The following is a 57,671-nucleotide window of genomic DNA, read 5'->3' as shown; positions in this document are numbered from 1 at the left end:
GTAGACCATAGCCAGGAATGTGGTCAGCCCTGCAACCAGCTCCTGACGAACAGAACTGCCTCGTTCTGTAATAGAAAAATATGAATCTAATTTACTTTCACTTACTGTATCCGCTATACCTTCGCTGGGTTGTTCGGATTGTAACGTACTGTTATCAGACATGATGATAGTTCCTTTGTCATTTGGAGCCAGAAGCCGTGTAAGACGTAATATTCGCCCACTGCGACTTACTCGCTCATCACTGTTAATCACAAATATTCTGTTGAGCTTCCTCTCAACAATGTTTTTTTGACTTAATGAGTCATTTAACCGCGCTCATAAACCAAGCGTCCATCGACATAGGTGCGGTAGATACTGCGATCATCGCCCAGTGTCATTAATACAAACAATTCTTCGGCCAGATCTTTTGAGCTGTCGTAGCGAAGCTGCTGGAGTGGCGTGGAGCAAGGATCAATAACCACAAAATCAGCCTCTTTGCCGATATCAAAGTTACCAATCAGATGATCAAGGGATAAGGATTTAGCTCCGCCCAACGTCGCTAAATAAAAGGCTTCATAGGCAGACAATCGATGCTGTTGTAGCTGCATCACTTTGTAAGCTTCGTTGAGGGTTTGCAGCATACTGAACGTGGTACCCGCACCAATGTCTGTCCCCATACCGACTTTGACTTTCTTCTTCCAGGCATCCTGAAGTTTGAACAAACCGCTGCCGAGATACAGGTTAGAGGTCGGGCAGAAGGCGATAGCAGAATCGGTGTCATGCAGACAATCCCACTCTTTGTCTTCGAGGTGAATACAGTGCGCAAACACACTCTTTGGACCAGTAAGTCCATGCTGATGATATACGTCTAAATAACCATCCTGCTCGGGGAATAACTCTTTGACCCATTCGATTTCATTTTTGTTTTCGCATAAATGGGTGTGAAGATAAGTATCCGGATACTCTTGCTTCAATTTGCCAGCCATTGCTAACTGCTCGGGCGTAGACGTCGGCGCGAATCGCGGCGTTATCGCATACAACAGACGCCCACGTTTATGCCACTTTTCAATCAGCTCTTTGGTCTGGTTATAACTGGTTTCTGGGGTATCAAGCAGATAATCAGGCGCATTGCGATCCATCATCACCTTACCGGCAATAATTCGCATATTAATGTTTTCTGCGGCCTCAAATAACGCATCGACTGATTCCGGATGCACCGTACCGAAGACTAATGCCGTTGTTGTTCCGTTACGCAGCAGCTGCTTCATAAAGAACGCAGACATTTCGCGCGCATAATCTTTATCTTTGTAACGCGCTTCTGTCGGGAAGGTGTAATTGTTGAGCCATTCCAGCAATTGCTCACCATAAGCACCCACCATTTCGGCTTGCGGGTAATGAATATGGGTATCGATAAAGCCAGGCATCAGGATCTTGCCGGGATAACTGCGGATACGAACCGAATCCGGCACCTTATCTTTACCTTCTTGCCAGGTGCCGACCCACTCAATGCGGCCATTGGCTATAAGCATTAATCCATCATCGATATACCGAAGATTTTGTTCAATGTCTTCCGGCTTATCGACAACTCTCGCAATATCTAGTATTGACGCACGAATTGCTTTAATTGATTGAGAATGTTCCATTATAACCTCTGATTTTATTCTTTTGGTTCTTGCTTAGCACTGTACGGAGTTAACCGCGTATTCTATATTGGTTTATGGTTAATTTGCTACCGCATAGCGCTAAGTCTTTATGTTTTATAAAGTTTATTGAAACTTGCTGTTCTACTCTTAACTGACCTGCTCAGGTTTTTCCATTGCCAGCTCTTCAGCCAGAGCCTGGTTGCAGGCTTCACACTCTTTGATCTGCTCTTCCAGTGCTTCTTTTTTCTCTTGGGCACTTTCCGCTTCATCTGCCTGATTGACCGGCAAGAAACTGTTCATGGCTAGCGCAACCAGAGAGCCTGTGGTGATCCCTGAGCCTAAAATCACCTTAAGCGAGTTAGGCAGGTAATTGAGGATTTCAGGACGCACGGTCACAGCCATACCGGATGCCACACCTACAGCGATGATCAGCATGTTACGTTTGGTAAAGTTAATACGTGCCAAGATGCCGATACCCGCAGAGATGATCATCGCGAACATCACCAGTCCGGCACCGCCCAGTACAGGAGAAGGAATAGTAACCACCAATCCGCCCAGTTTAGGGAACAGGCCTGCCAGCACCATAATGAAGCCCGTTAGAGCAACTACGTGGCGGCTGGCCACACCGGTGATCGAAACGATACCGACGTTCTGGCTGAACGAAGAGAAAGGCGTTGCGCCTAGCATCGACGCCAGTGAACTGCCGAGACCATCACACAAGATCCCTTTCGACAATTTCTTACCTGTCAGTTTGGTACGAGTCGCATCACTCAATGCCAAAAAGTCACCCGTCGACTCCATGATGGTGACCAGATAGGCAATCGACATACCGATAATACCGCTTACGGTGAAGGATATGCCAAAAGGCATTACTTCAGGCAGCGCAAACAGCTGGGCATCTTTTACAGGAGCAAAATCGACCACCCCCATAAAAATTGCCACAACATAACCGACGGCCATACCTATTACGATAGCTGCCGCCGAGACAATGCCTTTACCAAACATGGATAACACAATAACCACAACCAGAACCAGCAGACCAAGCAGCAGATTGCTTAGCTGACCATATTGTTCCTGGCCGACAAAGCCACCGGCGAACCAGTCAACAGAAACTGGGAGGATAGTCAGACCAATCAAAACCACCACGGTTCCGGTCACGACAGGTGGGAATAGTTTACGAATTTGCGGCATAAAGCGGCTGCCAATAATCATCACCAGCGAGCCGACCAGCGACGCACCGAAGATGCCTGACACTCCGGCATCTAAACCGATAGAGATAGAGATAGCAACGAAGGTAAAACTGGTGCCCATTACAACGGGAAGACGGATACCTACCGGCCCTATTCCCTTACACTGAACGATGGTAACAATACCTGACACCATCAGTGCTGCATTAACTAAAATAACCATTTGGTCTGTAGGCAGACCAATTGCACTTCCTACAACTAGCGGTACAGCGATTATCGCCCCCATGGCTGCCAGCATATGCTGCAAAGCCAGTAAGATAGAGGCGCCGACAGGCGGTTTGTCTTCAACGTTATAAAAGAGTTTCATTGTAATACCATCCGTTTCTTGTAGATCCTTGGACAAGTGCAACTCAGCTTTGAGATTGCTTCAGGTCCGTGGAAAGATTGGACGAGTACAAAAGTGATAACCTAGCCAGGTTTACCCACTAAGGGGAGCCATACTTAGCCAGTTGCGGCCAAATATGGGTTTGATCCCCTCGTAATTACTTCTTTTACTATTTCCTAGCCAAGCTATTACAGCTCACTCGCGACATATTGTTGCAAAGTTACAGCTTGTTCATATTTCAAAGTTACAGCTTGTTCAGTCCGCGCAGTACCTTCTCTGGTGTGAAGTTCCATTCTCGGATCCACACCCCGCAGGCATCATGAATCGCGGTAGCAATGGCCGGAGCGGCACCGTTAACACCAATTTCAGAGATTGACTTGGCACCAAACGGGCCGACAGGATCGTCACTTGGCACCAGTGCCGCACGGAAGTCACGTGGAATATCGCCGATCATCGGTGCGCCGTAGCTCTTCAGATCCGTGTTCAGCGGCACCCCATTTTCGTCGTACATCAGCTCTTCGCACATACTGTGGCCAATGGCACGCATGCTGGCACCGTAGATCTGGCCTAATGCCAAATCAGGGTTGATTGGCGTACCACAGTCAAGCAGGGCATGGAACTTGTTGAGTTTGATCTCACCGGTACGGGTATTGACCGCTACTTCAGCGAAGTTTGCACCATATGGGAAGGCAAAATCAGAGGTGATGAAGCTGCCACTAGTCAGCAACTGGCCCCAGCCCTTACCGCCTTCAGCTTGGTGAGCAATATCACCGTAGGTTACTTGCTTGCCGTCTTTGCCTTCTACCGTTGCAGGGAAGACCAGTTTCACATCAGCAACCTCTTCGCCCAGCATTTCGGCACCGCACATCAAGATACGCTCGCGCATTGCTTCCGCTGCTTTCTTCGCTGCATTACCAGAGAAGCAGGTACCGGAAGAAGCATAAGCGCCCTTATCAAACGGACAGTGGTCGGTATCGCCCGAGATCACCGTGATTTCTTCTAACGGCATCTTCAGCGTTTCGGCAGCAATTTTGCCCACCACAAGATCCAGACCTGTACCGATATCGGCACCGCCAGAGTGGACGATCAAGGTACCGTCAGAGGCTAGTTTGGCCTTACAGTTTGCCTGGTCAATATCAGGGATCCCTGATTTTTGCTGGATAATGGCAACACCACGGCCTACGGTCCAGTCTGTACCTAAGTCTTCTTTTGGCAGATCCCAACCGAACTCTTCACGTCCCTGACGCAACACTTCGTCGAGCGCACAAGAAAGAACGCGAGGCGGCTCTGCAGGAAGGTCACCCTCACCCACCGCAGCTTTGATCTTCAGCGCATCACCTTCGTGAACACGGTTCTTCTCGATAATATCGAGCAGATCCATATCCAGCTCTTCGGCCAGTTCAGCCAGCATCATGGTTAACGCAAACACGCCTTTTGGTGCGCCGTAGCCCTGGTAGGCACCGGTCGGACAGATATTTGAATAATACGTCGTGACCTTAAAGCGCACGTTATCAATCGGGTAAAGCGGCAGTGACAGCGCAGGACCATTTGAAGGTACGGTTAGGGCATGGTTACCATAAGGACCGGTATTGGCCAGGAAATCCATGTCAATCGCCGTCAGCGTACCGTCTTTTTTCATCCCCACTTTCAGGTTCACCTTCGCAACGTGGCGAGTTGAACACGCTGTGAACTCTTCTTCTCGGGTGTAGTGCAGATATACCGGACGGCCGGTTGTGAAGGTAGCAAACGCGGTTAAGTCTTCAACCAGGATGTCCTGCTTGGAACCAAAGCCCCCGCCGACACGCTCTTTAACCACATGCACACGGTTCTGTTTGATATCCAGGATCTTCGCTACCTGACGGCGAACGTGGAACGGCACCTGTGTTGAAGCGTGCATAACAACGCGATTACCATCCATGTAGGCATAACAGATGTGCATTTCTGTCGGTGCCTGCTGCGCTTGCTTAGATTCGTAAGTGCGCTCTAAGATCACGTCTGCTTCTGCAAATCCCTGGTCGATATCACCGATCTGGCCCTGAACGGCAGCAGCAATATTCTTGCGCGGCTCACAGCCGATCGGGAAGTTAACAATCAGCTTGCCTTCTCGCGGATCGGCGTTTTTGTTCTGCTCATCTAAATCAGCAGGCGCACCCGCTAGATACTCAATCGGCTCGTTGTGAATGATCGGCGCATCGGCAGCTTGTGCTTCGTCAATACTCATCACCGGCTTAAGCACGTCATATTCAACGTCAATCAGTTTCAGCGCGGCTTCTGCAATTTCAACACTTTCAGCAACCACGGCGGCGACACGGTCACCCACATGACGCAGTTTCTGACAGAACATACGGCGGTCAAGCGGTGACGGCTCAGGGCCTGTCTGGCCGCCCGGAGTGTAAGGAATATCCGGACAGTTTTCATGGGTGATGATGTAGACAACCCCTTCCAGCGCCTCAGCTTTACTCACGTCTAAACGTTTGATCCACGCATGTGGATGCGGGCTGCGCAGCACCTTAAGGACACAGGCATCCGCCGGAATGCGATCTTCTACATAACAAGGCTTGGCCTGAACCATTTTCACTGAATCATCTTTCGGGCTCACTTTGCCGATCACGTCCAGTTCATCACAAAATTCTGGCGCTACTTCTTCTGTATACTCAGGCGCATTTTTACGCTTCACCGCCAACTCCACCACTTGGTAGAACTGCTGATAACCGGCATCGCGGCTGAATAAACCGGAGAGCGCATCATCGATCTCCTCACGGGTCGGCATCACAATGCGCTCAAGCAACTCGGTTAAGATCAAGGCTGCCGCAGGATCGTTATAACCCGACTGTACAACACCGACATCGATCATTGCCTGCTGGACGACGCCCAATTTGTTGTGCGTGCTGAGTGATTCAGCCGTTTTCACTTCCGCACCTTCTAATTGTGCAGCGATTAGCAAAGACGCATTGACAAGTTTGCCGTTAAGTAAAATAACGTCAGAGCCGGCAAAGCCAAAACCGTCATCACTGTTTCGTACTGAGTGCAGCCCCAAACCGTGCAACACTTTCTGTACATTTTCACCCGCTTTACAGCTAAGTTCCTGAGAGCGATTATTAAGAGTAAAGGTGATAGTCATGATTACGCCTCCTCTGCCAAATGCTGACATTCAGCAAGTAAATCAGTAACAACAACACCTGCGATATAACGCTTGTATTCCACACTTCCTCTTATATCGGCCTCAGGATAGATAGCATCTGCAACAGCTTGTTCCAGTAACTCGCCTTTTAAATCCTGACTCTCAACATCACGTAAACGAACAGGTGTCGGGCCGACGCCCTCCAGCGCAATAATCTTCTCTCCGGTTTTCTCTACCGATACAGCAGCCGTTACAATGGAAAGTCCCGCTGCCGAGCGAGCAATGTTATAACCCAGACACATTAAGTTAACGTTCGGGATAATCACTTTAGTAATTAATCCCTGCTTATCGCTGGCAATATACTCTTCAATATCCATTTCACCGGATTCAGCCAATTCTAGTTTGGCTTTCAGTGCGATTAAGCTTGGTAGCAATAATGCTTCATCCTGTACTGCTGCAATTTCACCACCGATGGTGGCTTGATTACGCACATGACGAGAATAAATAAAAGCCGCCGCTTGTTTTAAGGCAACTGGCATTAGCTCACTATCGATCATGGTCTGGAGACGGCACATCGCACCAATGTGAAGTGCTTCACCCTGTTGCTCAATGCTATCCAGCGCCAGATTCTCAAGAGAAATAGCGACTGTTTTCTCTGTTTTTGTTGGCGCGGCGTTTAGTTTTGATCCTCCGGCAAAATAGGTCGCAGCACCAAGGTGCTGCTGCATCAATTCGATTGCTTGCACGGTAGAGTCAGGCTTCAAGTAGTGTTCAATCATTTTTCTTACCTTCATTGAATTCTGATTATTGTTAAAATTTTCATATCAATCTGAATAAGTAGTGATAAATAGGTGAAAGTTTCAATGTCTTACTAAAACCCATCGTATTTGAAAGGTAAAAAGGCAACTATTAAGCCAAACTTGAAAAAGCCCGAAATAAGAGATGATATTCGTGAGCGTGGTCAGAATTCAGGAGTGATTTGAGAGCTAGATCAAGCTTAAGAAACGACATAACAACTTGGCCAGATTGCAGAATATGGCGGTAAATAGGATCAATTATCAATACCCTATTATTCCCTATCAAAATAATAACTTCTCTATCAAATTGATAGTGATAGTGCTGATAGTGTGTGATAGGAATAGTGTCAAAACTGCTGTGATGAAGTAATGGCATAAAAAACAACAGATACAAAAAAGGGTATTAATTAAAATTAATACCCAAAACCAAACAACAAAATAAGAGACAAGGAGTATAACTACGCAGTGCTGACTTGTGTTAACCAGCGCTGCAATAGATTGAGGGAAGTACGGTGGCGATACAGAGCGGTTGAACGCTGATCATCAATCGGGCGAATGATTTTGCTGTACTGCTCCAGAATGTTACCCACGAACAACGGCTCACCAAGCATCGAAGCAGGCTGACCAATTATCAATTGCTCCAACTCGCTGCTTCTCACCACTTTAGGTCCCACCGCGCCAAAGGCGGCACGCCAGTCGACAACCTGCCCGTCAACCACTTTGGCAAGACCTGCTACCGACAGTTTAGTTAAGGCATTCGCCGCCCGGGTTCCGACCTTGTGATAGAAAACTATCGGTAAATCGGACTTCGGAACGATGATATGGCTTAAAATTTCATCGTCTTGTAACTGTGTTTTACCCGGACCGGTAATGAAATCGGCAATTGCCATTTCACGCTGGCCACGCAGTGAAGACAAAACCACTGTCGCATCAAACAGGTATAGCGCCGGCAAAGAGTCCGCAGCAGGCGACGCATTGCAAATGTTCCCCGCCATGGTTGCCCTGTTCCGTAATGCCGGCGCAGCAATATTCGCCACACCCTGACGCAAGATATCCGGCACCAGGGGATCCTGTTCGATATCAGCCAGGCTGCATTCTGCGCCAATGCATAGCCCTTTTTCTGTCAGAGTGATCTGCTTCAGCTCTTCAATCGCATCAAGGAACACGACATCCTGCTCAAAAACAGGTGTCAGACCCGACCGTACCGAATGTTGGACCATCAAATCAGTACCGCCAGAAAATAAGGTATGCTTGCCCACAGCTATCCAATCAAGAGCCTGCGCTAAAGTATCAGGACGATAAACCGCTACCATAATCCTTCTCCTTTCGTTGCTGCAATACGGGCCGCATCGATAATCATACCGTATCCGGTACAACGGCACAGGTTCCCGGAAATTGCAGTACGTATTTCACTCTCGTTCGGATTACTGTTTTGCTCCAGTAAAGCATAAAGCGCCAGTACCATTCCCGGGGTGCAAAAACCGCACTGAACGCCTTTGGCTTCAAGTAACGCATCAATCACACACTGGCCTTTCTCGGTCTGTTTCAGACCTTCCAATGTCATGATGTTCGCTCCTTCAGCCTGTGCTGTCGGAAACATACAGGCATTCACCATCCGCTCATTAAACAACACGGAACAGGCGCCGCATTCACCTTCTCCGCAGCCTTCTTTGGTGGCCGTCTTAACAAGGTTACTCCGTAACGTAACCAATAGCGATTGCATTGGATCAACATCCACAGAGACGTGTTCGCCATTCAGAACAAACTCAATTTTCATACTGCTCTCCATGCTCATCGCCATACAGTGCTTCGCACACTTTTTCTGGTGTCACCGGAATTGAAGACAACGGTTTGCCAATAGCAGATTCAACCGCAGCAGCAAAAGCTGCAGCTCCGCCATTATGAGTCAGTTCACCACCACCTTTCGCGCCATTAGGCCCGTACGGATAAGGGTTATCCACCAGCTCACTGTTGATCATCGGTACATCAAGCGCGGTCGGGATCACGTAATCTGCCATGGTTTTCTGAGCAAACATGCCATCAGCGTTCAGTTCCATTTTCTCGCAACTACCGTAACCCAGAGCTTGTACTAATCCGCCATCAATCTGGCCTTTAAATACCCGCTCATCAATGGCTTTACCAATGTCATAGACTGCCGAGGCGCCGATAATAGCCGATTCACCCGTCGCCATATCAACTTCCACTTCCACCACGTTAATGCCATAACTGACTGCTTGATAGGCATTGCCTTGATAGGTGTTCTGATCCCAAACGTGATAGTCAGGTTTACGGTAGGTCTCCTCGATTTCCTGATACTCGCCATCAATCCATCGAGATTGCAGTTTTTGCGCCGCTTTCTCTAACAAATAACCCACGATCAAAATAGATCGGGAAGCCACGGTCGGGCCAGAATCAGGGACAATGCCAGTATCAGGAACCGCTAAGTGAATATCATCTAGCGGCTTATTGAGGGTTTCAGCAACAATTTTACAGAATGTCAGGCTTAGCCCCTGACCAATATCGGTGTTCGACGCCAGAATTTGCAGCTGACCATTGGCTAACTTGATCAGGCGAACCTTCGCTCGAACTAACGTATCTTCCAAGTCACCGGCAAAACCACAGCCATGCTGGAAGATTGCCAGACCAATACCTTTACGCTTCATACTATCTGCCGGCTGAGCCGCAATTTCATCGATCTTGTTACGATAATCCGACAGGCAAAGTGCCCGCTCCAACATTTTCTCTAACACCAGATCGCCGAAGATCGCAGCACCTGTTAAGGTGGTAGATTCCGTGGTCAAGAGATGACGCTGTTTAAATTCAACCGGATCTTGCTCTAAACGCTTAGCAACATGGTTGATGTGGGTTTCCATACAGAAGCAGGTTTGCGGGGAGCCAAAGCCACGGAATGCACCGGTCGGGACAGTATTTGTTACCCAAGCATGGCCTTCAACGCGAACATTCGGAATATCATAGACATTGGTAGCAGTTGTGATTGATCGCTGCAGTACGATGCCAGACAGGCTCAGATAGGCTCCTGAATTGACATCAAACTGGATATCCATCGCGACAATCTTACCGTGTTTGTCAATTCCGGTGCGATAACGGAACTCGGCGGGATGACGCTTCGAGGTGAAGGCAATATCTTCACTGCGTTCAAGCACGATACGTACCGGACGCTGCAATTTTTCTACCGCAACCGCCAGCGGACCTGCCAGCACATCCGGATAATCTTCTTTACCACCGAATCCGCCACCAGTAGGACACTGGATCGCTCGCACATGATCGTGACCGAGCACCACTGCCATACAGTGATGGACATAGAAGGGGCATTGCATCGAGCCTTCGATCACTATTTTGCCATCTTTGGGATAGCCAACCACACCCTGCGTTTCGAGGTAAATATGTTCCTGATAACCGGTACTGCAGGTTTCTTCAATAATGGTAACTGCTTGGGCAAATCCTGCGTCGATATCTCCTTTAGTTAACACATGGGTATCAAGAATATTATTTGTGCAATGGATCGGACCATCAATCATCGCTTGTGACTGAGCAACTGTATAAGCTGGTGTCAGCGGTTGATATTCGATGGATATTTGCTGGAGCAGTTGTTCAAGCACATCGGGGTTTTCACCGACCAGCAAAAAGACCACCTGACCCACATAACGAACTTCATCCTCAGCAAAGGCTGGCCAATCAATCTCGACGATTGGCAGCACATTTTGCCCGGGAACATCTTTGGCACCAAACAGATAATAACCTTCGGGTAACGCCGGTATATGTACGGATTTGATCACGCCTCTCGGGCAAGAAGAGCGGTAGAACCGCCCTTCTAATAGTCCCTCGAAATGGCGATCGGCAATATACTTTGCATTTCCTGTGGCTTCTGCCCACTTGAATTTAGTATTGACCGTTTCCATATCGGGATCTCACATTAGTTTAATTGATCCATCGTTTTCCATAAACGCTGCGCGACTTTGCTTGCTTCGGCATAGATTGGCGCAATATCGAATGGGAAGGCGCGATCTTCTAACACAAAGCGACCTTCAACCATTACGCTATTGACGTTGCCGGCATTCATACCAAAGGCAATATGACCCGGCAGGTTATCGGCAACAAACGGCGTTGGGCTGGTATAATCCAGAATCGTGAGATCTGCCTTATTGCCTGCCTCTAAGCGACCGAATTTCGCCCCGAAGTTACGCGCCAATATTTCATTACCGTTCCACAGGTTACGTAAGAAACTATCTGGCCATAACGGACCGCCTGCGTCACGGTGCTTGAAGAAGGCAAATTTCATCTCTTCAAACATATCCGCACCGATACCATCAGTACCCAGAGCCACATTCTTAAAGCGTGTCAGTTTATGGTTATAGCCTACGTTGTTGTTCATATTTGAACGGGCGTTATGGACTAAGAAACCATCTTTTGCGTTAAGGATGTCAATATCGCGATCCGATAAGAACAAACCGTGCGCCAGTAAGGTTTTATTGTTGATCAGACCAAAGCTGTCTAAGCGCTCAACGATGTCCTGGCTATAATGATGATGACTATGAGTAACGTCATATCTATCTTCAGCAACATGTACATGAATACCGCGTCCGGTTGCCTGCACAGCTTCCGCCATCATCGACAAACCATCATTGGTCACGGTAAACGGTGCATGAGCACCGATGTGAGACTCAACCAGATAAGGTTCGTCACCTCGGGCCTTGGCACTGTCGATCAGCTGAGCAAACGCAATGTTCTCTTCAACCCCGGCCGCCATCTCTTTCATACCGCCATTGCGGTCGGTGGTTTCATAACAGGTCATGCCACGCAACCCTGCTTTTAAGAAGCCTTTACGCAACGTATTCAATGAACCTGCAATGTAGTTTGGCGATGCATGGTGATCAATCACCGATGTACAACCGTTTTTGATCGCTTCCAGTGAACAAATTAAGCCGCTGTAATACACCGCTTCTTCATCTAAGGCGCGGTCCATTCGCCACCACAGATTCTTCAGAATCGAGATGAAGTCAGGGCTTGGCTTAATGTCAGCCATCACACCGCGAGCCAGGCCTGAATAGAAGTGATTGTGTGAACACACAATACCCGGCATGACTAATTTACCCTTCATATCTTTAGCGATAGCATCAGGGTACTTCGCCGCCAGGTTTGCACCAACTTCTACAATCGTGCTGCCATTAATCGCGATATCAACCCCTTCTTTAATGAAAGCGGGTTCGAACTGCACGGCCGTTGCATTTTTAAGTAATAACATTCCCTTACTCCTCACCTAAACATCCACTTTGCCAAGAAGGTAGCTATGGTTTGCATGCACATAGCTGATGATGGTTGCCTCATCGGCCAACGCCTCTGGCATATCAAGTTCACTTTGTTCGTTAATACTAAAGGTATAAATTTCGCCTTGACTGCGCACTAGCACCTCAGACCCTTCGATGTAGAAGCCGGCGTTGGTGCTATTAGTAAAGTCACCGCGCAGGTTGTACAGGGTGAATTTATCTTTATAAGGCTTGCTATCCCATGGGCAGAACTGCGCACAGTTGCCACATTCATTACAGTAAGCGTCAATATGCAGCGTCTGATATTGATCTTTAAAGCCAGGAATTGGCAGTGAGATATTGGCGCGGTTAGGACACACATCCACACACTTGCTACATATGTATGAACATTCCAGACAACGTTTTGCTTCTTGTTCAACGAACACATCATGGTCTGCTGCTTCAAGTTCGTTAGCGGCAATCAGTTTGACCTGAATATCCCCTTTACGAGCGTAAACATCATCTGCATGAACCTCAGATTTCACTTCATTTTCTTCTTCGCTCTGTGCTTCGCGAGCCAGAATCGTCGTTGCCGCTTTACGACCACCAGAGATAGCCGACACGATTGATGATGGACCGGTATTGGCATCCCCCATCAGGAACACGTTCTCAACCGTGGTTTCACACGTTTCGCTATCAACTGCAGGCCAGCCATCTTCACCCATCGGGACACCGATGCGAGTCAGTACATCACGGTTACTTTGCTCACCCACCGCAGTGATTAAGGCATCAACCTGCAATTCCACAGTCTTATCTGTTGCGACCGGACGACGACGTCCTTTTTCATCAGGCTCACCTAATTCCATCACGCGAGCAGTCAGTTTACCGTCTGCATCGAACTGCTCCGGATTGGTCAGGAACATGAACTGCACGCCATCTTCAACCGCTTCTTCATACTCTTCTTTGTATGCTGGCATTTCAGCAATCGTACGGCGATATATGATGGTGACTTTTTCCACGCCATCAACTTTCAATGCTGCGCGGGCACTGTCCATCGCGGTATTACCGGCACCGACAACAGCAACATGTTTACCCAACTCAAGCTTTTCACCGTCGTTGAAGCTGCGCAAAAACTCTAATGATTTAAAGACTTGCGTGTTGTCACCAGACAGTGAGATTGGGTTGCCTTTATCTGCACCTATACCCAGGCAGATATACTTATAGCCGCTGGATTTTAGCGTATTGACGGTCAGGTGCGGATTGCAGCCATATTCGATATTAACGCCATGCGCTTTAACAAAATCAATATCATGCTGGATCACTTCAGCCGGAATACGGAACTGAGGAATGATATTTTTAACCACACCGCCTGCGTTATGTTCTTTCTCAAACACAGTTACAGGATGACCCGCACGCGCCATGAAGTAAGCGGCAGACAGACCAGCAGGGCCAGCACCGATCACCGCAACAGGATGCTTTTCACGGTTTAAATCCGGCTCATGCCATTTTGCTTTATAACCTTCCCACCCTTTTGCCAATGCAACTTTCTTCATTTCACGAATGTTCAATGCACCTTCGTAGTCACGACGGGTACAGTTGTATTGACACTGGTGGTCACAAATATGACCGGTAATAGCTGGCAGCGCATTGCGCGAATAAATCACTTCCAATGCTTCTGTGTACTGGTGCTGGCCCATCATACGAATGTATTCAGGGATATCCTGACTGATCGGACACGCTGTCACACAAGGGGCAACATAGCAGTCTGTGAGTGGCATCGCTTTCTTCACGCTGATCTCTTCAGGACCACGCCACTCTTTCTGAGCGTAATCTGCCACCAGCGATTTCGCCGCTAATGCTTCAAGTTTGACTAGGTCAACTTGCTGCATGTTCCATTCGTTACTTGTTTCCAGCTCTTTTGCACAATCAGCCAAACGAAGATAACCACCCGGCTTAAGCAAATCTGTTGCCATCGTGATTGGACGGATACCGGTTTCGAAAATCTCTTTAATGTTGAATTTGCTGGCACCACCTGAGTAAGAAATCGGTAACATGCCGTTAAATTCACGAGACAGCTCCAGCGCCACATTGATCGATAGCGGGAACAGAGCACGGCCTGACATGTACATTTCTTTGTCAGGTAATACCCCTTTACGGTTTAGCGTACCCAAGGTATTAGTCAGCTTCACCCCAAAACCAATGCCTCTGGCTTTGCCAGAATCAACCAAACGGTGCAGCATGGCTTTGGCATCTTCAATCTGAAGATCATGGCCGAATGATTCTTCGCTCAAGGCAATGTAATCAAACCCGGCATTGTCAAGAATGCCGCGCACGCGCTCATAACCCAACAGCGTCGGATTCAATTTCACAAAGGTATTAATACCCTTGTCTTCGATCATATAACGACAAATCGCTTCGATTTCATTTGGCGGGCAACCGTGCATGGTAGAAAGCGTTACACCACGGGTCAATTGAGCCGGAATAGATTCTGCCAAATGTTGCAAACGCTCTAAACGATGCTCAAAACCATAGGTCTTAATAAATTCTGGATCAGCAATAAAGGTTTTAAGTTCAGCGATATAGGCATGGAAATTTTCATGCTTGCTGGAATCAACCATATCGTCGATATACGCCTGCATCGGAGCAGTCTGAATACCAGCCAGATCGTAGCCGACACTCATATTAAAGATGAAAGACTTCTCTTCCCCTTCAGTGCGGGGATCAAACACTTCCTCCAGCAAATGCAGCGCAATCCATGCTTTCAGATATTCATCATAGGCTTTGGTAAGCGTGAACTCTGTCGACCATTCAGTGTTAAAGCACTCATCTTCGGCATCAATACACGGCTTGGCAATTTCCAGCGTATCCAGCTTCTGAACGGTTTTCAGCTCCATGAAACGGCCACCGGCCAGCCAGGAACAGATGATGTTTTGCGCCAGCTGCGTATGAGGCCCGGCGGCTGGGCCTACCGGTGTTTCATAGTGCTCATCCCAAACCTTTAAGTTTTTGGTGTTTTCCTTGCGGTAAAACTGCTTCGATGGGATCCCAAAAATCGATTGGCTTTCTTTATACTCACTGAAAACTCGGTTGAGTAGCTCGCCAAACGGAACGGGACGCATGATGTCTCCCATGATAAATCTCCTTGATGCTGTATTTTTCTTGTTTTACACAACCAGCACATCAATTTAGTGCAATGCGTAGGGCTCAGATGTAAAAGTAACAATTCGTTCGTTACCTCGTTTTGAACTCAATTGAGCAACTACTGCGCCAAACTTTAAAAACAGCATAAAGAAGAAGGAAATTCGTGACCCATGTCGAAAGTCAGGAGCATTGTGTGAATCAGGTCAAGGTAGGTTATTTATCTAAATAGAGAGAAAACAAGTGCGAAATGAGTATGCTTCTTAATACGGATTAATTTCCTATCAAATTAATAAAGATCTATCACTTTGATAATTATTAAGATGATAGTGATAAAAGATGAAAAGACGCTAGGTTATAGTTTTGAAAGGAATCGCCATTCCTACACACATTTCGTTCGAATTGAATTCCCATAGGAAGCTCTGAATCTCACATCTTGCAGTGGCTTGGGTATATACCGATAAAATGAGAAAGTTAGACGTAATCTGTCACTTCGAAGAAAAGTACATGAGCGAACTAACCCGTTTTGCCCCTTTTCCATTTAGATTGATTGCTCATTCGCATCCTGTTCATCTTGATTTGCAATACCAGTACTAATCTGGTGCTGGGGAGTGATCCTTTAAGTCAGCAACGCTCACAAACTCCTACTAACGAGCATTACGCAAGACTTGGTGGTTTTGGACTAGTTCCGCTTCATACTTGCTTTCGGTGAAAGCGTGCGTGGGAAGCTATCTCGTTTTCGTCCCGATTGCGCATTACTTGAACTGCTTTTTCCACAATCTCTCGATATGCTGGATACACCACGTTTTCGCCTTACCCATTCGGCTGCGGTTCCAGGCCAGTACAATATTCAACTCATAAACAGAATCATCATCGATCACCACCAGTTCACCTCTTTTAATCGCTTTCTCAGCATAACAGGTCGACATTGTCGCAATACCCATTCCGGCTTTTAGCGCAACAAACTTGTCGTGCATTGAGCTTACCGTAAGTAATGGTTGCTTATCGAGTATGTTGTGGGTGACTGGCGGGAAATTTCTGGCTGTATCAGCAACGGCAATACCACGATATTGCTGCCTTATCACAGGATCTAGAGGATTTTCATGTTGATGAATAGGGTGATCAGGGTGGGCAACCCAGATCATATCAAGTTTACCTATTGGTTGAATTTTCACTTCCGGGGGAACAATACTTGGTGCAGGCGCAATCAATATATCAGCTCTATCTTGAGTAAGCGCTTCCCAGCACCCGGCAAGAGTTTCTTCCTGAAAACGAATACGAGTCTTGCTCTGCTTTGCAAGTTCATCCACCAGTGGCAGCATATGCTCCAATTTAATCAAACAATCATACGCTATCGTAATCTCTAGCTCCCAGCTATGGGCCAATGCGTTGACTTCAAAAATCATTTCATCAGCAGCGGTAAGTAGCTGTCGTCCTCTTTCTAGTAATAATTGACCAGCCTTGGTAAAGGCCGCCTTATGACCTGAACGATCAAAGATCACCAGATCCAGATCTTGTTCTATTTTCTGCACCTGATAACTCAGAGATGATGGTGCACGACTTAGCTCTTCTGAGGCTGCCGCAAAGCTTCCCCGGCGATCGATTGCATCAAGAACGAATAGCGCTTCAAAAGACAATAATTTATTCACATCCACTCCCGGCGGGAAACTGTCATCCTATTTAACTCTGTATCATAATTTCATGGCCTATTATAGGCAGGACAATAAGAGCTAATTGATTATTTTAGATAGGAAAATTCTTCATTTATGGTCAGAGAATAGTTCCCAAATAAACCTCTCACAAATGTATGGGAGCGGCTAATCAATCCGATGTTATTTGAACTATCTGAGGCTTAGGGTTAGCACAAAGATTTAATGTGGCATTTCAACTTGCGCCAATAGAACATTAGGAAGAATGGGTAATTATATACCCAAGCATCTTGAGGTAGTTTGGGTCTAAATAATGATTTACTCTAAGAATGGTGTTGTGAACACAACGCCATTCTTAGATAGAGTGAAATTATTCATGCAGTTTAGACAGAATTTCTTCAAACAGTACCTGCATGAGTTTCTGACCGTGCTCACTACTCCAGTCCTGAGCGAGTTCCGCTATCAACTGATTGGTCGTGGTGAGCGTGACACCATGGGATTCCATGCGGCGTAGTGCCGTATCATCCGCTATTTTGCTTGGAGAGCCAGAGCCGTCAACAACGACTTGCACATTGTAACCTTCTAACACTGACGTAATGGCTGGATAAACGACACAGACGTCAGTAGTAATACCAGCAATGATCAGATTTTTACGTCCAGTCGCTTTAACTGCGGCCGCAAAATCAGGATCTTTCATCGCATCGACAACACCCGCACGCTGCACGCGTTTTTCAAATGCTTCTGGTACTGCTTTCTGAAGTTCCTCGAACAACGGTCCTTGGGCTTGATCCTCCATACTCGAAGTGAGAATCAAGGGCATGTCCGTTTCATTCGCTGCACGTGCTAATGCAATCGTATGTCTCTTAATCTCTTCCAAGTCCGCAGACTTAACCCAACCCATGGTACCAACTTGATGATCAATCAATAACATCGCTGAATTTTCTGGAGTAAAAATTGTGTGATTCATTTTATATATCTCTTTTGGTTATGCCATTACTGGCAGTTAATGAGTCAATTGCATTTGTAGCTTACTTATTTGGCGTGAACCGAGTATTGCATTGTCTCGGCTCGAGTGTACCGCTGGCAATAGGGTCCACAGTTGAAATGCCTCCGCTTTACCTGCATCGGGATAAACGGTTTCTTTATGCAAGACGCCACCACCTGCCGACATTACCTGTATGCCACCTGAAAGTAGGTGGCCGGTATGACCACCCGTGTCTTCATGTTTTATACTCGAAATCAGAGGGTAGCTGATGGTAGCCACGCCTGAATGACCATGGAAGCCAAAGCCAGCAGTGTTATCTGCACCGGAAATAGCGAAGTGATCCCACAGTACAAAGGGATTCAATACTGTTAGATTGCCTCTGGAGACAAAACTGGCGATGGGTCTATGATTTGAACCAGTACGAATTTCTTGAATAAATCGGCTCATTATCTGCTCTCTGATTTCGTTGGAATAAGTACATTTTAGATAACTACCCATTCATTGAGTAGATGGTATAATTGGGTTTATTTACCCCATATTTAGAGGTAATAAATGGTAGATTTCAACGAAATTAATATATTCATTAAGGTTGTCGAAGCCGGTAGTTTTGTTGGAGGAGGAAAGCTGCTCGGCATACCGTCCACCACGGTCAGCCGCAAAGTTCAGCAGTTAGAAGATAGTTTGGGTGTGAGGTTATTGCATAGAAGCACAAGAAAGCTGTCACTGACTGATCAAGGATTGCTCTATTTCCAACAATGCCAGCAGCATCTTATGGGAATTGAAGAGGCCAACCTTGTTGTAACCCAGTCACAAAAGCAACCGAAAGGAACCCTGCGGATTACCTCTCCATTAGATTTCGCCACCTTATATGTTCAACCTTGGATCAACGAATTTCTTGCTAAGTATCCAGAGGTAAAAATTGAGCTGAAGGTAACAGATCATCAGGTCGATCTGATAGAAGAGAGAATTGACATCGCTTTTCGATCTGGTGTGCTGAAGGATTCCAACTTGGTTGCTCGTCGAATCGGACCCAAGCAAAGTGTTTGCTGTGCTAGTCCCGACTATCTTACTCAGTATGGTGAACCAGTACACCCCAGAGAATTGACTCAACATCTTTGTATTTTATGGGGGAATACACTTCAAAATCAGAATTGGCAATTTAAAGATATCGACCAGGTATTAGATATTCCTGTAAATGGTCGGTATGCCACTGATGCTAATCATCTATTAATCAAGGCAGCGGTGGCCGGATTGGGCATTGCCAGAGTTCCTTTGCCTTTGGTTAAGCCTTATCTGGAAAGTAAATCGCTTAACTTGATACTGACAGACTACGAAATGCCTGCTGGTAATATGTACATCATCTATCAGTCTCATAAATATTTAACCCAAAATATTCGCTTATTTGTGGATCATGTGATCGACCAAATCACATGATCCACAATGTCAGCAAACTGGCAGCCTAAAGAGCAGGTAACATCATCTGTCAGCTAGGCTGTATAATCTCTGTCAAGGCCTGTTGCAGGCCTTTAAGTTGGGGCAGTTCAGCCCTAATCGTCGGGATATCCGCCTGGAAGCCTTCTTTCTTGAACCAGGAAAACATGGTCGACATCTCCTTGCTCATTGGTGCAAATAGCCAGCTTGGCAGTGTCAGGTAGCGCGGCTTTTTCCCCATCACCTGGGTGTAAATAGCTTTGATTTCTGCAAAACTTTTTTCATCACCGGCCAGTTCCACAGCCTGAGCCAGGTAGCGTTTCGGCTGGGAAAACACCAAGGCGGCAAAGGCTCCAATATCATCAACGGCGGCCATTTGTAGCTTTCGATTTTTTTTCAGTGCCCAGGACAACAGGCTCCAGTTAACAAAAGCAAAGCTGCCAGTTGCTAAAAAGTTTTCGATAAAATAAGCAGGGCGGATAAAAGTATAAGGCAACCCGATCTTAATAATATGGCGCTCAATTTCCCCCTTGCTGTCAAAGTGGGGAATGCCCGTTTGACGCTCGGCTCCGCCCACAGAAGAATAAACAAAGTGCTGCACCTTAGCCGCTTTGGCTGCATCCGCCAGGGCTTTACCCTGAGCAATTTCGACCTTTATGCTACTGGTCCAGTTATTTTGCACCGAATAGACGCCATAGGCACCCTTCAATATCGGTGTAAGCGTTTCCGGCTTGTCCAGATCGCCATAGATCACCTCGACACCTTGTTGACGTAACCTATCCGCCGCTTTGCTTTGCAGGTTGCGGGTTACCGCTTTAATAGTAAAACCACTGTTCATCAGGTGTTTTACTACCGCGCCACCTTGATTGCCTGTTGCTCCTGTCACGACTAAAACTTTATTCTCGACCATGATCTTATCCAACTTAATGTTTGCTTAACGACGGGGTAAATCCTAGCAAGGGCTGGATTGGTCAACTAGATGGTAAAAACAAATTACACTATCCCAAATATGGGCTAATTGAGTTAGTCATGTTCGACTTAAGTGGGTACGCCATCTGCGCCGAATGGCTGTTCAGATCAATGATAATACCGTCGATTATCCCATACATGGTATAGATTAACCCATCTTTCCCATCTAGTTGACCAATATGGTGATTGATAAGCTTACCTGTCCGCTAATAAAGTGATTTGAGGAGTTTGAAGATGCCAAAGAAAAGAGACGTACTGGTCGATAGTGATAGAAAAAGTACGAACAACTCGATAATAGAAATAATTTGCTTTACCGATCCGTATTGCACATGGTGCTGGGGATCAGAGCCGATTCTGCGTAAAATCCAGGAGGTTTATGCTGAACAGGTGAAAATTTCCTATACGATGGGGGGACTGGTTAAGGATATTGGCAATTTCAGTGATCCCGCCAATGGCATCGCTGGTACGCAATGGTACCGCCAGGTTGCCGATCATTGGGTCGAGGCATCACAGCAACATAAGATGCCAGTGGACGAACAGATTTTCTTCGAAATCAAGGACGATTACCGATCGACGTACCCCGCCAACATCGCCTTTAAGGCATCCCAATTTCAGGGTGAAGCAGCTGCAACCCGTTATCTGCGGCTCCTTCGGTCAGGTGCCGCAGCCGAAAATAGAGCCATCCACCGACTCGAGGTTCAGATTGAAATAGCCGAGGAGGTCGGTCTGAATGTCGAGCGTTTTGTCCAGGATATCCAGGAGGGTAATGCAGAACAGGCCTTCCAGGAAGATCTCTTGGCATGCCGAAAGCGAGCCGTGCGAGGGTTTCCTAGTTATCTACTACGGGGACCGGAAGGGGAAGTGATGCTGCGAAGCTTTACAACTTACGAACAATTCGAGTACTGGTTTGAGGAGCTTGTCACTGAACCCTTGTCCCACCGAACACTTCAGGAAAGTGCAGCGCAGATTGTCGACTTTGTTGCACGCTACGGCAAAGTGGCCCCAATGGAGATCGCAGGCGTCTACGGAATAAGTATTGAAGCGGCCCAGGCGCGGTTAAAAAGTATGGCACAAAGTGGAGTGTTGGTAGAAATGAAAGCTGGCAACGGGCACCTCTACTCACTCCCCATCGATGCCCAGGGGTGTGATGCCGAAACGGGCAGTTGCTCCTTCCCCAATAGCTGAATGCGTGATTAAAGGAAAGCCCAAACAACCACGCAAAACAAGGATATCCACCATGAATGATAGGTGGATATCCCCCCCATCATGCGACCATTGCCGTTCTTCGAGCATTGGGACGATACCTCGGTGGAAATCTGACCATATTCTCCGCCTGAACAACACGAATCAACTTTCCAAACCAAGATTAGAGTAATCAAACCAAACTAGCGTGCTGTGACAACGAAGGAGCAAGTATTGATGTATTTCAGGTAATCTAAGTTAGCCAAAATGAAGTCACAACTCTAAGGCGGTTTATGCCTCAATATAACCCCAGAAGCCTCATTAAAAACAGTACTAACCACCCTCGATTAGTGCCGTCACTCTAGCAATCTAATATCCGCAAAAGAGCTAAATATGATGCTTTCGTTATGCACGATTTTCGTTAGCGAGCATCTTTGTGCGTATCGCACAGTCAGTTGCAAGTGGGAGTCAGTACAGAATAAAAGCATCACTAATTTTATCGCGAATCCACTTATGCACCTGATCGTTTTGATGCCTTTCATGCCACATTCCTCGAATCGTAACGTCAGGCAAAGTAAATGGGCACCTCTTCACTTCTAATCCGTACAACTGCTCCCCTTGTCTTGCAATAGATTCCGGCAAGAAGGCAATCAATTGGGTATTAGGTAATAATGCTAACTGTAAATTGAGGGTTTCAGCATAAAGACCGATTTTTCGCTCTGGTAGCCCCTCACTCTTGCCGTATTGACTAACGGGATCGTCCTGATCATCGAGCAAGCTGGACTTGATATGGGGATAGCGAAAAATAGCTTCTGAAGTCCAGTTATTCAGGACAGGATTATGTTTATCTAATAAGCAAACTAAGGCTTCATCAATAAGCCGTTTCTGCATAAAACGGGGATTAGCTTTTAGCCCTGCGCCAATGATCATATCCAGCTTGCCATCATCGAGTTTTTCATAGGCTTTTTTATCCAGTATCTGCACATCAATGACAATATTAGGCGCTTCGTAATTGATCGCACTGAATGCCTTTGAAAGGTAAGAGGCAACAATAAAGTCATGGGTCTGAATACGGAAATGGGTATGGACTTGTGAGAGTTCCAAGGTTTTTGGTGTCAGTAACGTATCGATTTCACTGAGAATAAACCTGAGCTTACCGGATAACTCCAGTGCCCGTGCAGTAGGTTCCAACCCCTTGGCATTTCGTATGAAAAGAGGATCATCGAAAACACTTCTCAGCCGAGTCAAGGTGTGGCTCATTGCTGACTGGGTGACATTCATCTTCTGCGCAGCTCGTCCCACATGCCGCTCTTCAAGCAACGCGCGCAATGATTTCAGCAGATTTAAATCGACTTTAGCAAGATGATTTTCATTCATAATGGTTATTAGTTGTAATCAGTTCAACTAATAATGATGCGGATTTACACTCTTTTCAACCCCAACAAAGGAAAGAGTAATATGAACATTTTAATTACCGGTACCAGCAGCGGATTTGGCCGGGAAATGGCTAATATCGAGGAAAGACCATAATGAATACCTTAGTGACGACAATTATTGCTCTGCTTTCAGCTTTCTTCTTATTTGCCAGCTCAATAAAATTGCTGGGGTGGCAAAAGATGATTTTCGAAAAGCAACTTGAGTTCTTTCACTCTTATGGACTGAACCGCCAGATAATGGCTCTGGTAGGTGCCGTTGAGCTATTCGGGGCAATTGCCATCTGGTTCCAAAGCAGCATACTGGGATTGCTAGGCGCCATGGCGCTGCTTGGTACTTCTTTAGGCGCTATCGCTTTCCACTTATATTTTGATACTTGGAAAGACGGCATCCCGGCCACCGTGACACTAATACTCTCTGGAATGGTCATTTACCTTAGTTAAGAAGCAGCCCCCTACCTTGCTTAAAAAGCAAAGGACAATTGCATGTAGGTGCGTTGTTAGCATTATTGACAATGAATATCATGTATTACCGCTAAATAATAACTCTAACGACAGGTACAACGATGAGCTCTAACAACATTAAAACAGCCACCGTAGCTGCATGTTTCTCGGTGACCGCTCAAGAAATAATAAAACAATTAATTGAGTCTGGCGCTCAGGTTGTAGGATACGGCCGTGCTGGTGATGAGCAGCGAGCCCGTGATTTAGAAAGTCAATATAACGGTAAGCTCACGGTACTTTTAGGCGAGCTCACTGATGAAAAAGCTTGTCATGAGCTTGTTGCCAAATCACTTGATATTCTTGGTGGCACTATCGACGCCCACTATCATTGCTCGGGGGTGTTCTCATGGAGTACGTGGGAAGAGGTCGAAGCTAAGGAAATGGAACGGTTGTTCAGTGCAAACTTCACCACTGCCTGGGTGTTAGGCCGTGAAATTTTCTCGGCCATGAAACAAAGACAAACAGGTTCTATCATGTATGTTTCAGCGCGAGATACGATTCGCAATATCCCTTATGGTTTCGGCCCTTACATGGCATCCAAGCTGGCACTTAATGGATTAGTCGAAAGTCTGGCCGCTGAAGGTGTTCAATACGGTATTAAGGTTAACGCTGTTCTTCCTACTATCATGGATACCGATGTAAACCGTGAAGCCATGCCAGATGTTGACCATAACGATTGGGTAAACCCATCACAATTTGCCAGTATCATGATTGATCTTACGCAACCGAAAAAAACGAACCTTTCGGGTTCATTAATCCCGGTTCAAGGCAAAATGCTCTAATAAAATAAGAATCATAACCCTGTTACCATTGGTGATCAGGGTTATGACCTCCATCATGGCTCAGGTATTTTTCAGGCAAGCCACTTCTGTATCTTCGGTTCAATAAAGTCTATAAAGTATTTCACCAGAGGGTTGCGAATGCCGCTATCGGCCCATACAAAATAGAAACCTGCTGTTTTGGGATGCCACTCAGGTAAAACATGTACCAGCGTCCCGTTTTCAAGCTCATTTCGAACAAGGAACTCTGGAATAACGGCCAGTCCGAAGTTTGCGAGCAACATTTCACGCATCACATTTGCACCTTTTACATTGATCCCTTGCTTAATCGGATACTTCGTTCCTTCGGGCTCATCTGCATTAAAAAGTTCGACGTAGTTCTGAATGATTTCCGTTTTTATCCACTGATGTTCACTTAGCTGGGAGAGCGTATTGATCCTTGGGTGTGAATCCAGATATTGTTGACTGACACAAACAATACGTTTTATATCGGTGATTTTTCTTGCTCTTAAATTTGAGTCTTCCAACCAACCAATACGACCAGAAAGATCAAATCCCTCCTCGATTAAATTGCGTTTTCGGTTATCAAAATCAACATTGAGCTGCACCTTCGGAAAACGCTGGCAAAACTGAGCGATTAACGAGGGGATTTCTCCTGAGGCTAAAATTGCAGGTAAAGCAATATTCAGGTTGCCGGTTGGTTCGTCTGAACCTGATAACAGCTCATTTAATCCTTTTTGAGCTGTACTGGTCATTTCCTGGCAGTAAGGATAAAAACGGCGGCCGTAATCGGTCAACGATAGCTTTCGGGTTGAACGATACAGCAAAGGTGAACCGATATGTGCTTCAAGCTGGCTTAAATGATGACTGACTACCGAAGGCGACATCGACAGTTTTATCGAAGCCTGGCGAAAAGAGCCTTCTTCAACCACGCAAGCGAATACTGCCATTGATTTTAAGTGTTCAATCATAACAACAACTTTTCATTGATAATTAAAGAAATCAGAATAAAGAATTCTATTATATTGTATTCTTTAATTATAAGTTGGTTCTTATACTGAGTCACGAACTTAGAAAAACAATAAGGAACAACATCATGAAACGTAAAATCTTACTTGCTGCTCTCATTGTATCAACCCCTACAGCATTTGCCGCTCAAGATGACACACAGGATCCATGGGATGGCTTCTATGCCACCGGTGCATTTGGTATCAACTATGGCGATACTGTTTCCGGCAGCAACAATATTAAAGATTTTACCGACTACGGAAATGATTATGGCGAAAGCTATCAGCTAGGCCTGGGTTTTCGTTTTGATGAGAACTTCCGAATTGAAGGCCGTGTTAGCCATCGGAATAATGACTCCGACAATACTCGTATGGGCTTCAGCCCGCTGGCGGGAATGGACGTTACCGGCACAGTAAACGGCAAACTATCAAGTACCTCAGTAACCGTCGATGGGTTCTATGACTTTGCCAACCAAACCTCATTTACTCCATATCTTAAAGCCGGTGTTGGTGTTGCTCGCAATAGTTATGAAGCGACCCTGTTTGTCAGTGAATTTAATGCCGGCTTCGGCTACGAGGAAGAGACCTCGACTGAATTTGTCTGGAATGTCGGTGCTGGTGTCTCTTATGAACTGACAAAGACAGTAGACCTGTTTGCAGAATACCAACTTCAAAGCCTGGGCGAAGTAAAAACAGCGACAGACATAAGTGGTGATGCCATTGGTAATGATGATTACTTAGTGCAGGAAGTGAATATCGGTCTTCGTTACCTGTTCTAAGCTTTAGGGTGAAACCTCACTTACAACGTTCCTTTTGAGGGTATCAGTCATCGTTCTAGCAATGTGACTCTCGCCATTACCAAAAGGATTCCTGACTAAATTTTGAAATACGTTGGAAACAGAATGAGTAAAAAAATTGCAGTTATCGGTGCAACCGGTCAAGTCGGTGCACCGATGGTGAAAAGCTTGCTTGAAAACGGTCACCAAGTTTTGGCAATTTCCCGAGCGAAAAACCCAGGTAATAAAAGTAAACTTGAAGCATTAGAGGCACAGGGCGCTTCATTAGCTTTTTGTTCTGACTATTCTGATGTCGATGCAATGGCAAAGATACTGGAAGGATCTGACATACTGGTCGCTAGCGTACAGGCAAATAAATCATTTCTTGTCGATGTACAGCCCAGGATCCTGGAAGCCGCAATTAAAGCGGGAGTAAAAAGATTCGTTCCAAACGAATTCGGCGCCCATACCATGGGCATGCCTTGGGGGGCGGGAGTTGTTTTTGATTACAAAAAACAGTTCCAGGAGCTGCTGATGAAGTCTGGTATTGAATGGACACTATTTTACAACGGCGGCATCTTCGACTACTTCCTGCCAAACTTGCGTTTCTTCGACAAGATAACCACCTTTGGTGACATTGATTTGCCTATTTATACTCACCAGATCCAGGACATCGGACAGGTTGCAGCCTTAGCCGTTGTTGATGACAGAACCGCCAACCGTTGTGTACAGATGGATTACAACCATTTGACCCAGGCTGAAATGCTGGATCTTCTTAAGCGCTCCTGGCCAGATCATTCATTTGAATACACACACTATTCGACTGAATACATTATGGATATGAAAGAAAACGCTGGTGACGAAATTACAGCCAAACGGGGCGAAGAAACCGATAAAGAACGATGGGGAATTAACTACATCTGTTATGTGGCAGGAAAGCTCGCTAGCTTTGATGAACATACCCTGAGAAGTTCAGAGCTGTATCCAGACTATGTCTGCATCAAACCGGAATCTGCAATACAAGACGCTAATTTTGTTTTCGAACAACCAAAATAAGCTCTTTGATTTTTCCTGGCGTAGCTAACGCTTTTTTAACTCCCCCTCCGGCGTTATGCTAAAAAATAATTTTAATATGATGTGAAATACCAGTCGGACACCATGCTTCAAGATAGTTATCCCGACTGGTATAAAGCCGTTTTGGTTTGAAATAATCAAGCCACTTGCTACATCAATTGAGGGGGCTCCACTTGCAATACCATGATGCAACGTTATCGTTATCATCATGGTATCTGCGTGTTACTTGCTTTTTTTCGGTCTGTACTATGAATACCTGGCTCTCTTTGCTTCCTCCAACCATAACCATTGCGCTCGCTATCGCGACAAGACAAGTCTATGTTTCACTGTTTATTGGAATACTCTCCGGAGCAATCATTCTCTCCGGAGACTTTATATCAGGCCTGACACAAGGCATTGATACGATCGCTGATGTATTTTCATCTTCCTATGCGACACGCAATATTCTGTTTATTTTGATGATTGGTTCAGTCATTAAAGTGATGGAGCATTCAGGGGGTATAAAAGGCTTCGTATCTGCAATCACCAATAAAAGCTGTTTAGTGAAAAGTAAAAAAGGGGCGCAGCTTGCTGCCTATACTGCAGGGCTTCTGATGTTTATGGAAGGGATCGGCTCCATGATGATAGCTGGTCTCGTCGGGCGCCCTTTATATGATAAGTTTGGTGTGTCGCGAGAAAAACTGGCTTACACCGCTAATTGTACTGGATCACCGGTTGCATGGTTGTTTCCCTTAAGTGGTGCAGGCGTTTTTTTAATGAGCATTATTGGCAGTCAGGTTGACGCAGGCGTCATAGAAGGCGCGCCCCTCAATTACCTGCTCGATGCAATTCCTTACCAGTTTTATTCTTTGATCTTGATTATTTCCGTTCCTGTTTTTATTTTACGCGACGTGGAATTTGGCAAAATGAGCACAATGCCAGCACGACTCGCAGAGCCAGAAATAAAAGATAAGAGTGAAGGAACGGACGATAAGATCACTGTCGCCAATATGATCATCCCGCTCATGTTACTGATCAGCTCCATCATTGGCATTATTTTGTATACGGGCCAAGGTGATCCATCGAAGGGAGATACTGTTTCCGCTATTTACTGGGGCGTCATTATGACTCTGTCCGGTACTGGTTTGTATTATTGGTATAAAGGTATCGCAAACATGAACACCTATGTGAATTGGTGTATTGAGGGGGTCCAGAGTATGGTCCCTGCGACAATCGTGCTGATCTTAGCCTTTGCACTGGGTAATATTACCAATCAATTGCAAACGGGGGTTTTTGTCTCACATTTAATTATGGACGCATTACCTGTCTGGATGATACCGGCCGCCATTTTTATCACCTGTTGCACAATTTCTTTTTCTACCGGGAGTTCTGGAGCTGCGATTAGCGTGATGGCATCACTTGTCATTCCGCTTGCGGCAACGACTGGCTGTTCAATACCTTTAGCGTTGGGGGCTATGGTTTCAGGCGCTGTCTTTGGAGATCAAAGTTCACCAATATCAGATTCTGTGATTGTTGCAGCAACAGCAGCAGACTGCCGCAGTATTGATCACTTTACCACTCAAATACCATATTCCATTGGCGCTGCCGGACTCTCTCTGGTGATGTTCCTGGCTGCTGGGTGGGCACTATAAAAAAAGCATAATCCCCGATGAGTATTATTACGTCGCCGGGGATTTAGCGGTTTTATCTTCAAGTGCGAAGTAAATCTTACCAACAGTTATTTCGGCAATTAAGATAATAAAAATAACCGCAAAGAACGCAACAACGCCATTTAATGGCCCGGTGAACACAACTTTGTCACCAAACAAAATATTAATCGCTTCAAGCATGATGATTTTTGAGCCAACAAGGATGGCCCAGGTGGAGAGTCCGCGAAGTACTTTGGGTGACAAGCCCTTTTTACTTTTAAAATAATTCGCAATGCGATGTTCGGCTGCGATAGAAAGCTTCAACAACACTTGAAGTAAAATAGCTGCGGCTAGTGATATGGTAAAAGACTGTATTGTAACGTAACTCCAGTATTCCTCGAACAAGTTCAGCACGGTTAAGTCAACCAAAACCGCGAGCGTATAACCCACGAAAAGTCGCTGAGGAGTATTAAATCCATAATATCGCTGTGCTTCTTTCCCTAAATTTTCAGTTGTATCTGTCATAAGGGTTACCAAGTTCGCGCGGATTTTTTCAATAAATAACCATGGCATCGTTTTAAGAAGCTGTCCAATCCCGTATTTAAGACCCCTTTGCTGAATATCAACGTTTGGTGACTGAAGTCGTCAAACTTCTGTGATGAAGTTAGGGCCTGTTTATCTTTAAACATAATTGCTGCAATGTTGAAAGATAAACAGACCCTAGAAAGGTGATTTATTGACCAAATTTGATTTAATCAATAAATCATAAGTTGATGAGCAGACAAAAATGATTAGTGAACCATCAAATTTATAAAAGAGTGCTATAAGTTAAAGATTATTGACTCGTGCAATGATTTAACTAGAATGCACACGCAATCGTAATGCATCCCTGATAGTAATAATCAACAATAAGCCACAGAATATGAAAACTGCCAGACCGAAACAAGATATTGATACACTTAAATTAATGCATATTGGCATGCGCTTGCTGGTTGAAGTTAACCTCCCCAATGGCAAAAAGTCGCAAGCGACTTCACGTTTGATCGGTTATAAAAAAGATGACTTCATTCTGATCGAATACCCAACCAGTCGGGATACTGAGTTTGAGAATATTTTTTTGGAAAATGCCGAGATCATAGTTCGAGCGATTACTGAAACTAGTTTCCGCGATATTGTGGCTTTTAAAGCAAAAGTTAACACCATAGTTTACCGCCCTGTAAAAATGCTATCGCTTGATATGCCGGTAAATATAGCGAATCACAAAATCCGTCAACAGCCTCGTGTTGAAACAGAATATGTTGTATCTATCGAATCTGGCGGCAACAAAATTCCAGCAAAAATGATGGACTTTTCCATATCAGGTTGTCGTTTGATCACAGAGACTCAAGCCACACCCATTAGCCAGGGTGACAACGTCACCATCACACTCTCACTTACACCCCATCTTAAAGGACAACTTGAGGGTTTAGCCGTAAGCATTCAGTCCGGACCCCGTCAATGTCAAATCGGAATACAATTTGACGACCATCAACTTGAGTTAAAAAAAGATATTTTCCACAACTGCATCATTGAAATGCGTAATCACGGCAAGCTTATGGTTGGCTAATTAATCCAGATAAACATCTCTATTTAACGCATACTTTCAGATGGTTGCGACAAAAATTTAAATCGCGGCATCCTGATTATGCAGCCTTAATATTCTTGTATTTATTGACGATTGTTATTCCCCTTTCTACGTTCAATATAAGAAAGCAAAGGGGTTGCGCTATGGATGCCAGAAAAGTAAAAACAATCGAAGATGCAAAAACCATTATAACCGAACGCAACCTCACTCACGTCAAAGTCGGACTCTTTGATAATGACGGCGTGATGCGCGGCAAATATATGTCGACGGCGAAGTTCTTCTCTTCGCTCGAAAACGGGTTTGCCTTTTGTGATGTTGTATTAGGCTGGGATGTCAAAGATCAGCTTTACGATAACGCCCGGTACACCGGCTGGCATACCGGTTACCCGGATGCTCCCGTTCGCATTATTCCCAGTAGTTGCCGTGATGTACTCGATGAAGACGGCATGCTGCTTTTCATTGCCGAATTTTCCGGCGCTGCAGAAAAAGTCTGCCCCAGAGCAACCCTGCGGCGGGTGTTAAATCATGCCAGCGATATGGGCTTCGATCCGTTCGCTGCATTAGAATATGAATTCTTCCTGTTCAAAGAAACTCCCCATTCTGCCCGGGAGAAAGGATTCCGCAACCTCACAACAATAACACCCGATTGGTTCGGCTATTCGATGATCCGCAACTCCACCTATTCTGAGCTTTATAAAAACATTCTCGCCATGGGCGAAACCATGGATTTCCCGATTGAAAGTATTCACTCGGAAACCGGCCCCGGTGTAATAGAGGCTGCATTAGAGGTTGATGGTGCAGAAGCCGCCGCAGATAAAGCCGCCCTGTTCAAAACCTATATGAAAGTGTTCGCCCAGAAGAATGACCTGCTGGCGACCTTTATGGCGAAGTGGAGCAATGATTATCCGGGGCAAAGCGGTCACATCCATCTCTCGCTGCGTAACAAAGATGGTTCATCGGCCTTTTTTGATCCTGATGCCGATATGACGATGAGCAAAATTCAGCGTTACTTTCTGGCTGGCCAACAACGCCTGATGCCAGAGTTACTCTGTATGATCGCCCCGTCAGTTAATAGTTATACCCGCATGATCCCGGGATTCTGGGCACCCACTGATGCCACATGGGGAGTTGAAAACCGTACCACCGCTCTGCGCTTAATTACGGGTTCGGAGAAATCACAGCGGCTGGAATATCGTATCGGCGCGGCTGATGCCAACCCCTATCTCGCACTGGCTGCAGCCTTGGCATCCGGCTTATATGGCATCACGCATAAGTGGGAACCCTATGAGCAGATCATCGGCAATGCTTACGAACAGCAACACCCGCAAGACTTGCAACTACCCCATACCTTATGGGAGGCGACACAACAGTTTAAAGCCTCGAAAGCCGCCCGAGAAATGTTTGGTGATGATTTTGTTGAACACTTTGCTGCCTCACGGGAATGGGAAGAGCGGGAATTCAGAAAACATGTTACCGATTGGGAGCTAAACCGTTACTTTGAAATTATCTAAGGGAAGATAATGACCGATCATCAAAACTCTCCGGCTCAATTGAAAACTATCTCACCCATTGATGGCAATTTGTATGTCTCCAGAAAGTATGCCAGTAAAACAGAGATTGAAAATACGCTAACCAAAGCCAAAGCGGCTCAGCTAACATGGCGTGATATGTCTCTAGTCGAAAGGAAAGCCCTGTGTAGCAAAGCTATCGACGCCTTTGTTAGCCATAAAGACGAAATCGCTGAGGAAATCACCTGGATGATGGGGCGCCCCATTCGTTACAGCGCTGGTGAAGTCTCAGGGTTAGAAGAGCGAGCACGCCATATGATTGCCATCAGTGACGAGCCGCTAGCGACCATTGAACTTCCTGAAATTGATGGGTTCACCCGTTATATCAAGCGCGTTCCGCTCGGAACGGTATTTGTTATTGCGCCTTGGAACTACCCGTACCTCACAGCCATTAATTCGGTAATCCCGGCGCTACTGGCTGGCAACGTGGTGATTTTAAAACACTCGGCACAAACCCCCTTATGTGCCGAGCGCCTGCATCAAGCCTTTACCGAAGCCGGTCTGCCGGAAGGTGTTTTTCAATTCCTCCACCTGACTCATCAGGAGACTGAAAATATCATTGCTTCCAATGCCATCAATTACGTTGCTTTTACGGGCTCTGTTCGTGGTGGTCAAATTATAGAAAAAGCTGCTGCCGGGCGATTTATCGGGGTGGGACTTGAACTAGGGGGCAAAGATCCGGCTTATGTTCGGGCGGATGCCGATCTTGATCATGCGGTCAAAACCGTTATCGATGGTGCATTCTTTAATTCCGGTCAGTCTTGCTGTGGCATTGAACGGGCCTATGTCGATGCCAGGATACATGATGATTTTATCGAGAAAGCCATCAAGTTGATCAACCACTATCAGCTAGGCCGCCCCGATCACCCTGACACGACGCTCGGCCCACTCATACATACCCGCGCTGCCGATTTCGTTCGAGGCCAGACAGAAGAAGCCATTAAGCTTGGTGCGACAGCCCATATCCGTGAATCCGATTTTCCCGCCAGTAAACAAGGTTCACCCTACCTTGCGCCACAACTGCTGACTAACGTTAATCACACCATGCGAGTGATGACAGAAGAATCCTTCGGTCCGGTGCTTGGTGTACAAAAAGTCACATCCGATACGGAAGCCGTTGTTCTGATGAATGACAGTGAGTTTGGCTTAACTGCCAGTATTTTCACTCGGGACATGACTAAAGGCGTTGAATTAGGCGAGCAGCTGGAGACCGGCTCCTTTTTTATCAACCGTTGTGACTATCTCGATCCGGCGCTGGCATGGACTGGGGTTAAACAATCTGGCCGAGGCTGTACCCTGTCTTCGATTGGATTTGAAATGCTGACCCGCCCGAAGTCTTTCCATCTCAAACATCTTTAGTTTTAGTGAGGAGCAGAACATGTCGCAAGGGAATTGGAATTATCCGACCTCAATGACTGTTGGTGCAGGGTGTATTAAACACGTCACGCTCGCATGCCATGAGCTTAAGATCCAATCGCCACTGTTAGTCACGGATCCTGGGCTGGTTGATCTGCCGATGGTTAAGTCGGTTATCTATGACTGTCAGCAAGCCAAACTGAATATTGCAGTATTCAGCCAGGTACAAAGCAATCCGACCGAAGAGAATATCGTCGATGGCATTAGCGCCTACAACGATGGCAAGCACGATGGCGTGATAGCGTTGGGTGGCGGCTCCAGCATAGATACCGCCAAGGCGATAGCTCTGGTCGCCAAACAAAACTGTTCGTTGTGGGATTTCGCCGATATCGGTGATAACTGGAGGCGGGCAAACGGCAGACTCATCGCTCCTGTGATTGCAATTCCGACCACCGCGGGAACAGGCTCTGAAGTGGGACGGGCATCCGTTATCACCGATCCAGTCCATCAGGTTAAGACGATCATCTTTCATCCTCAAATGTTGCCAGCCAAGGTGCTGCTTGACCCGAACGTTACTGTCAGACTTCCACCTGATATTACCGCGGCGACGGGGATGGATGCCCTATCCCATAACCTTGAGGCCTTTTGTTCTCCCTCTTACCATCCGATGGCAGACGGTATCGCCATCGAAGGCATTCGCCTGATTAAAGATTATTTACCCGTCGCTTTTCATAACGGGTGCGACATTGAAGCAAGAACACAGATGCTGGTTGCTTCGAGTATGGGGGCTACCGCATTTCAGAAAGGCCTGGGCGGCATGCATGCTATCGCCCACACCCTCGGGGCACTGTATAACAAACATCATGGTCTGCTTAACGCGATTCTGATGCCCTATATCATGACGGCAAACCGTTCACAGATAGAGCATAAAATGGCACATTTGGGCCGTTATCTGGCACTTCCTCAACCGGACTTTAATGGCGTACTACACTGGATTCTGGATTTGCGGGCTGAACTTGGAATTCCTCATACCCTGACTGACATTGGTATAGATGACGATCAGGCCGAGCGGATCGGAAAGATGTCAGTTGCCGATGCTGCCGCCGGTGGCAATCCAATTTGTTTTAATGCGCAGCAGTATGCGGATATTTTCACTAACGCCATTCAAGGCACATTGATCGCGTAAACCAGAAAGTCACATTCGTATAAGGAAAGTCGATGAAATTAGGCGTATTACTTTGTGATGATGTGCGGCCTGAATTACAGATCAGGCATCACAACTACCCCGAGATGTTCGCGGCAATTTTGCTTAAAGCGGATCCGGAGCTCGAACTGTTTTATTACCGGGTAATGGCTGGCCACTATCCTGACACGATTGATGAGTGTGATGGTTATATCAGTACTGGCAGTAAATATAGCGTGTACGATAATGACGAATGGATAAAGAACTTTGAAAGGTTTGTACGCAAGCTATTCCAGCACAACAAACCGTTTGTCGGCGTGTGCTTTGGTCATCAGATGATTGCGCAGGCACTCAGTGGTTCAGTGATGAAATCTCCTAATGGCTGGGGGATTGGCATCAATACCTGGCAGCTACTGGCTCATGAGAGCTGGATGGTCAGATCGTCAATAAACACCGATGATTCAATAAATAAAAAGCCCTCAATAGTCCCCCATTCATCACTAAGCCCATATGTATCAAAAACCAATAACCTTGAGCGCTTTTCGCTGGCAGTCAGCCATCAGGATCAGGTTGTATCACTGCCGGCAAATACCACTGTGTTAGCCGGCAGTGCGTTTTGTCCAAACGCGATGATCAAGGTCGGCGATCATTTTCTCGGCATTCAGGGGCATCCTGAATTTACCAGAGAGTATTCACATGATCTGATGGAAATACGTCAAGGGGACATACCCGCTAATGCGATTGAGGTGGGAATGGCATCCTTAGAACAGCCGCTTGATAGCGATGAAGTTACTCGTTGGATGCTCAACTTTATTAAAGTAAACCTACCTTGTTCAGACTGATACTATCGAACCAACCTGCCTGGTCGACTTTAATTAGTGACTGTACTAAGACGTTTATTGTGAGTTGAAACAATCCTGCTGATTCTTAATAAATTTATTATCGTTTTTTAACATACCTCCGCCTAATAAAAGATCGGTTATAACCGCTTACATTAGAACTTAACCCTACATCACCAACTTCTATTGGTGATGTGTGCTTTTTTGAGTTTTGGCGAGTTTGCTTATCACATCTAAAACTGCGAAAAATGGAGTGTAGGAATTGAAAGTGACGTTAAATCAAAAGAATACGTTAAATCCTAGCAAACCAAAATCGAACATATAGACATTTATTCTGCCAGCTTATTCAATCACGCTTAAATAAACCAGGCCGAAAAATATAATAAAAATCATCAGGATGTAATCATGAAAAGCACAGCGACCATTCAGGTTGAACCCGGTATCAATCGATTAAAACGACTTATTCAGTCATTAGGCCCAGGTATTATGATGGCAACCGCCGCCGTTGGTGGTTCTCACCTTGTAGCGTCAACCAAAGCCGGTGCCATTTATGGTTGGCAGCTTGCCGGCCTGATCTTGCTCGTCAATCTTTTCAAATATCCGTTTTTCCGAGCAGGCGTACAGTACACCATGGGGACAGGTCAAAGCCTGGTCCAAGGTTATAGCCAAATGGGACGTGGTTATTTATGGCTGTTTACTGCCCTTAATGCCGTATCTGCTGTGGTAAACACCGCGGCGTTACTTTTATTTAGCGCGAGTTTACTTGGCTACTTCCTGCCAGTAGAACTACCACTAACCACTTTAGCGGGAGTGGTATTGATTGCGTGTTTAGCGATTTTGTTTGCCGGTCATTACAAAGCGCTAGATGGTCTGTCAAAAGTGATCATGGCGGTTCTTGTGATTGCCACAGTGGGTGCTGTGATAGTTGCAGCTGGTAAGGGCAGTGTTGCGCCAGCTGATTTTGAGACACCGTCTGCCTGGTCGATTGCTTCGATCGGTTTTCTTGTAGTGATGATGGGGTGGATGCCTGCGCCAATCGAGATCTCTTGTTTAACGTCACTATGGCTTAAGAGTCAGCGTAAAGAACAACAAGTGACTGTCAAATCCGCGTTTTTTGATTTTAATGTTGGTTACATCGGAACGACATTATTGGCTATCGTTTTCTTATCTTTAGGCGCATTGGTACTTCATGGCAACGGTACAGAATTAAAAAGCTCAGGTATTGGTTTTTCACACCAACTTGTAAGCATGTATGCATCAACCATTGGTGAATGGTCTCGCTACCTTATCGCTGTTATCGCTTTCTTCTGTATTTTCGGCAGTACGATTACAGTTATTGATGGCTATTCTCGTGCGTTGGCAGAAGCACAACTGTTGTTACAAAAGAAAGAGCTGGAACAGCGTCGTTATCACCATGGCTGGATGTTGTTAGTAGGTGGTGTTGCAATGGGGATCTTGCTGTTCTTTACCTCGGCATTAATGCCAATGCTGGATTTCGCTATGATTATGGCATTCATGACAACGCCTATCTTTGCCTTATTGAACTACCGATTAGTAATGAAAGCAGATCTGCCTGAAGAATTGAGATTGAGTAACAGCTTGAGAGCCTTATCCTGGGCAGGGCTGACCTACTTGTTTGGTTTCTTAGCTATCTTCATCTGGTGGAAATGGTTAATGTGATCAAGGTTAACCAATGACACAATAAATATTTTTAAAGCCAGCGATTCCCCGCTGGCTTATTTTTTACTTAGCCAATCTGGAAAAAATCAATTTCGGTATCTGGCGATTTCAAAAGAGAACCACTCTCTATCAATCGCTATCCTTGAACTGGTACTCTTTCACAGAAACTCTGAATAGTTAAAACACCTAAACATGTCATCCCAGAATTGAGGAACGAAATATCCGAGGTGCGCCTTAGATTCCGTATAAGTTCGTACCTCACTTTACGGAATGACGACGATTGGTGACTGAACATATCTAAAGCTTCTGTGATGTTGTACTCGACTCACAGTGGTGTTCTAAATGGTAAGTTAATTAACGGAGTTGATACAACAGCTATCAAATTGATAAGAGTGATATCTCAGTTATCAATTTGATACTTACGGTGTGCGCTCTCGCACACTGCGTGATAAGCCGCCGGTGTGTCGACATCTAAGTAAATATCTAACTGATCTAAGCCAATAAATTTGACCTTATAAGCCATAATAAGAGGCTTCATTTTTCCATCAATTTCTGAGCGTTGAATGACAGGTATTATTGATTTTGGTAACAACACCGGATGACCCGGCTTCTCTTTTGTACCGGGAAATACCGTGTGCTCTCCCCGTTCTGACCAGACTTGCTGATAAATGTCAGCAGACACACACGGCATGTCGCCATGGCAAATAAAGAAGTGCTCACTTCGTACTTCACGGACACCGGCCTGAATTGAACCAAACATGCCCAGCGAATAATCAGGGTTCACAACAACCCTGATTTTCGCATTGTTTTCATACCGTTCAACCAGCTCGTTGCCACGATGCCCGACTACAAGAATTACCCGAGAACAGAAGCGAAGTGCATTTTCGATACTCTCGTCAAGGATCGTATGGTGACGGTAAGGTAGCATCATTTTCCAGCTCCCCATTCGGGATGACAGGCCGGCAGCAGGCATCACACAATCGACATTTTGCAGTTGGTTACTCATTGAATTCCCGTTGATAATTCTAGTCCGTAGGATCTTAATTGTAATTTCATAGCTAACTATAGTGATTCACATTAACAGAGCAAGCACTGCACACTGAAGAATAAGAGAGGCAACATGCCCGACAGAACTGAACACATCCCACTTCTCCCTATTACTCCAAGCATTTTAGATGCCGATTTTACTACGCCTTTGATCATCTCTCTCGTGGGCGGTGGCGGTAAAACATCCACCGCCTTCTGGCTGGCACAAGAATTCAAAAAGCGTGGTCATTGTGTACTGGTATCCACCACCACCAAAATGTACTTACCTGCACCAGAACAAGCAGATTGCTTTATCTGCGCTGATAATAATAACTCGGGGAAAAGCCCTGAAACAGCATTGCTTTCACGCCTGCAAAACCAACTATCAAAACCCGCTATCACTTTTTGCTATCAAAATGAAATAGCGCCGAATAATGGAAAAATGACCGGCAATACCAAAGAGCAAACCAAAGTGTCAGGGATCACACCAAACCTTGTTGAACAGCTCAAAAATACATCCCCTTTCACAATTTTTATTATTGAAGCCGATGGCGCTAAGTGTTTGCCAATTAAGGCTCCTTCCGGGCATGAGCCTTGCATTCCAATTAACTCGGATATGGTGATCGGCGTTACAGGTGCAGAGATTATTCATACTCAGGCTCGTCCTGAGAGAATTCACAGATGGAACATGTTCTCTGCCCTTACACAGTGTTCAGAAGGTGACGAAATTGATCACCGGATATTGTGTCGATTGATTGAGCACCCACATGGAATGTTTAAGCAGGCTCCAGACCATGCCATCAAGATCTGGTTAATCAATAAAGTTGATCTTGCGCCGGTTTATTTAAAACTGACTCAGCTGGCGCAAACGATCATTACACAAACCCACCAGCTTGATGCGATCTGGCTTGCTGCAATGCACGATCTATCGCCGATAAAAGACATCGTAACGAGGGGAGACACCTGACCTCGTTACGCGATATAGAGGTCAAGATTAATGAATATTTTTGCTCAGGCAGCTCTACTAGAACAACAAAACACGCCTTTTGCGTTTGCTAACATTATCGAAACGCGAGGTTCTGCACCTCGTCATTCAGGACAAATGATTATCAAAGCAGACGGTACCATTATCGGCACCGTCGGTGGCGGCATGATCGAACGCTACGTCATAGAACAGTCCATTGAAGCCCTGCAAGAAAGGAAATCCCGGGTAGTAAAAGGCCGTATGACACGATCCGGCCCGGAAGCGATGGGCATGGACTGCGGCGGGGCGATGACTGTTTCAATCGATGTTTACGGCCTGCGCCCAGCTTTATTACTGATTGGTGGCGGCCACGTCAACCGCGCCGTTGCCCATGCGGCTCATGTTTTAGGTTTCGATATCAGCGTCGCCGATGCTTACGAAGACAGCCTGGCCGAAGCGCATTTTCCTGCAGGAACCAAACGCATTCTAGGCAAAACGATGGATGATGCCATCGACCAGCTGGATATTAACAAAGAGAGCTTTGTGGTTATTGCGACTAACCATCAGGATCAAGATGCGATCACCAAAGTCGTCGGTTGTGATACCCAATATATCGGCCTGATGGCAAGCCGCCGTAAAGTACAAACCTTATTCAATCACTTGCGAAAAAGTAACGTCAGCGAAGACCATATTCAGGCCATTCACTCCCCGATTGGTTTCAATATTGGCGCAGAAACACCGGAAGAAATCGCCATCAGCATTATGGCTGAAGTCCTTAAAGTGAAGCATCAGTCTTCAGGCGGGTTAATGAAAGACGATACTCGCCTGAACCGCAACCGGCTGGTGCTGGTACGTGGTGCTGGTGATATCGCAACAGGTGTGGCTATTCGCCTTCACAATGCAGGCTTTAAAGTTGTGATGACCGATATCGCCCAACCCACAGTGATCCGCTGCACCGTCGCCTTTGCCCAGTGTTTATACGGTGATCCCATTGAAGTCGAAGGCGTGACAGCCAGAAAAGCCCATAGCACTGAAGATGTATTCAATGCCATTGAACAGGGTCTGATCCCGGTTATGGCTGATGAGCAATGCAGCTCGCTTGCCAGCTTAGCACCGACCTTCCTTGTCGATGCCATTCTTGCCAAACGTAACCTGGGCACGACCCAAGATATGGCTCCGGTCACCATTGCTTTAGGCCCGGGCTTTAATGCCGGTGTCGATTGTGATGCGGTCATTGAAACCAATCGCGGCCACCATTTGGGCCGGATCATCTATCACGGAGAAACCCAACCAAATACCGGTATTCCCGGCAATATCGCCGGTTATACCCATCAGCGAGTACTGCGCGCCCCTTGTCAGGGAATTATGCACAACCATGTCAAACTTGGCGATATAGTCGAAGAAGGTGATGTTATCGCCCACGTTGGCGACAGTCAGATTGTTGCACCACTGAGCGGTATGGTACGCGGACTTCTTAACGAAGGCTTAACTGTTACTGAAGGATTTAAAATCGGCGACATTGACCCCCGCGGCATAGAGGCCGATTTTACAACCGTTTCGGATAAAGCTCGCGCCATTGGCGGCAGCGTACTCGAAGCGATGCTGTACCTGGAGCAAACTACATTGAACTAACGTCATTATCCCTTGCAGAAGAAAGCTCGGTAAGGGCTTTCTCTCTGACTAAGGTCAACATCAAAGTCACGGAAAGAGAGTATTGCTATGAAAACACGAGGATACGTTCATCATTTCATCACCAGCTTTATTTTCATGTCGGCAGCAGCGATTGCGCTAAAAGGCTTCTTCGCCCCCGAAAACACAGCATTACTGTTGCTCGATACCGGCTTACTCTCAGCTATGTATGTTGATCCCATAGCCTTTGCATTACCTCTTGCACTCTCAATTTGTGCAACGCTCGCTTTTTATGAACTAGTCAGTTTAGTGCCTGTTATTGTTTGTTTTGCTTTGTACACCGTACTTTCTGGCATCGCCATCCAGCAAGGCCTCAATCTTGATTGTGCTTGCAACCTGCCAGGATCTCTGGAGTCAATTGTCTATCGTGAGATCGAACCGCAATTCTTCATGTTACTGATCATTACCATGGTGGCTGGCACTTTACATTTCTTCAATTCCAGGCACCCGATACAAACAACAGCACACCTGGCCTGATTAACATTACTTAACTAAGGATAAGAATAATGCCTGTGGAAAAATACCTTTCCCGACCATCATATCGCGGCTTTTGGCTTAACGTTTTTATTCTCGGCGCCGCGCTACTCATCTTTCCCTTGAGTGCATCTGCCGGATTGTTTGGAAACAAGTTTGAACGCGAGGTAAAAACAGAGCGAGTTGCAATCAACCTTCATCATGAAACGATGCAAGGCGGTTATCAGTTAATTAATACTGAAAAAGTAAAAGCCCTGTTAGATGACGGAAAAGATGTTCTGATTATAGATGCCATGCCATTTGAAGACAGCTATAAAAAAGAACACATTCCTACAGCCCAGCAGTTCTTATTCCCTGTCTCGTCCATGCCAGAATGGAACACCGCTGAAACCAATGGCCGAAGCGAACAAGACTTCACCCGGATGTTAGGCTCAGACAAAGACAAAATGCTGGTGTTCTATTGTGGCTTTGTCAAATGTGGTCGCAGTCATAACGCCGCGACATGGGCCGTTAAACTGGGTTACAGCAATGTATACCGTTATCCTGGCGGCATTTACGCATGGAAAGGTGCCAGTAATAAAACGGCAAGTGTGAAGTAACTCGCTACAGTCATTTTCTCGACGCGCCATGGATGCCAATTAGTATTTAATCCATGGCGCTCTTTTGTTAATGAACGGATGAATCTAAGTCCCCCCTCTCGATTTGCTACCTGAAGTAGAAGTAACCAATGAATAAGCTCAATCGCATATCAATAAAAAACAAAATCATATTAGCTACCTGTATTGCGCTCCTCTTCTCACTTTCAGCGACAACCCTGATAAACAATTATCAGGTAAAACAGTTGATGCTCAAGCAAGTTGAAGAACAGCAGTTGCCGACGGCCCTTGCGGTCATCCGTGAAGCCATAGAAAGTGATATTAACCTTCCGGTTCAAGCAGCCAACCAATTAGCTGGCAATGTCTTTATTCAGAACTGGATAATAAATGGCGAACCCGATAGCAGACGAGCCGAAGTCTTAAGCCAATTAGATTCGCTGGCGAGTATGGAAAACGTGAACGGTACGTTCCTGGTTTCGATGAAAGGCTTACATGACTACCGCTCAGGGGAAGGGCTCAGAGGGACAGTTTCAGCCGATGATCCAGCCTACTCATGGTTATATAACCAGCTTCGTTCTGGCGAGTCTGTCAATCTGACTTTTGACACCGGTCAGCAAGGACAGGAACGCCTGTTTATCAATAACCTGATCTCTAAAAATGGCGAACCGCTATCGGTTTCCGGTATGGCAATTGACCTCAGTCAATTATCCGACATGCTGCGACAATACAAGCTGGGCGAAACAGGTGCCGTGTATCTTGTCTCACAACAGGGCGAAATCAGAATACAGCCTGAGACGGGCATCATGAAAAATCAGTTACCCGCATCTCTGACATCAACATTGCTGAATCAGCAAGAATTCAGCCTTGATAAACTGATTACCGATCAAGGTACACACCTTATTGCCTCAAGTTACTTGCCCATTATTGATCTGTATATTGTTGCTGAAATTTCCGAAAACGAGTTATATCGCGCTTATGACTCCGTCACTGAAAAAAACATCCTCATTAATATCGCCCTGGCGGTATTATTTACCCTTCTTGCTGCGTTTTTAGCCGCAAGGATCGTGACTCCGATACGTAATGTCGCCCATTTAATGCGTGACATTGGTGAAGGAGAAGGCGATCTCAATCAGAGACTAGAGATAAAAGGTAATGATGAAATAACCGAGCTTTCAATCGGTTTCAATAGTTTTGTCGAAAAAATACACGGTTCGATAATAGAAGTTTCACAAGTTACTACAGAGCTGGTCACCTCAATTGAAAACACCAAACAGCTCTCTGAAGGTGCAGGAAATATTGTAGAGGATCAAAAAGAGCAGACAACGCAAATCGCAACGGCGATTAATGAAATGGGCACCACCATTTCGGAAATGGCACGCAACGCCTCAATCGCTGCGGACTCGGCTCAGCAAGGCAACAATGAAGTGTCGAACGGCATCGATATTGTCCAAAGCAACATTGACTCGATGTCAGCGTTATCTCGCAATGTTAATTCAGCCTCTTCGGTCATTGCCAACCTCGCCCATCAAACCGACAAAATTGGCGCCATCATCGATGTCATCAATGGTATTTCAGATCAAATCAATCTGCTCGCGCTGAACGCTGCGATTGAAGCAGCCCGAGCCGGCGATCATGGCCGGGGATTTGCTGTTGTCGCAGATGAGGTTCGTTCACTGGCACACAGAACAAACCAATCAACGCTTGAAATACAGGAAATGATTACACAACTGCAGCAAGGCACCAAAGAAGCCGTTGATGTGATGGATGAGGGGCAAAGCAGCAGTAAATTAAGCTTAGAACTGGCAGGCAAGATAGGTAGCTCTTTAGCCGCGATTCAGCAAACTATTTCCACCATCAATGATATCAACACTCAGGTTGCGACCGCGACGGAAGAACAAAATGCCGTGGTTTCTGATATCGGTCGGAACATAGAGAAAATCAGCGAACAAAGTTATCAAACATCAGATGCATCCAGCCAGACGATAGAAGCCTGTTATCAGCTCAATGCATTATCCGGTCGTTTAAAAAACCTAATTGGACAATTTAAAATTTAATCCATAAGTAAAATGACGAAATAAGTATAAGGCGCGATATTTAGACAAGCTCTAATCGCTTAAAAACCACCATCAGCCCCATGGTTATTACTCACATGGGGCTCATTGTATATTAGATTTCTTGCTTTCAGAAAAAGCGCGCAGAGTGTTTAGCTCGAAATTACCCCTCCTAACGAACCAGGCAATTGATGCAAATGTGCCATCAATCTAAATTGCAGAGCATCAGTCACGGTGATAAACTCCCCCAGATAATTACTTCGTATAATCCCAATAATATGGTTTGGGAGTTTCTACCAAGAGCCTTAAATTCTTGATTATGAAGTCTGTAACTTTATGTACCATTTTAATAAAGGTAGAGACTCATGAACTACTTTAACTTGCCAAAAATTGATCTGCATTGTCACCTGGATGGTAGCGTACGCCCGCAAACCATCATTGATCTCGCTCACCAGCAAAATATTACCCTGCCAAGTGAAGACATTAACGTAATTAAATCGCTAATGGTCGCTCCCGAGACCTGTCAAAATCTCGATGAGTACCTGATGCGATTTGAGCTGCCGCTCTCTGTCATGCAGACAGAAGCCGGTATCGAACGTATTTCATTTGAAGTGTTTGAAGACGCTGCCAAAGAAAACGTAAAGTATTTAGAAGTGCGCTTTGGCCCTCTGCTTCACTTGCAACAGGGGCTAACCCTTGATCAGATTATTGGTAGTGCCGTCAAAGGGATGAAGAAAGCTGAAGAGCTATATGACATCAAGGGCAACTATATTCTGTCGATATTGAGGACGATGCCCAAAGACAGAATTAAGGATGTTCTCGATGCCGGTGCAAAATATCTGAATGACGGCGTGGTTGCGTTCGACCTGGCTGGCAGCGAACTGTCGGGTTTCTGTCATGAATTCGTACCTTATGCCCAATACGCCCTCGACAAGGGGTATCGAGTTACCATTCATGCCGGCGAGCAGGGTGATGGCCAGAATGTCCATGATGCAGTATCGCTGCTGGGTGCCGAACGTATTGGACACGGTATCCATATCAAGGGCCATCCTGAGGCCTATGATCTGGTCAAAAGCAAAGCTGTTGCTCTGGAAACCTGCCCGAGCAGCAATATCCAGACCAAAGCTGTCGACAACCTGAGCAGCCACCCGATAAAAGCTTTTCACAAGGACGGTGTGCTGATCACTATCAACACCGATAACCGGACGGTCTCTAACACTACGATGACCGATGAAGTACGCAAAGTGGTAGAAGAGTTCAACCTGAGCCGCGAAGATTACTATGCGATCTACAAGGTGAGTGTCGAGCATTCATTCGCGTCAGAGGCGGTCAAGCAGCACCTGCGTCAGTATGCAGAGTAAGATCCAGTAATTTGATAAGGGCTAGACATCAACTGTCTAGCCCTTTTTTTTACCAATAATTACTTAATGTTTAAAGTGCAAGCATTCTCGCTGTTTGCGCCGGAATACCCTCAGTCAGCTATACACCCAGCCAAATAGAAGTCGTGTTCTTAGGCGTTCTTTGCCAGTAAAAACCCGGTGAATGGTCATGCACTGATTGATCGATTCAACTAAGGCGCTTCAGCCCCAGAGCGAGCTGGCTCTTCATCACTTTCACACATAATCATCAAAGAAATTCCAGACCATCATTCCAACGGGCCCTAGGACTTTGTTATTAAGTTTGGCGACATAAACAGGCACTTCCATAGTCTCTTGAATATTCAATTGAATCAGCTTTTTATCCTGGATTTCTTGCTCAACCTCGTGAACCGGTAAACGCCCCCAACCCAAGCCGCTGTGTATTAGTGATTTTTTGGTGTTGTGATCAGATACATACCACTGAAGACCATCTTTAACGATGCCAGAGTCAGGGCTACTTTTGTAAGAAGATTTAACGACTACTTGCGGGTACGGTAGCAAGTCAGTTTTACTGATATTGTTTTTATCCGCCACGGGAAAACGATCAGAAATAAATACCGGCAGTTTACAGTGATCAATGCAGCGATACTGCACCTTGGCATCTTGTTCTAAGCCACCATAAATACCAATATCAACCAAATTATCCAACAACATTCGTTCCCCGGATGCAGTTTCAATGTCCAAATGGATAATGGTTTTTGGAAACTCTTGTTTAAGTTGCCCTAACAGTTGCGTGACCTTGTCCATGGGAAATATCGCGCTAATGCTGATGCGCAGTTCGGCTTCTACTTCACTATTCATCTGACGGGCGAACATATCAAAGTCATTGGCTTCATTAAGCAAATGCTGAATTTTGTTGATTAATATTTTGCCATTACGCGTCAGCTCCGGCCGGTAGGTATCACGGTTAAATATCTCAATCTGGTAATACTCTTCAACCTGTTTTACGGAGTAAGACACAGCAGAACGCGCTTTAAAGAGCCGTTCACTGGCCTTACGAAAGCTGCCTTCCTGATGGATCACGTTGATAACGTGCAAATGTTCTAATGCAATCATGGCCTAATATTATGACCATGTTGATCAAAAAGCTATGCTTTTTTAGGCCGCCATTATTCACTAAAGTTACTTCATCAATCGCACCCAGTTGCAATTACTCAAGAAACCAAGGGCATTTGTAGGGTTGTCAAAATATTTGACCAGTGAGGAAGTGGGCATGAGTCAGCAAATTCTTAGAACACCAGAGGACGCGTTTGCGAACCTCGTGGATTACCCGTTTGCGCCAAACTATATGGATATCGATGGTATGCGATTGCATTACATCGATGAAGGCAAAAACAATGATAAAACAATTTTCTTACTGCATGGCCAACCGTCGTGGAGCTATTTGTACCGACACATGGTGCCACTATTGGTCAATGCGGGTTATCGAGTGATTGCACCTGATTTAATCGGCTTTGGTAAGTCAGATAAACCGACTGCCAGCGACGCCCATACTTACGGTAACCATGTGCGCTGGATGACTAGTTTTGTCCGCCAACTAGGGCTCAAAAATGCCGCGGCTTTTATGCAGGACTGGGGCGGAATGATAGGTTTACGTGTATTGGCGCAAGAACCCGAATGGTTAGATCGCCTTGTTGTTGCCAATACCGCGCTGGCTGAAATGACAGGCATGGAAAAATTCATGGTACCCAAAATCCTTAAGCTGCTTGCAGCTATGGCCGGCAAACCAAGCCTCGAAAAATTTGCCAGCAAAATCAATTATGGCAATTGGGCTGGCTATTTTAGGCACGCTGATCAACTAGAAATTGGTAAAATCATTCAAACGCTGACCACCAGGCGGCTAAGCATTGCCGAAATGCAGGCCTACGATTCCCCCTTCCCCAGTCCTGAATATTATGCGGCACCCAGAAAGATGCCTGAGATTGTTGCGTCTGAACTGGATGAAGTGAATGCTGACTGGGAGAAACTCAAGCAATGGCATAAACCCGTGCTGACTTTATTCAGTGATAAAGATCCCTTTTTAGCGGGCCAAGGTTACGACAATAAATTTCAAAGTAACTTTACAGGTGCACAAGGCCAACCGCATATGACCATTGAAAATGCATCACATTTTTTACAAGAAGATCAATCCCCGCAACTGGCAACAGCATTAACTCGCTGGTTAGAACAAACCGGATATTAAATTAGGAGAAACTATGAAAATTTTAGTGATAGGCGCAACCGGTGTTATTGGTAAAGCAGTCGTCAAACTCTTAGGCCAAGATAACGAAATTATTTCTGTTGGTAATCGCAGTGGCGACTTTACTGTGGATATTAACAATAAAGATTCAATTCAAAGCCTGTTCGAAAACGTTGGAAAGGTTGATGCCATCATCAGCACTACCGGCAAAGGAGAATTTGGTAGCCTGGAAAACATGCCTGATGCTGGCTATCAATTGGTTTTAGAGAATAAGTTGATGGGACAAGTTAACCTTGTTCGAATTGGCTTAAATTATCTCAATAAAGGCGGCTCTATTACCTTAACTTCCGGTGCTGCCGCTATACATCCAGTTCCAGGAAGCATCGCAATCAGTATGGCCTGTGCAGCCGTTGATGCTTTTGTGGTTTCTGCAGCGTTAGAGCTTAAAGATGATAAAAGAATTAACGCTGTCAGCCCGAGCTTTGTTAAAGAAACCATGGAAATGATGGGAATGGATAGTACAACAGGTATACCGGCAAAAGATGTCGCACTATTTTATCAGGCCAGCATCAACAGTCAGAGCAATGGAAAAGTCTTTCAAACCATAGAAGATAAGCATGAACACGGATAAACCAGCTTACCTTGTTGCCAGCACCCTATTACCGGAAGGTCATGCATCTCTTGCCGCCTATTGTGAAGCCTGTTATCCCATCTTTCTGACCTATGGTGCAGAGGTATTAATTGCAGGGACTTCCTCACAGATTTTAGAGTTGGTAGAAGGCTGCTGGCCAAATCAGGAGGCTAAATTATCATTAGTAAAGTTTCCATCCATGCAACATCTCAAGGATTGTTGGAACTCAGATGAATATCAGGCGATAAAGCATTTAAGAACGGATATTGTTAAAACAAACTTTTCACTGGCAGTGGATTAAAAAGAAAAAGCAATATGATTATTTCGGTAGTGGTCAAGTAAAGTTGTGGCTGACTTTAATTGAACACTACAATTCTTAGTGATTACAGATTAATACATAAATAACTGAATTCACACGTTTATAATTCCTAATCATCTCTGTTTTCTTTGCAGCTTTTCAATAGCATTATCTATCTTTGCTTCAATGGCCTTCTGACTTCCTTTTAATAACTGTCCATTATGCAACATATACCAAGTGTTGTGCTCACCTGTATCATTAAATAATTTGAAGCCCTGGTAAACGACAACTTTACGTTTTGATGAATTTTGATTGGCCGCTTTGTCATGTGCTATTTCTGTTTTATTATCACACCACCAATCAATGCTTTCCTTGATAGAGGATAAGTCACCAGTATTAAGCTTACCGTTAATCTTAGCTTTCCAGCTATCAAGACCCTCGGTTGTATTTTCCACAAGAAAACCACGGTGATGTATTCTTTGTATTGTGGACTGTTGATGTTGGTGATTTGAGTCAGTTACCTTTGATACAGTCTGATTGCCATTGGATCCAAATAATCTAAATAACCCTTTTTTTATAGACATATACAACGTAATAACCGAGATCAGTTGAGTTTATTTCTAATAAATTAGCAGACTTTAGGCTAAAAACTACTCTGACCTTGTAATTAAACGTACCTCCGTAAACAATCTGTGATCCAAGTCCATCACTTTTATTATCTTCTCAAAACCACCGTCGATGCCAAGAACACGGAACACGAAGTGTCTATTTCTATCTCCAATAGCACCAAAAAGGTATTACACCTACTTCGATGACTAGAAATTACTCATCAATTTTGCCATATTTTAGTTAATGTGAAGGGTTCCCCTTGTACCCCACCATGAGCGTTGATAATGTCTATGTAACCAAGGCTATTCGGTGATGGAATACCCTTATTGTAAAAACACGGTGTTATACATGGCGAATACAATCTTGCGAAATAGTTTATGTGTAGTTGATGATATCGAGCAGTTGCGCTTCGCATTAGACAATGTTCCTGTCTATGTATATATAAAAGACAGAGAGTCTCGTTACATTTACGCCAATAAATTAACGCTAAAGTTATTTGGCTGCTCATCTGATGAGCTGATAGGTCGGAGCGATAGCCATTTTTTCCCTCCTGATATCGTAAAATCTTTACGTGAAATTGATTTACGAGTACTAAGCGGTGAAAACACACAAGAAGAAGTTACTGTTGGAGCGCTGGGTAGTGGCCAGCGCGTCTATCTAGAGGTCAAAACCCCCATCTACGACAAGTCTGATAGTAATTTAATAGTGGCGTTATTAGGTATTTCTACCGACATTTCATATCAGAAGCAGATAGAAGATGAAGTGCGTAGCCTGGCACTCACTGATCACCTTACCAATCTACCAAATCGCCGCCTAATAACTGAACGAATTGAGCAAGCACAATATAGAAGCAAACGACATAACACCTATTGTGCCGTGCTATTTGCTGATTTAGATAAATTTAAGCAGGTAAATGACCTATATGGCCATGAAATAGGTGATCGATTACTGATTGAAGTTGCCAACCGATTGTGTCGACAGGTACGGGATACAGATACCGTCGCCCGGTCTGGTGGTGATGAATTTATCATACTCCTGGAGGAGGTTGGGTCTGAAAAGAGCCAGGCTACCGACTATGCTGCCGAAATCTCCGAAAAAATGATTAACATACTGAATGAAGAGTATTATTTTGACGATATTAAACTAAACATTTCTGCCAGTATTGGTATTACTCTGTTTTTTGATGATGCACACTCTACCTCACATATAATTAGTAATGCCGACGCTGATATGTACAAACAAAAACAAAATGGCACCAATCAACATCGATTTGTTCCGCCACTGTAACAAGATAATTAGATGCTACGCCCTACCCCCTATTAATAGCTAGATATATGAAATGATAAACTGGATACATTCTCCGAAAAATCCTGACGTGGCCAAGTATGTTGAGTGCTATTGGTTTTTGGAGAAAAAACAAAATGATAATGGTCATAACCAACCTAAATTGAATCCTGATCCTGCAGGGCACTTGATTATTGCCTCATCTGAGCAAGGTTATCAATATGATCTTGAAACAATGTCTGCAAAGGGGAACGGAAGCCATTGGTTATTCCCTCATTGCCATACCTATCAAATGGACCACTCCAAACCATTTATGATTTTAGGCGTCAAATTTCACATAGGTGCGCTCTATTCATTAGATATCACCCCCAAACAACCAGTATTGGATCAAGTGATTGATGTTGATATCAATGCCTTACTTAACTCCGAAATATTTAGTGAGACAGATATACTGGTTAAGGCAAGACTTCACCCTGAGATCTGCTGTGATACCTTGGATGAATTACTGCTGCCTTGGTTATTAAATAGTCGCCAAGATAAACACAGTAAGCTAACCCATAGTGCGTTGTCTTTGCTCTCGGATACGCCCATTTCCAATATGGGGGAGTTGTTACACTGTTCACAGCGAACTCTTGAACGATGTTTTGTGCGTGTTACAGGATTTACCTGTAAGCAATGCCAGTCAATGAATAGACTCGAAGCAATGTTAGAGTATTTATATCAACGTAAAGAGAAAGATATTGATTGGGCACATGTTGCTTATAAATTCGGCTTTAGTGATCAGCCACATTTAATTCGTTATCTTAAAAGTAGTATTGGATCAACGCCTGGGGAATATGCTAAACAACGCGACTTAACCATTGATATTTATGGAGGCGTTGAATCATCTTAAAAACTGTCGTTTTTTTACAATCCTTTCTCAATGGCTATCGTTAATATTTGTTCTAAGAGTTGAGGCGCTTATGACGTAAGAGCCCAATAAAGATAGATATGACGAAAGTAGAACTAAAAATGAAAAAAGAAATTAGACATTACCAAGAACGCGACTTAAACGAGTTACTTAACTCATGGGAAAAGGCTTCAAGAGTCGCGCACCCTTTTATGACTGAACAGTTTTTTGAACAAGAACGCCATAACATCCCAAATATATACATCCCTAATGCGGATACATGGGTGGCAGTAGCTGACGAAAAAGTGGTTGGATTTATTGCCTTAATCGGTAATGAAGTAGGCGGTATTTTCGTTGACCCAAGTCTCCATAGCAATGGCCTTGGTAAGGCATTGATCGACAAAGCTCAAAAAATTCATGGCGATTTAGAAGTCCAAGTATTTAAGGAAAATACGATAGGCCGCCGTTTTTATGACCGTTATGGCTTCAAATTCATGCATGAAACGGTATGGGAACAAACCGGCGATGTACTTTTAAGACTGGCTTTTACTGCTGATTGAGCGCAACAATATTAAGTTCACCAATTACCGTCAGCTCAAAGCGATTATGGCTGGCAGGCAGCACTGCAAGAATAATGATGAAGCTGCGTAATAAGGCTTTGTAATATTGCTAATTGATGGGTACGTGCCAGCAACCTGATTACTGTCCCAAATTGCCTCGATATAGAGCAACTATATCTTCAACAATTTGTGTTGTATTCAAGTCGCTGGCAACGTTAAATTAACCCGATACCTATCCCTGTTGGGCTTATTGTTGAGGCGGGGTTATAGCTCGGGGATAAATTGCTGGATAAAAAAGCCAACAATTGTCGCAACAGTAAGTAGAAACAGCGAGCCACTGATCAAGCGTTCACCCTTAGCTGGCTGCTCATTTCTGGCACCACGCTTAGCGGATCGTGTCGGTCGCTGGCTCACGTTCTTTTGACTTGTCTGCGGGTTTACGCTCATGGGATACATCCTTAATGGCTATTTGTTTTCCTTTGCGGATTTGCTTCAGGGTCTTGGCCCGCATCTCAACACTGTAAGTTAGGAAACGCCCCAGCGGACAGAGCATCCTGCACCAGAAGTCGTTGACGACAAAAGCGCCGAAAATGCTTAATGGCAATATGTACCACTGAATGCCTACCCCTTCGAGAGAAAACAACATTGAAAATGGCTCGTATGAACCAATGGCCGGAGTGCGAGACAAAAAGATCAGCATCAGCGACAGCCAGAGCAGCGTATTGGTCCACAATTTCACGTGCTGTTTCAACCAGGGATAGAGCTGCAGGTTGAGGCCACTGAGTTGATGCAACCAGCGCTGGATCTGGTGGAACGGGCAAAGCTGGGTGCAATAGACATTGCGGCCTAAAAACAGGATTGAACCCAGTGAGCCTGTCAGCATGATGTACCACAACAGATGTTGCTGAGGCGACGGAATATAGCCCAGCAGCAATGACCCTATCATGGTGATAGAGAGGGCACTATTAAGCCAATATCCGATCAAAATAACCGAGCTGATTGCCAGCAGCTGGTTATAACGTTTCTGCCATTGCAGCGGCACCTTTTTAACAATGAGTGCAGCTACAAATAACAATACGGCCAGCAACTCTTTGTAGCCGACAATAAATTCAGGGCGTTGCCAGTTTTGTGGTAATGCGTAACGTTCGGCGGCATTATGGGCTGCCTCACGAATACCTGACGTTAGCCCCCGAGAGGAAAGGGTTGCCCCGCTGAGTCCGTCGATATCAAGCCCAAGTTGATAATCTTTATTCAGCAGCTGATTATCGAACTGCCGGTAAAACCGCCCCTGTTTGAATTTGTTAATATAGGCTGGTGTTTCTTTATGCTCAAGCAGCACTGTGCTTATTATACGCCCCTGCTCATTGGTTTCGACCGCCAATAACATCGGGCCACCGTAACCTTGAGATTGTCCCAGACTGAGATAGCGAGTAACGTCGCCTTGCTTTAACTGGTATTGCTCGCCTTGGACACCCGTTATTTGCGAAATTTCATTATGGGGGAAAGCTTGCTGTAATAACTGCGGGTAGTTGGGTTGCTGCCAGATCAGACCAATAACAAACGCGGCAGCCAGTGACGCCCAGCTGAAAACATGCAACCAAGGCAGACCTTTTGTTTTTGTCCGAGGCCGCCGACGAGACTGTGAGAGTCCCTGAAACATATACTTCTCCAAAATAAAAAAAGCGGTTCCTGGCTGTAAAACCACGAAACCGCCGGACTATTTTTTTACGATTTTATAACTGGCTGAATAAACTTACGCCAGGTGACAACAGCCAGGATCAGGGTCGGCAAGCCAAAGCAGATCATTCCCATGGCGCCCGATTGAGGCTCGCCTTCGGCAAAGGAGGCCCAGGACCAACCAACACAGATCCAGCCAAGCCCGAACGTACTTAATAAGCCTAAGTTAGCTTTTAGGTCGAGCAAATAGTTACGTCGCAGATGCACATAACCCCATAAAGCCGCGGTGGTGGCCATACCCATCAAGTACCACATTAATCCAATCATGAGTCTCTCCTTAGGTGAAATCGCCGTCAAAGCCGCTGCGCCAGAATTTGATAACGGCTTCTTCATCATTGACGTTACCGTAACCAAACAGAATATCGGCTTGCTTCATCATGGTATGCACCACACCGCTGGTAACCGCGTTAGAACCATCAATCAGTCGGTGGTGCCAGAAATCGGGTTTGTTCCAAGGGCAAGAGGCAATACAAGCACCGCAGTCGCCACCGTTCTCAGCCCAGAATTTGAAACATTTTTTCGAATCGCTATAGAACTTGCGCATTCCCGGCTGACCTTGCCAGGCATATTCAGGATCTTCACTGCCCGGATATGTTGGGCCCATAGAAGGTTTATCGTCCATGCTGATAGCTTGGGACGGACAGGATTCGGCACAACGCTTGCAGTGTTCACAAAACTCCATGATGCCGAAATTACGAGGTTTGTCGTAAGCCGCATCATCAAGCTCAAGATCGGTATAAACTTTAGAGATACGTACACGCGGGCCGAGGGTCGGCGCAATCAATGTACCGTTTCGTGCGCCTTCACCCAGTCCGGCGGCGATGGCATAGGCAACGGAACTGCCCATATCATTACCAGACCCAACCGCCTGATAACCGATTCCTCGAAGGAACTTGGCCATAGCGCCGGCCTGAATGGTATTATTGGTATAACCCATGGCTGCCGTTGCCGATGCCGGGATCATCGGCGCTGTTGCCATCGCCTCATAGTCCATCTCCGTAAGCATAACAATCACGGTTTTAGGCTCGAACGGAAAGTCTTCTTCCCAGGTTAAGGTTTCTTCTTTCGTCACATCATAAAGCGGATCATAGTCCCAGCGTTTGTCGCGGCGACATATCCCGACCCTTACGGCACCAAATGTCTTGGCCGCCGTTTTAATCGCGCAGACCTTCTCAACGGAATCTTTGAACGGGTATTTGTGAGGAACGACATCTGACTGATCCCAGCTGAAAACGCCGCTGTTGGGCACCCCGCCAGACTGCGATGGGGCCAAATTATCCATGCTCCACCAGGATGCCGCTTCCAAAGAATAATCGAGCTGGGTGTAACCCACTCTATTATTATCGGCACGTGTATGCGCTGTCGCAAACCTCATCATACCATGTTGAAAGTTAAATGGTTTTTCCCCTGGAGCAATAGGGCCGCCAGTATCTTCACTAAAGCTCAGATTACGGTCGGGATGTTTCTTGGCCAATGCCTGGCTGATGGCAAAGGTAAGAAGAACATTGCGTTGATCCATAGGGCGAATGTCCGGTGACGTTTCCACCGGAAAATCGTCCTGTTCAACACCGTCCACCCGGTTTTTGACCCAGCTTCCGGCCCCGGCAATAACACCGACACCGGCGACGGCTCCCGCACTTATTTTTAATAGCTGGCGACGTTTTTCGTCGACGACTGGCTTGTCTTGTTCGCTCATATTCACCCTTTCATTTAGTCATTGATTCTAAAATCAAAAACGATAGATGTTCAGGCGAATTTTATTCACTTACCTCTTGTGCATATACACTTAAGTTTAGAAACACAGTTCCTAAAAAATGCAAAGTACCAAATAATACCAGCTGAGATAATAGTCTGAGTTGATCAGATAATACCAATCGGGATAAGTCCCGATTGGTCTAAAAAGTTACATCGTCGCTCCGAGTTGTTGCTGAAGCTTGGAGAACTCATCCTGAAAAAAATCAATGACTACACGCACTCTGTGCGGTACATAATGGCGGCAGGAATAGAGCCCCCAAGTAGTGAAGTCGGTAGCATATCGGCCGTCAAATAACAACTGTAACCGACCGGCTTTGAGGTGGTCCAAGCACAGAAGCGGTGGTACCCAAACAATGCCAAGTCCGAAAATCGCAGCAGAAGTACAGATTGGAAGAGTGTCTGATTCCAGCGGACCACTGACCTCTATTAGGTGAGACTGATTATCATCGCTCCATACCCATATATTTGCCGGATGAGCCCCTTTTGCCGAAAGCAGGCAAGGATAATCGACGAGTTGCTTCGGATGTGTAAGCTCGGGATGTTGCGCAATAAAGTCCGGACTGGCGACAAAACCACGTTTAAGAGTTAACAGATTACGTCCGATCATTGAGCTGTCAGGCGGATTCTCATTACTTGTATAAAGAACCAGATCGGCATGCATATCCATCGGGTTTTGTCGGCTTTGATAAGAGACAAACTTCAGCTGCAACCCCGGATAACGCCGAAGAAGCCGAGCCAGAGCCTCACTCCAGAACTGCTCGATAAAATCCAGCGGTGCCGCGATAGTAATAACACCTTCCGGCTGGGCCTGCAGCTGACCGACACTTAACTGCAGGGCCTCCACTTCAGCCAGGATCGTTTTGCTTCTTTCTACCAATTCAATACCGGCATCCGTCAGCGTCAGAGGCCGCGTCGTCCGTTTCAGTAAATCAATACCCAGCAGTTGTTCCAGCTGGGCAATATGACGACTAACTTTTGATACAGGAATACCTAAGGCTTTTGCCGCCGCACTCAGGCTTCCATATTTGACAACCATGGTAAATAAGGCAAGTTCTTCTGTTTTCATATTGACTATCGTTATATAACATATGTAATTTTATGCTTCATGATCATTAGCCGTCATAAAAAAAGATATGATCTGAAACAGCGTTCATTTGATTTATTTATAAAAGCTTGTTTGTAATATACCCAAACTACCTCATGATGCAGAGTTCAGCGAGAATTCATTGGCTTTTAGTCAAGGCGGCCATTTGAGTGAATAGTGGTTCTATTTAGAAAATGGCTAACACAGAATAAAAGCCAATGAAACTCGCCCTTTGGGAGCTCCTCTGGAAAATCACTTCTTCACAAAATGTGCTTGAAAGGGAATGCCATTCCTACATACATTTCGTTCGAATTGAATTCCCAGAGGAAGCTCTGAATCATGCATCTTGAAGTAGTTTGGGTATATCAATCAGAACAAGTATCTGGCCAATTTAACATCTAATATTTACATTTCGAGCTGGAAATAACCGTTCCTTCTTGTGTCTACTCGGCTCAAAGAATAAAGCGGATTTATTCCAACCAGCTGCTTTCCTATATCAGCTTTCAAATATTGAATAAACACTGGCTGATTCATTCTCCTATTGCTAATCAAAAATCGGCAACAGAGTTGACAGATCTCCCTTATAGAGCTTAACTGGTCTAATGAGTTATTATCAGGAGAGGAAGCAATGGACAGCAGAGTCACCCAAGCAAATATCATGCTTGAGCATTTTGCAAAGCATCAGGTTCAATTAATTGATTACTGTACGCCTGAGGTTTTGGAGATCGATGACGAACAGTTATCCCTCAAGTTGCCATTAAACAAAAAGACCCAGAATCACTTAGGCAGCATGTACTTCGGCGCATTAGCCATAGGCGCAGACATTGCCGCTGGGCTAATGGCTATGGAGCTCGCTAGCAATTCTGGACTTAATGTATCCCTTGCTTTTAAATCTGTACAAGGTGATTTTCATCGCCGACCTGAGGATGATGTCATCTTCCGTTGCAACCAAGGGAAAGACATTAGAGATATGCTGGAAATAAGCAATAAAACCGGTGAGCGGATCAACAAACCGATCACTGTTACGGCAACATGTCCGACCAAAGACGGTACACAACCGGTCGCGAGTTTTACCCTAACGTTGTCGCTCAAGATTGTACCGTCATCTGTTTCTTCACCCGTAGAGATAAATTCCTGAGATGGGAACTGTTGAAGGCGACATTCTGTCGCCTGATGATATGATTATGTTTACTCAGATACATATCACCAGACTTACAACTTAAAGTCTGGCTGCCATCAATTGATG

51 protein-coding genes and 1 riboswitch (2 of these 52 only partly in view) are annotated in these 57,671 nt (G+C 45.5%); of the genes, 26 read left to right on the top strand and 25 right to left on the bottom strand.

Annotated features, from left to right (window positions below):
* From L4D76_RS04670 to L4D76_RS04610, 13 genes are all read right to left on the bottom strand, one after another.
* Window positions 1–162, bottom strand: partial view of an NCS2 family permease gene (locus L4D76_RS04670; RefSeq protein WP_428439775.1) — the 5' portion only. It extends 1,224 nt beyond the left edge of the window; the window shows 162 of its 1,386 coding nt (coding positions 1–162); its start codon is at window positions 160–162; its stop codon lies beyond the left edge, outside the window.
* Window positions 163–305: 143 nt separating this feature from the next.
* The gene (gene guaD, locus L4D76_RS04665; RefSeq protein ID WP_428439774.1) at window positions 306–1,622 is read right to left on the bottom strand and encodes a guanine deaminase; all 1,317 of its coding nucleotides are present in this window, start codon (window positions 1,620–1,622) and stop codon (window positions 306–308) included.
* 147 nt (window positions 1,623–1,769) lie between these two features.
* Window positions 1,770–3,176, bottom strand: coding sequence for a nucleobase:cation symporter-2 family protein (locus tag L4D76_RS04660; RefSeq protein ID WP_428439773.1), 1,407 nt, complete (start codon window positions 3,174–3,176; stop codon window positions 1,770–1,772).
* A 262-nt stretch (window positions 3,177–3,438) separates the two neighbouring features.
* Window positions 3,439–6,315, bottom strand: a complete 2,877-nt coding sequence (locus tag L4D76_RS04655; RefSeq protein ID WP_428439772.1) for a molybdopterin-dependent oxidoreductase Mo/Fe-S-binding subunit — start codon at window positions 6,313–6,315, stop codon at window positions 3,439–3,441.
* 2 nt (window positions 6,316–6,317) lie between these two features.
* Entirely contained in the window at window positions 6,318–7,094 is a 777-nt protein-coding gene (gene ygfM, locus L4D76_RS04650; protein ID WP_428439771.1) for a molybdopterin-dependent oxidoreductase FAD-binding subunit, read from the bottom strand.
* 476 nt (window positions 7,095–7,570) lie between these two features.
* Window positions 7,571–8,425, bottom strand: coding sequence for an FAD binding domain-containing protein (locus tag L4D76_RS04645; RefSeq protein WP_428439770.1), 855 nt, complete (start codon window positions 8,423–8,425; stop codon window positions 7,571–7,573).
* A complete protein-coding gene (locus L4D76_RS04640; RefSeq protein ID WP_428439769.1) occupies window positions 8,419–8,889 on the bottom strand; it encodes a (2Fe-2S)-binding protein in 471 nt (156 codons plus the stop codon). The genes L4D76_RS04645 and L4D76_RS04640 overlap by 7 nt, the downstream gene beginning before the upstream one ends.
* A complete protein-coding gene (locus L4D76_RS04635) occupies window positions 8,879–11,032 on the bottom strand; it encodes a xanthine dehydrogenase family protein molybdopterin-binding subunit (RefSeq protein WP_428439768.1) in 2,154 nt (717 codons plus the stop codon). The genes L4D76_RS04640 and L4D76_RS04635 overlap by 11 nt, the downstream gene beginning before the upstream one ends.
* 14 nt (window positions 11,033–11,046) lie before the next feature.
* A complete protein-coding gene (gene ssnA / locus L4D76_RS04630) occupies window positions 11,047–12,375 on the bottom strand; it encodes a putative aminohydrolase SsnA (protein WP_428439767.1) in 1,329 nt (442 codons plus the stop codon).
* A gap of 15 nt (window positions 12,376–12,390) precedes the next feature.
* On the bottom strand, window positions 12,391–15,507 hold the full coding sequence (ygfK, locus tag L4D76_RS04625; RefSeq protein WP_428439766.1) for a putative selenate reductase subunit YgfK: 3,117 nt from the start codon (window positions 15,505–15,507) through the stop codon (window positions 12,391–12,393).
* 762 nt (window positions 15,508–16,269) lie between these two features.
* On the bottom strand, window positions 16,270–17,163 hold the full coding sequence (locus L4D76_RS04620) for a LysR family transcriptional regulator (RefSeq protein ID WP_428439765.1): 894 nt from the start codon (window positions 17,161–17,163) through the stop codon (window positions 16,270–16,272).
* A gap of 370 nt (window positions 17,164–17,533) precedes the next feature.
* Window positions 17,534–18,130 carry an isochorismatase family protein gene (locus L4D76_RS04615; RefSeq protein WP_428439764.1) on the bottom strand — a complete coding sequence of 199 codons (597 nt, stop codon included), beginning with the start codon at window positions 18,128–18,130 and terminating at the stop codon, window positions 17,534–17,536.
* Between the two features lie 36 nt (window positions 18,131–18,166).
* A complete protein-coding gene (locus L4D76_RS04610; protein WP_428439763.1) occupies window positions 18,167–18,595 on the bottom strand; it encodes a pirin family protein in 429 nt (142 codons plus the stop codon).
* Window positions 18,596–18,700: 105 nt separating this feature from the next.
* Here L4D76_RS04610 and L4D76_RS04605 point away from each other — a divergent pair, with 105 nt between their 5' ends.
* The gene (locus tag L4D76_RS04605; protein ID WP_428439762.1) at window positions 18,701–19,582 is read left to right on the top strand and encodes a LysR family transcriptional regulator; all 882 of its coding nucleotides are present in this window, start codon (window positions 18,701–18,703) and stop codon (window positions 19,580–19,582) included.
* Between the two features lie 49 nt (window positions 19,583–19,631).
* Here the strand turns inward: L4D76_RS04605 and L4D76_RS04600 are convergent, their stop codons facing one another.
* Window positions 19,632–20,489, bottom strand: coding sequence for an NmrA/HSCARG family protein (locus L4D76_RS04600; protein WP_428439761.1), 858 nt, complete (start codon window positions 20,487–20,489; stop codon window positions 19,632–19,634).
* A 293-nt stretch (window positions 20,490–20,782) separates the two neighbouring features.
* Between L4D76_RS04600 and L4D76_RS04595 the strand changes: the two genes are divergently transcribed.
* On the top strand, window positions 20,783–21,733 hold the full coding sequence (locus L4D76_RS04595) for a DsbA family protein (protein ID WP_428439760.1): 951 nt from the start codon (window positions 20,783–20,785) through the stop codon (window positions 21,731–21,733).
* Between the two features lie 465 nt (window positions 21,734–22,198).
* Here the strand turns inward: L4D76_RS04595 and L4D76_RS04590 are convergent, their stop codons facing one another.
* Window positions 22,199–23,107, bottom strand: a complete 909-nt coding sequence (locus L4D76_RS04590; RefSeq protein ID WP_428439759.1) for a LysR family transcriptional regulator — start codon at window positions 23,105–23,107, stop codon at window positions 22,199–22,201.
* Window positions 23,108–23,259: 152 nt separating this feature from the next.
* On the opposite strand from L4D76_RS04590, the gene L4D76_RS04585 reads away from it, so the two are divergent.
* Together L4D76_RS04585 and L4D76_RS04580 are read left to right on the top strand one after the other, a co-directional pair.
* Window positions 23,260–23,607, top strand: a complete 348-nt coding sequence (locus L4D76_RS04585; RefSeq protein ID WP_428439758.1) for a DoxX family protein — start codon at window positions 23,260–23,262, stop codon at window positions 23,605–23,607.
* A 122-nt stretch (window positions 23,608–23,729) separates the two neighbouring features.
* Window positions 23,730–24,449, top strand: a complete 720-nt coding sequence (locus L4D76_RS04580) for an SDR family NAD(P)-dependent oxidoreductase (protein ID WP_428439757.1) — start codon at window positions 23,730–23,732, stop codon at window positions 24,447–24,449.
* Window positions 24,450–24,520: 71 nt separating this feature from the next.
* Here L4D76_RS04580 and L4D76_RS04575 read toward each other — a convergent pair whose 3' ends face one another.
* Complete coding sequence (locus L4D76_RS04575) at window positions 24,521–25,417, bottom strand: LysR family transcriptional regulator (RefSeq protein ID WP_428439756.1); 897 nt, start codon at window positions 25,415–25,417, stop codon at window positions 24,521–24,523.
* A gap of 125 nt (window positions 25,418–25,542) precedes the next feature.
* Between L4D76_RS04575 and L4D76_RS04570 the strand changes: the two genes are divergently transcribed.
* From L4D76_RS04570 to L4D76_RS04560, 3 genes are all read left to right on the top strand, one after another.
* Entirely contained in the window at window positions 25,543–26,232 is a 690-nt protein-coding gene (locus L4D76_RS04570) for an outer membrane protein (protein WP_428439755.1), read from the top strand.
* Window positions 26,233–26,355: 123 nt separating this feature from the next.
* Window positions 26,356–27,285 (top strand): aromatic alcohol reductase, encoded by a 930-nt coding sequence (locus tag L4D76_RS04565; protein ID WP_428439754.1) that lies wholly within the window; start codon window positions 26,356–26,358, stop codon window positions 27,283–27,285.
* 266 nt (window positions 27,286–27,551) lie between these two features.
* The gene (locus L4D76_RS04560; RefSeq protein WP_428439753.1) at window positions 27,552–28,934 is read left to right on the top strand and encodes a Na+/H+ antiporter NhaC family protein; all 1,383 of its coding nucleotides are present in this window, start codon (window positions 27,552–27,554) and stop codon (window positions 28,932–28,934) included.
* 27 nt (window positions 28,935–28,961) lie between these two features.
* On the opposite strand, the gene L4D76_RS04555 is transcribed toward L4D76_RS04560, so the two are convergent.
* Window positions 28,962–29,456: a hypothetical protein gene (locus L4D76_RS04555; protein ID WP_428439752.1), complete on the bottom strand. Its 495-nt coding sequence runs from the start codon at window positions 29,454–29,456 to the stop codon at window positions 28,962–28,964.
* 397 nt (window positions 29,457–29,853) lie between these two features.
* Here L4D76_RS04555 and L4D76_RS04550 point away from each other — a divergent pair, with 397 nt between their 5' ends.
* The 6 genes from L4D76_RS04550 to L4D76_RS04525 all read left to right on the top strand — a co-directional run bounded on the left by L4D76_RS04550 (window position 29,854) and on the right by L4D76_RS04525 (window position 37,181).
* Window positions 29,854–30,537 (top strand): flagellar brake domain-containing protein, encoded by a 684-nt coding sequence (locus L4D76_RS04550; protein WP_428439751.1) that lies wholly within the window; start codon window positions 29,854–29,856, stop codon window positions 30,535–30,537.
* A gap of 161 nt (window positions 30,538–30,698) precedes the next feature.
* Window positions 30,699–32,066, top strand: a complete 1,368-nt coding sequence (locus L4D76_RS04545; protein WP_428439750.1) for a glutamine synthetase family protein — start codon at window positions 30,699–30,701, stop codon at window positions 32,064–32,066.
* Between the two features lie 9 nt (window positions 32,067–32,075).
* Window positions 32,076–33,482, top strand: coding sequence for an aldehyde dehydrogenase family protein (locus L4D76_RS04540; RefSeq protein ID WP_428439749.1), 1,407 nt, complete (start codon window positions 32,076–32,078; stop codon window positions 33,480–33,482).
* Window positions 33,483–33,501: 19 nt separating this feature from the next.
* Entirely contained in the window at window positions 33,502–34,665 is a 1,164-nt protein-coding gene (locus tag L4D76_RS04535) for an iron-containing alcohol dehydrogenase (protein ID WP_428439748.1), read from the top strand.
* A gap of 32 nt (window positions 34,666–34,697) precedes the next feature.
* A complete protein-coding gene (locus tag L4D76_RS04530; RefSeq protein ID WP_428439747.1) occupies window positions 34,698–35,504 on the top strand; it encodes a glutamine amidotransferase-related protein in 807 nt (268 codons plus the stop codon).
* A gap of 402 nt (window positions 35,505–35,906) precedes the next feature.
* The gene (locus L4D76_RS04525) at window positions 35,907–37,181 is read left to right on the top strand and encodes an NRAMP family divalent metal transporter (protein WP_428439746.1); all 1,275 of its coding nucleotides are present in this window, start codon (window positions 35,907–35,909) and stop codon (window positions 37,179–37,181) included.
* 400 nt (window positions 37,182–37,581) lie between these two features.
* Here the strand turns inward: L4D76_RS04525 and mocA are convergent, their stop codons facing one another.
* Window positions 37,582–38,187: a molybdenum cofactor cytidylyltransferase gene (gene mocA, locus L4D76_RS04520; protein ID WP_428439745.1), complete on the bottom strand. Its 606-nt coding sequence runs from the start codon at window positions 38,185–38,187 to the stop codon at window positions 37,582–37,584.
* 114 nt (window positions 38,188–38,301) lie between these two features.
* On the opposite strand from mocA, the gene yqeC reads away from it, so the two are divergent.
* The 6 genes from yqeC to add all read left to right on the top strand — a co-directional run bounded on the left by yqeC (window position 38,302) and on the right by add (window position 45,342).
* On the top strand, window positions 38,302–39,174 hold the full coding sequence (yqeC, locus tag L4D76_RS04515; RefSeq protein WP_428439744.1) for a selenium cofactor biosynthesis protein YqeC: 873 nt from the start codon (window positions 38,302–38,304) through the stop codon (window positions 39,172–39,174).
* A 30-nt stretch (window positions 39,175–39,204) separates the two neighbouring features.
* A complete protein-coding gene (gene yqeB, locus L4D76_RS04510; protein ID WP_428439743.1) occupies window positions 39,205–40,803 on the top strand; it encodes a selenium-dependent molybdenum cofactor biosynthesis protein YqeB in 1,599 nt (532 codons plus the stop codon).
* Between the two features lie 87 nt (window positions 40,804–40,890).
* The gene (locus tag L4D76_RS04505) at window positions 40,891–41,337 is read left to right on the top strand and encodes a MauE/DoxX family redox-associated membrane protein (protein ID WP_428439742.1); all 447 of its coding nucleotides are present in this window, start codon (window positions 40,891–40,893) and stop codon (window positions 41,335–41,337) included.
* Window positions 41,338–41,366: 29 nt separating this feature from the next.
* On the top strand, window positions 41,367–41,933 hold the full coding sequence (locus L4D76_RS04500; protein ID WP_428439741.1) for a rhodanese-like domain-containing protein: 567 nt from the start codon (window positions 41,367–41,369) through the stop codon (window positions 41,931–41,933).
* Between the two features lie 128 nt (window positions 41,934–42,061).
* The gene (locus L4D76_RS04495; protein WP_428439740.1) at window positions 42,062–43,984 is read left to right on the top strand and encodes a methyl-accepting chemotaxis protein; all 1,923 of its coding nucleotides are present in this window, start codon (window positions 42,062–42,064) and stop codon (window positions 43,982–43,984) included.
* A 237-nt stretch (window positions 43,985–44,221) separates the two neighbouring features.
* Window positions 44,222–44,321, top strand: a riboswitch (purine riboswitch).
* A gap of 25 nt (window positions 44,322–44,346) precedes the next feature.
* Window positions 44,347–45,342, top strand: a complete 996-nt coding sequence (gene add / locus L4D76_RS04490) for an adenosine deaminase (protein ID WP_428439739.1) — start codon at window positions 44,347–44,349, stop codon at window positions 45,340–45,342.
* A 252-nt stretch (window positions 45,343–45,594) separates the two neighbouring features.
* On the opposite strand, the gene L4D76_RS04485 is transcribed toward add, so the two are convergent.
* Complete coding sequence (locus L4D76_RS04485) at window positions 45,595–46,455, bottom strand: LysR family transcriptional regulator (RefSeq protein WP_428439738.1); 861 nt, start codon at window positions 46,453–46,455, stop codon at window positions 45,595–45,597.
* Between the two features lie 157 nt (window positions 46,456–46,612).
* Between L4D76_RS04485 and L4D76_RS04480 the strand changes: the two genes are divergently transcribed.
* The 3 genes from L4D76_RS04480 to L4D76_RS04470 are packed head-to-tail and all read left to right on the top strand — an operon-like array spanning window position 46,613 to window position 48,510.
* Complete coding sequence (locus tag L4D76_RS04480) at window positions 46,613–47,581, top strand: haloalkane dehalogenase (protein ID WP_428439737.1); 969 nt, start codon at window positions 46,613–46,615, stop codon at window positions 47,579–47,581.
* Window positions 47,582–47,594: 13 nt separating this feature from the next.
* Window positions 47,595–48,209: a short chain dehydrogenase gene (locus tag L4D76_RS04475; RefSeq protein WP_428439736.1), complete on the top strand. Its 615-nt coding sequence runs from the start codon at window positions 47,595–47,597 to the stop codon at window positions 48,207–48,209.
* A complete protein-coding gene (locus L4D76_RS04470) occupies window positions 48,196–48,510 on the top strand; it encodes a DUF1330 domain-containing protein (protein ID WP_428439735.1) in 315 nt (104 codons plus the stop codon). The genes L4D76_RS04475 and L4D76_RS04470 overlap by 14 nt, the downstream gene beginning before the upstream one ends.
* Window positions 48,511–48,641: 131 nt before the next feature.
* Here L4D76_RS04470 and L4D76_RS04465 read toward each other — a convergent pair whose 3' ends face one another.
* The gene (locus tag L4D76_RS04465) at window positions 48,642–49,091 is read right to left on the bottom strand and encodes a DUF3319 domain-containing protein (RefSeq protein WP_428439734.1); all 450 of its coding nucleotides are present in this window, start codon (window positions 49,089–49,091) and stop codon (window positions 48,642–48,644) included.
* A gap of 373 nt (window positions 49,092–49,464) precedes the next feature.
* Between L4D76_RS04465 and L4D76_RS04460 the strand changes: the two genes are divergently transcribed.
* The 3 genes from L4D76_RS04460 to L4D76_RS04450 all read left to right on the top strand — a co-directional run bounded on the left by L4D76_RS04460 (window position 49,465) and on the right by L4D76_RS04450 (window position 51,849).
* The gene (locus tag L4D76_RS04460; RefSeq protein ID WP_428439733.1) at window positions 49,465–50,403 is read left to right on the top strand and encodes a PAS domain-containing protein; all 939 of its coding nucleotides are present in this window, start codon (window positions 49,465–49,467) and stop codon (window positions 50,401–50,403) included.
* Between the two features lie 52 nt (window positions 50,404–50,455).
* The gene (locus L4D76_RS04455; protein WP_428439732.1) at window positions 50,456–51,292 is read left to right on the top strand and encodes a helix-turn-helix domain-containing protein; all 837 of its coding nucleotides are present in this window, start codon (window positions 50,456–50,458) and stop codon (window positions 51,290–51,292) included.
* 98 nt (window positions 51,293–51,390) lie between these two features.
* A complete protein-coding gene (locus L4D76_RS04450) occupies window positions 51,391–51,849 on the top strand; it encodes a GNAT family N-acetyltransferase (protein ID WP_428439731.1) in 459 nt (152 codons plus the stop codon).
* A 385-nt stretch (window positions 51,850–52,234) separates the two neighbouring features.
* On the opposite strand, the gene L4D76_RS04445 is transcribed toward L4D76_RS04450, so the two are convergent.
* The 4 genes from L4D76_RS04445 to L4D76_RS04430 all read right to left on the bottom strand — a co-directional run bounded on the left by L4D76_RS04445 (window position 52,235) and on the right by L4D76_RS04430 (window position 56,407).
* The gene (locus L4D76_RS04445) at window positions 52,235–53,509 is read right to left on the bottom strand and encodes an FMN-binding protein (protein WP_428439730.1); all 1,275 of its coding nucleotides are present in this window, start codon (window positions 53,507–53,509) and stop codon (window positions 52,235–52,237) included.
* Between the two features lie 65 nt (window positions 53,510–53,574).
* A complete protein-coding gene (locus L4D76_RS04440; RefSeq protein ID WP_428439729.1) occupies window positions 53,575–53,853 on the bottom strand; it encodes a tetrachloroethene dehalogenase in 279 nt (92 codons plus the stop codon).
* Window positions 53,854–53,863: 10 nt separating this feature from the next.
* Window positions 53,864–55,282 carry a reductive dehalogenase gene (locus tag L4D76_RS04435; RefSeq protein WP_428439728.1) on the bottom strand — a complete coding sequence of 473 codons (1,419 nt, stop codon included), beginning with the start codon at window positions 55,280–55,282 and terminating at the stop codon, window positions 53,864–53,866.
* A 207-nt stretch (window positions 55,283–55,489) separates the two neighbouring features.
* Complete coding sequence (locus tag L4D76_RS04430) at window positions 55,490–56,407, bottom strand: LysR family transcriptional regulator (RefSeq protein WP_428439727.1); 918 nt, start codon at window positions 56,405–56,407, stop codon at window positions 55,490–55,492.
* A gap of 646 nt (window positions 56,408–57,053) precedes the next feature.
* Here L4D76_RS04430 and L4D76_RS04425 point away from each other — a divergent pair.
* Window positions 57,054–57,563: a PaaI family thioesterase gene (locus L4D76_RS04425; protein ID WP_428439726.1), complete on the top strand. Its 510-nt coding sequence runs from the start codon at window positions 57,054–57,056 to the stop codon at window positions 57,561–57,563.
* Between the two features lie 81 nt (window positions 57,564–57,644).
* Here L4D76_RS04425 and L4D76_RS04420 read toward each other — a convergent pair whose 3' ends face one another.
* Window positions 57,645–57,671, bottom strand: partial view of a nuclear transport factor 2 family protein gene (locus tag L4D76_RS04420; protein ID WP_428439725.1) — the final stretch only. 351 nt of this gene lie beyond the right edge of the window; only the last 27 of its 378 coding nucleotides appear in the window; its start codon lies beyond the right edge, outside the window; the stop codon is at window positions 57,645–57,647.

The sequence above is a fragment of the Photobacterium sagamiensis genome, from assembly GCF_050337085.1.
Lineage (GTDB): Bacteria > Pseudomonadota > Gammaproteobacteria > Enterobacterales > Vibrionaceae > Photobacterium > Photobacterium sagamiensis.
This window is presented reverse-complemented; position numbering and strand designations above follow the sequence as displayed.

Bases quoted from the DNA above. Each gene is read 5' to 3' on its own strand.
- L4D76_RS04560 (WP_428439753.1), top strand. From the start codon at position 27,552: ATGAATACCTGGCTCTCTTTGCTTCCTCCAACCATAACCATTGCGCTC.
- L4D76_RS04495 (WP_428439740.1), top strand. From the start codon at position 42,062: ATGAATAAGCTCAATCGCATATCAATAAAAAACAAAATCATATTAGCT.
- L4D76_RS04455 (WP_428439732.1), top strand. From the start codon at position 50,456: ATGATAAACTGGATACATTCTCCGAAAAATCCTGACGTGGCCAAGTAT.
- L4D76_RS04660 (WP_428439773.1), bottom strand. From the start codon at position 3,176: ATGAAACTCTTTTATAACGTTGAAGACAAACCGCCTGTCGGCGCCTCT.
- ygfK (WP_428439766.1), bottom strand. From the start codon at position 15,507: ATGGGAGACATCATGCGTCCCGTTCCGTTTGGCGAGCTACTCAACCGA.
- L4D76_RS04645 (WP_428439770.1), bottom strand. From the start codon at position 8,425: ATGGTAGCGGTTTATCGTCCTGATACTTTAGCGCAGGCTCTTGATTGG.
- L4D76_RS04435 (WP_428439728.1), bottom strand. From the start codon at position 55,282: ATGAGCGAACAAGACAAGCCAGTCGTCGACGAAAAACGTCGCCAGCTA.
- L4D76_RS04655 (WP_428439772.1), bottom strand. From the start codon at position 6,315: ATGACTATCACCTTTACTCTTAATAATCGCTCTCAGGAACTTAGCTGT.
- L4D76_RS04505 (WP_428439742.1), top strand. From the start codon at position 40,891: ATGAAAACACGAGGATACGTTCATCATTTCATCACCAGCTTTATTTTC.
- L4D76_RS04600 (WP_428439761.1), bottom strand. From the start codon at position 20,489: ATGGTCGAGAATAAAGTTTTAGTCGTGACAGGAGCAACAGGCAATCAA.
- guaD (WP_428439774.1), bottom strand. From the start codon at position 1,622: ATGGAACATTCTCAATCAATTAAAGCAATTCGTGCGTCAATACTAGAT.
- L4D76_RS04465 (WP_428439734.1), bottom strand. From the start codon at position 49,091: ATGTCTATAAAAAAAGGGTTATTTAGATTATTTGGATCCAATGGCAAT.
- L4D76_RS04550 (WP_428439751.1), top strand. From the start codon at position 29,854: ATGAAAACTGCCAGACCGAAACAAGATATTGATACACTTAAATTAATG.
- L4D76_RS04565 (WP_428439754.1), top strand. From the start codon at position 26,356: ATGAGTAAAAAAATTGCAGTTATCGGTGCAACCGGTCAAGTCGGTGCA.
- L4D76_RS04440 (WP_428439729.1), bottom strand. From the start codon at position 53,853: ATGATTGGATTAATGTGGTACTTGATGGGTATGGCCACCACCGCGGCT.
- L4D76_RS04640 (WP_428439769.1), bottom strand. From the start codon at position 8,889: ATGAAAATTGAGTTTGTTCTGAATGGCGAACACGTCTCTGTGGATGTT.
- ygfM (WP_428439771.1), bottom strand. From the start codon at position 7,094: ATGATTGAACACTACTTGAAGCCTGACTCTACCGTGCAAGCAATCGAA.
- yqeC (WP_428439744.1), top strand. From the start codon at position 38,302: ATGCCCGACAGAACTGAACACATCCCACTTCTCCCTATTACTCCAAGC.
- L4D76_RS04595 (WP_428439760.1), top strand. From the start codon at position 20,783: ATGCCAAAGAAAAGAGACGTACTGGTCGATAGTGATAGAAAAAGTACG.
- L4D76_RS04585 (WP_428439758.1), top strand. From the start codon at position 23,260: ATGAATACCTTAGTGACGACAATTATTGCTCTGCTTTCAGCTTTCTTC.
- L4D76_RS04485 (WP_428439738.1), bottom strand. From the start codon at position 46,455: ATGATTGCATTAGAACATTTGCACGTTATCAACGTGATCCATCAGGAA.
- L4D76_RS04525 (WP_428439746.1), top strand. From the start codon at position 35,907: ATGAAAAGCACAGCGACCATTCAGGTTGAACCCGGTATCAATCGATTA.
- L4D76_RS04610 (WP_428439763.1), bottom strand. From the start codon at position 18,595: ATGAGCCGATTTATTCAAGAAATTCGTACTGGTTCAAATCATAGACCC.
- L4D76_RS04545 (WP_428439750.1), top strand. From the start codon at position 30,699: ATGGATGCCAGAAAAGTAAAAACAATCGAAGATGCAAAAACCATTATA.
- L4D76_RS04500 (WP_428439741.1), top strand. From the start codon at position 41,367: ATGCCTGTGGAAAAATACCTTTCCCGACCATCATATCGCGGCTTTTGG.
- L4D76_RS04450 (WP_428439731.1), top strand. From the start codon at position 51,391: ATGACGAAAGTAGAACTAAAAATGAAAAAAGAAATTAGACATTACCAA.
- ssnA (WP_428439767.1), bottom strand. From the start codon at position 12,375: ATGTTATTACTTAAAAATGCAACGGCCGTGCAGTTCGAACCCGCTTTC.
- L4D76_RS04530 (WP_428439747.1), top strand. From the start codon at position 34,698: ATGAAATTAGGCGTATTACTTTGTGATGATGTGCGGCCTGAATTACAG.
- L4D76_RS04475 (WP_428439736.1), top strand. From the start codon at position 47,595: ATGAAAATTTTAGTGATAGGCGCAACCGGTGTTATTGGTAAAGCAGTC.
- L4D76_RS04425 (WP_428439726.1), top strand. From the start codon at position 57,054: ATGGACAGCAGAGTCACCCAAGCAAATATCATGCTTGAGCATTTTGCA.
- L4D76_RS04635 (WP_428439768.1), bottom strand. From the start codon at position 11,032: ATGGAAACGGTCAATACTAAATTCAAGTGGGCAGAAGCCACAGGAAAT.
- mocA (WP_428439745.1), bottom strand. From the start codon at position 38,187: ATGAGTAACCAACTGCAAAATGTCGATTGTGTGATGCCTGCTGCCGGC.
- L4D76_RS04480 (WP_428439737.1), top strand. From the start codon at position 46,613: ATGAGTCAGCAAATTCTTAGAACACCAGAGGACGCGTTTGCGAACCTC.
- L4D76_RS04605 (WP_428439762.1), top strand. From the start codon at position 18,701: ATGGTAGATTTCAACGAAATTAATATATTCATTAAGGTTGTCGAAGCC.
- L4D76_RS04540 (WP_428439749.1), top strand. From the start codon at position 32,076: ATGACCGATCATCAAAACTCTCCGGCTCAATTGAAAACTATCTCACCC.
- L4D76_RS04445 (WP_428439730.1), bottom strand. From the start codon at position 53,509: ATGTTTCAGGGACTCTCACAGTCTCGTCGGCGGCCTCGGACAAAAACA.
- L4D76_RS04470 (WP_428439735.1), top strand. From the start codon at position 48,196: ATGAACACGGATAAACCAGCTTACCTTGTTGCCAGCACCCTATTACCG.
- yqeB (WP_428439743.1), top strand. From the start codon at position 39,205: ATGAATATTTTTGCTCAGGCAGCTCTACTAGAACAACAAAACACGCCT.
- L4D76_RS04570 (WP_428439755.1), top strand. From the start codon at position 25,543: ATGAAACGTAAAATCTTACTTGCTGCTCTCATTGTATCAACCCCTACA.
- L4D76_RS04590 (WP_428439759.1), bottom strand. From the start codon at position 23,107: ATGAATGAAAATCATCTTGCTAAAGTCGATTTAAATCTGCTGAAATCA.
- add (WP_428439739.1), top strand. From the start codon at position 44,347: ATGAACTACTTTAACTTGCCAAAAATTGATCTGCATTGTCACCTGGAT.
- L4D76_RS04615 (WP_428439764.1), bottom strand. From the start codon at position 18,130: ATGAATCACACAATTTTTACTCCAGAAAATTCAGCGATGTTATTGATT.
- L4D76_RS04460 (WP_428439733.1), top strand. From the start codon at position 49,465: ATGGCGAATACAATCTTGCGAAATAGTTTATGTGTAGTTGATGATATC.
- L4D76_RS04575 (WP_428439756.1), bottom strand. From the start codon at position 25,417: ATGATTGAACACTTAAAATCAATGGCAGTATTCGCTTGCGTGGTTGAA.
- L4D76_RS04430 (WP_428439727.1), bottom strand. From the start codon at position 56,407: ATGAAAACAGAAGAACTTGCCTTATTTACCATGGTTGTCAAATATGGA.
- L4D76_RS04535 (WP_428439748.1), top strand. From the start codon at position 33,502: ATGTCGCAAGGGAATTGGAATTATCCGACCTCAATGACTGTTGGTGCA.
- L4D76_RS04555 (WP_428439752.1), bottom strand. From the start codon at position 29,456: ATGACAGATACAACTGAAAATTTAGGGAAAGAAGCACAGCGATATTAT.
- L4D76_RS04580 (WP_428439757.1), top strand. From the start codon at position 23,730: ATGAGCTCTAACAACATTAAAACAGCCACCGTAGCTGCATGTTTCTCG.